The sequence below is a fragment of the Gluconobacter sp. P5E10 genome (assembly GCF_018812145.1).
Taxonomy (GTDB): Bacteria; Pseudomonadota; Alphaproteobacteria; order Acetobacterales; family Acetobacteraceae; genus Gluconobacter; species Gluconobacter cerinus.
Window position 1 is genome coordinate 461,370 of record NZ_JACRVZ010000004.1, and the last position, 57,545, is coordinate 518,914.

The 57,545-nt window shown below is 53.0% G+C and carries 54 protein-coding genes and 7 pseudogenes (2 of these 61 cut by a window edge); 35 read left to right on the top strand and 26 right to left on the bottom strand.

Annotated elements, in window-relative coordinates:
- Positions 1–1,940, bottom strand: partial view of a bifunctional 5-dehydro-2-deoxygluconokinase/5-dehydro-2-deoxyphosphogluconate aldolase gene (gene iolC, locus KP707_RS10705; protein ID WP_211502887.1) — the 5' portion only. Its footprint begins 1 nt before the window's first position; 1,940 of the gene's 1,941 nt are visible here — the first part of the coding sequence; its start codon is at positions 1,938–1,940; the stop codon is cut by the window's left edge — 2 of its three bases fall inside, at positions 1–2.
- Between the two features lie 32 nt (positions 1,941–1,972).
- Positions 1,973–2,245 carry a hypothetical protein gene (locus tag KP707_RS10710; RefSeq protein WP_211502886.1) on the bottom strand — a complete coding sequence of 91 codons (273 nt, stop codon included), beginning with the start codon at positions 2,243–2,245 and terminating at the stop codon, positions 1,973–1,975.
- Here KP707_RS10710 and KP707_RS10715 point away from each other — a divergent pair.
- Positions 2,244–3,065, top strand: a complete 822-nt coding sequence (locus tag KP707_RS10715) for a MurR/RpiR family transcriptional regulator (protein ID WP_211502885.1) — start codon at positions 2,244–2,246, stop codon at positions 3,063–3,065. The genes KP707_RS10710 and KP707_RS10715 overlap by 2 nt on opposite strands.
- A gap of 294 nt (positions 3,066–3,359) precedes the next feature.
- Here the strand turns inward: KP707_RS10715 and KP707_RS16815 are convergent.
- Positions 3,360–3,756: pseudogene (locus tag KP707_RS16815) on the bottom strand (transposase); the annotation flags it as partial.
- A 467-nt stretch (positions 3,757–4,223) separates the two neighbouring features.
- Between KP707_RS16815 and KP707_RS10725 the strand changes: the two are divergent.
- The 8 genes from KP707_RS10725 to KP707_RS10760 all read left to right on the top strand — a co-directional run bounded on the left by KP707_RS10725 (position 4,224) and on the right by KP707_RS10760 (position 13,257).
- Positions 4,224–4,391 (top strand): DUF2256 domain-containing protein, encoded by a 168-nt coding sequence (locus tag KP707_RS10725; RefSeq protein WP_211496092.1) that lies wholly within the window; start codon positions 4,224–4,226, stop codon positions 4,389–4,391.
- 116 nt (positions 4,392–4,507) lie between these two features.
- A complete protein-coding gene (locus KP707_RS10730) occupies positions 4,508–5,533 on the top strand; it encodes a LacI family DNA-binding transcriptional regulator (RefSeq protein ID WP_211502884.1) in 1,026 nt (341 codons plus the stop codon).
- Between the two features lie 217 nt (positions 5,534–5,750).
- Positions 5,751–6,755, top strand: a complete 1,005-nt coding sequence (locus KP707_RS10735; protein WP_211502883.1) for a Gfo/Idh/MocA family protein — start codon at positions 5,751–5,753, stop codon at positions 6,753–6,755.
- Positions 6,752–8,167: an MFS transporter gene (locus KP707_RS10740; RefSeq protein ID WP_211502882.1), complete on the top strand. Its 1,416-nt coding sequence runs from the start codon at positions 6,752–6,754 to the stop codon at positions 8,165–8,167. Before KP707_RS10735 ends, KP707_RS10740 begins: the two co-directional genes overlap by 4 nt.
- Positions 8,168–8,262: 95 nt before the next feature.
- Positions 8,263–9,054: a 2-keto-4-pentenoate hydratase gene (locus KP707_RS10745; RefSeq protein ID WP_211502881.1), complete on the top strand. Its 792-nt coding sequence runs from the start codon at positions 8,263–8,265 to the stop codon at positions 9,052–9,054.
- A 26-nt stretch (positions 9,055–9,080) separates the two neighbouring features.
- The gene (locus tag KP707_RS10750) at positions 9,081–10,007 is read left to right on the top strand and encodes a 2-hydroxyacid dehydrogenase (protein ID WP_211502880.1); all 927 of its coding nucleotides are present in this window, start codon (positions 9,081–9,083) and stop codon (positions 10,005–10,007) included.
- Positions 10,008–10,032: 25 nt separating this feature from the next.
- Positions 10,033–11,454, top strand: coding sequence for a carbohydrate porin (locus KP707_RS10755; protein WP_252348852.1), 1,422 nt, complete (start codon positions 10,033–10,035; stop codon positions 11,452–11,454).
- A gap of 660 nt (positions 11,455–12,114) precedes the next feature.
- On the top strand, positions 12,115–13,257 hold the full coding sequence (locus KP707_RS10760) for a glycosyltransferase family 2 protein (protein WP_249202898.1): 1,143 nt from the start codon (positions 12,115–12,117) through the stop codon (positions 13,255–13,257).
- 73 nt (positions 13,258–13,330) lie between these two features.
- On the opposite strand, the pseudogene KP707_RS16820 reads toward KP707_RS10760, so the two are convergent.
- The 4 genes and pseudogenes from KP707_RS16820 to KP707_RS10780 form a co-directional block, all read right to left on the bottom strand.
- Positions 13,331–13,759 (bottom strand): annotated as a pseudogene (locus KP707_RS16820) (SAM-dependent methyltransferase); the annotation flags it as partial.
- A complete protein-coding gene (locus KP707_RS10770) occupies positions 13,756–14,487 on the bottom strand; it encodes a PIG-L deacetylase family protein (protein ID WP_215751613.1) in 732 nt (243 codons plus the stop codon). The pseudogene KP707_RS16820 and the gene KP707_RS10770, both read right to left, overlap by 4 nt.
- Positions 14,484–15,617 (bottom strand): acyl-CoA/acyl-ACP dehydrogenase, encoded by a 1,134-nt coding sequence (locus KP707_RS10775; RefSeq protein WP_215751614.1) that lies wholly within the window; start codon positions 15,615–15,617, stop codon positions 14,484–14,486. The genes KP707_RS10770 and KP707_RS10775 overlap by 4 nt, the downstream gene beginning before the upstream one ends.
- Before the next feature lie 117 nt (positions 15,618–15,734).
- The gene (locus KP707_RS10780; RefSeq protein ID WP_215751615.1) at positions 15,735–16,946 is read right to left on the bottom strand and encodes an MFS transporter; all 1,212 of its coding nucleotides are present in this window, start codon (positions 16,944–16,946) and stop codon (positions 15,735–15,737) included.
- Between the two features lie 276 nt (positions 16,947–17,222).
- Here KP707_RS10780 and KP707_RS17145 point away from each other — a divergent pair, with 276 nt between their 5' ends.
- The 5 genes and pseudogenes from KP707_RS17145 (at position 17,223) to KP707_RS10810 (ending at position 19,780) form a co-directional block, all read left to right on the top strand.
- Positions 17,223–18,134 carry a 2Fe-2S iron-sulfur cluster-binding protein gene (locus tag KP707_RS17145; RefSeq protein WP_249202897.1) on the top strand — a complete coding sequence of 304 codons (912 nt, stop codon included), beginning with the start codon at positions 17,223–17,225 and terminating at the stop codon, positions 18,132–18,134.
- Positions 18,034–18,523, top strand: a pseudogene (locus KP707_RS10795) (IS5/IS1182 family transposase); the annotation flags it as partial. The gene KP707_RS17145 and the pseudogene KP707_RS10795, both read left to right, overlap by 101 nt.
- Before the next feature lie 163 nt (positions 18,524–18,686).
- Complete coding sequence (locus tag KP707_RS10800; RefSeq protein ID WP_215751934.1) at positions 18,687–18,926, top strand: hypothetical protein; 240 nt, start codon at positions 18,687–18,689, stop codon at positions 18,924–18,926.
- A gap of 240 nt (positions 18,927–19,166) precedes the next feature.
- Positions 19,167–19,310, top strand: a complete 144-nt coding sequence (locus KP707_RS10805; RefSeq protein ID WP_211502874.1) for a hypothetical protein — start codon at positions 19,167–19,169, stop codon at positions 19,308–19,310.
- Positions 19,311–19,489: 179 nt separating this feature from the next.
- On the top strand, positions 19,490–19,780 hold the full coding sequence (locus KP707_RS10810; protein WP_211502873.1) for a hypothetical protein: 291 nt from the start codon (positions 19,490–19,492) through the stop codon (positions 19,778–19,780).
- A 758-nt stretch (positions 19,781–20,538) separates the two neighbouring features.
- Here the strand turns inward: KP707_RS10810 and KP707_RS10815 are convergent.
- Entirely contained in the window at positions 20,539–20,991 is a 453-nt protein-coding gene (locus KP707_RS10815; RefSeq protein WP_211502872.1) for a helix-turn-helix domain-containing protein, read from the bottom strand.
- 66 nt (positions 20,992–21,057) lie between these two features.
- Here KP707_RS10815 and KP707_RS10820 point away from each other — a divergent pair, with 66 nt between their 5' ends.
- Positions 21,058–21,969, top strand: a complete 912-nt coding sequence (locus KP707_RS10820; protein ID WP_211502871.1) for an aromatic alcohol reductase — start codon at positions 21,058–21,060, stop codon at positions 21,967–21,969.
- Positions 21,970–22,248: 279 nt separating this feature from the next.
- On the opposite strand, the gene KP707_RS10825 is transcribed toward KP707_RS10820, so the two are convergent.
- Both KP707_RS10825 and KP707_RS17075 read right to left on the bottom strand, forming a co-directional pair.
- Positions 22,249–22,962, bottom strand: coding sequence for a DNA helicase (locus KP707_RS10825; protein ID WP_211502870.1), 714 nt, complete (start codon positions 22,960–22,962; stop codon positions 22,249–22,251).
- 321 nt (positions 22,963–23,283) lie between these two features.
- Positions 23,284–23,544: a helix-turn-helix domain-containing protein gene (locus tag KP707_RS17075; protein WP_373687797.1), complete on the bottom strand. Its 261-nt coding sequence runs from the start codon at positions 23,542–23,544 to the stop codon at positions 23,284–23,286.
- On the opposite strand from KP707_RS17075, the pseudogene KP707_RS10835 reads away from it, so the two are divergent.
- Positions 23,512–23,952 (top strand): annotated as a pseudogene (locus KP707_RS10835) (integrase core domain-containing protein); the annotation flags it as partial. The gene KP707_RS17075 and the pseudogene KP707_RS10835 overlap by 33 nt on opposite strands.
- Before the next feature lie 19 nt (positions 23,953–23,971).
- On the opposite strand, the gene KP707_RS10840 reads toward KP707_RS10835, so the two are convergent.
- Complete coding sequence (locus tag KP707_RS10840) at positions 23,972–24,253, bottom strand: transposase (RefSeq protein ID WP_211502869.1); 282 nt, start codon at positions 24,251–24,253, stop codon at positions 23,972–23,974.
- Between the two features lie 334 nt (positions 24,254–24,587).
- On the opposite strand from KP707_RS10840, the gene KP707_RS10845 reads away from it, so the two are divergent.
- The 4 genes from KP707_RS10845 to KP707_RS10860 all read left to right on the top strand — a co-directional run bounded on the left by KP707_RS10845 (position 24,588) and on the right by KP707_RS10860 (position 30,485).
- Positions 24,588–27,020, top strand: a complete 2,433-nt coding sequence (locus KP707_RS10845; protein ID WP_211502868.1) for a glycosyltransferase — start codon at positions 24,588–24,590, stop codon at positions 27,018–27,020.
- A gap of 31 nt (positions 27,021–27,051) precedes the next feature.
- Entirely contained in the window at positions 27,052–27,543 is a 492-nt protein-coding gene (locus KP707_RS10850; RefSeq protein ID WP_211502867.1) for a hypothetical protein, read from the top strand.
- Positions 27,544–27,557: 14 nt separating this feature from the next.
- Positions 27,558–29,561, top strand: a complete 2,004-nt coding sequence (locus KP707_RS10855) for a hypothetical protein (RefSeq protein WP_211502866.1) — start codon at positions 27,558–27,560, stop codon at positions 29,559–29,561.
- 210 nt (positions 29,562–29,771) lie between these two features.
- The gene (locus tag KP707_RS10860; protein ID WP_346343898.1) at positions 29,772–30,485 is read left to right on the top strand and encodes a glycosyltransferase family 2 protein; all 714 of its coding nucleotides are present in this window, start codon (positions 29,772–29,774) and stop codon (positions 30,483–30,485) included.
- A 142-nt stretch (positions 30,486–30,627) separates the two neighbouring features.
- Here KP707_RS10860 and KP707_RS10865 read toward each other — a convergent pair whose 3' ends face one another.
- From KP707_RS10865 to KP707_RS10880, 4 genes and pseudogenes are all read right to left on the bottom strand, one after another.
- A complete protein-coding gene (locus KP707_RS10865) occupies positions 30,628–31,662 on the bottom strand; it encodes a hypothetical protein (protein WP_211502865.1) in 1,035 nt (344 codons plus the stop codon).
- Complete coding sequence (locus tag KP707_RS10870) at positions 31,662–33,857, bottom strand: hypothetical protein (protein ID WP_211502864.1); 2,196 nt, start codon at positions 33,855–33,857, stop codon at positions 31,662–31,664. The genes KP707_RS10865 and KP707_RS10870 overlap by 1 nt, the downstream gene beginning before the upstream one ends.
- Before the next feature lie 334 nt (positions 33,858–34,191).
- Positions 34,192–35,079 (bottom strand): annotated as a pseudogene (locus KP707_RS10875) (transposase).
- Positions 35,080–35,166: 87 nt separating this feature from the next.
- The gene (locus KP707_RS10880) at positions 35,167–35,523 is read right to left on the bottom strand and encodes a hypothetical protein (RefSeq protein WP_211502863.1); all 357 of its coding nucleotides are present in this window, start codon (positions 35,521–35,523) and stop codon (positions 35,167–35,169) included.
- A 135-nt stretch (positions 35,524–35,658) separates the two neighbouring features.
- Between KP707_RS10880 and KP707_RS10885 the strand changes: the two are divergent.
- The 3 genes and pseudogenes from KP707_RS10885 to KP707_RS10895 form a co-directional block, all read left to right on the top strand.
- A pseudogene (locus tag KP707_RS10885) lies at positions 35,659–35,889 on the top strand (Tn3 family transposase); the annotation flags it as partial.
- Positions 35,890–35,925: 36 nt separating this feature from the next.
- Positions 35,926–36,165 carry a hypothetical protein gene (locus KP707_RS10890; protein ID WP_211502862.1) on the top strand — a complete coding sequence of 80 codons (240 nt, stop codon included), beginning with the start codon at positions 35,926–35,928 and terminating at the stop codon, positions 36,163–36,165.
- Between the two features lie 554 nt (positions 36,166–36,719).
- Positions 36,720–37,124: a flavin reductase gene (locus KP707_RS10895; RefSeq protein WP_252348853.1), complete on the top strand. Its 405-nt coding sequence runs from the start codon at positions 36,720–36,722 to the stop codon at positions 37,122–37,124.
- A 158-nt stretch (positions 37,125–37,282) separates the two neighbouring features.
- Here KP707_RS10895 and KP707_RS10900 read toward each other — a convergent pair whose 3' ends face one another.
- Both KP707_RS10900 and KP707_RS10905 read right to left on the bottom strand, forming a co-directional pair.
- Entirely contained in the window at positions 37,283–37,669 is a 387-nt protein-coding gene (locus KP707_RS10900) for an amino acid-binding ACT domain-containing protein (RefSeq protein WP_252348854.1), read from the bottom strand.
- Positions 37,662–38,027, bottom strand: a complete 366-nt coding sequence (locus KP707_RS10905) for an antibiotic biosynthesis monooxygenase (protein ID WP_215751859.1) — start codon at positions 38,025–38,027, stop codon at positions 37,662–37,664. Before KP707_RS10905 ends, KP707_RS10900 begins: the two co-directional genes overlap by 8 nt.
- Before the next feature lie 43 nt (positions 38,028–38,070).
- Here KP707_RS10905 and KP707_RS10910 point away from each other — a divergent pair, with 43 nt between their 5' ends.
- Complete coding sequence (locus KP707_RS10910) at positions 38,071–38,781, top strand: helix-turn-helix transcriptional regulator (RefSeq protein ID WP_215751858.1); 711 nt, start codon at positions 38,071–38,073, stop codon at positions 38,779–38,781.
- Positions 38,782–38,834: 53 nt separating this feature from the next.
- Here KP707_RS10910 and KP707_RS10915 read toward each other — a convergent pair whose 3' ends face one another.
- On the bottom strand, positions 38,835–39,662 hold the full coding sequence (locus tag KP707_RS10915; RefSeq protein ID WP_215751857.1) for an oxidoreductase: 828 nt from the start codon (positions 39,660–39,662) through the stop codon (positions 38,835–38,837).
- A 95-nt stretch (positions 39,663–39,757) separates the two neighbouring features.
- On the opposite strand from KP707_RS10915, the gene KP707_RS10920 reads away from it, so the two are divergent.
- Positions 39,758–40,669: an AraC family transcriptional regulator gene (locus tag KP707_RS10920; protein WP_211502858.1), complete on the top strand. Its 912-nt coding sequence runs from the start codon at positions 39,758–39,760 to the stop codon at positions 40,667–40,669.
- Between the two features lie 165 nt (positions 40,670–40,834).
- Here KP707_RS10920 and KP707_RS10925 read toward each other — a convergent pair whose 3' ends face one another.
- Positions 40,835–42,220 (bottom strand): PLP-dependent aminotransferase family protein, encoded by a 1,386-nt coding sequence (locus KP707_RS10925; protein WP_338085319.1) that lies wholly within the window; start codon positions 42,218–42,220, stop codon positions 40,835–40,837.
- Between the two features lie 138 nt (positions 42,221–42,358).
- On the opposite strand from KP707_RS10925, the gene KP707_RS10930 reads away from it, so the two are divergent.
- From KP707_RS10930 to KP707_RS10940, 3 genes are read left to right on the top strand one after another with little or no spacing between them, the layout of a single operon-like run.
- Positions 42,359–43,219, top strand: coding sequence for a DMT family transporter (locus KP707_RS10930; protein WP_211502857.1), 861 nt, complete (start codon positions 42,359–42,361; stop codon positions 43,217–43,219).
- A gap of 42 nt (positions 43,220–43,261) precedes the next feature.
- Positions 43,262–44,470, top strand: a complete 1,209-nt coding sequence (locus tag KP707_RS10935) for an LL-diaminopimelate aminotransferase (RefSeq protein ID WP_211502856.1) — start codon at positions 43,262–43,264, stop codon at positions 44,468–44,470.
- 1 nt (position 44,471) lies between these two features.
- A complete protein-coding gene (locus tag KP707_RS10940) occupies positions 44,472–45,365 on the top strand; it encodes a dihydrodipicolinate synthase family protein (protein WP_211502855.1) in 894 nt (297 codons plus the stop codon).
- Between the two features lie 217 nt (positions 45,366–45,582).
- Here KP707_RS10940 and KP707_RS17150 read toward each other — a convergent pair whose 3' ends face one another.
- Together KP707_RS17150 and KP707_RS16835 are read right to left on the bottom strand one after the other, a co-directional pair.
- Positions 45,583–45,753, bottom strand: a complete 171-nt coding sequence (locus tag KP707_RS17150; RefSeq protein WP_373687798.1) for a LysR substrate-binding domain-containing protein — start codon at positions 45,751–45,753, stop codon at positions 45,583–45,585.
- Positions 45,744–46,346 carry a LysR family transcriptional regulator gene (locus KP707_RS16835; protein WP_249202893.1) on the bottom strand — a complete coding sequence of 201 codons (603 nt, stop codon included), beginning with the start codon at positions 46,344–46,346 and terminating at the stop codon, positions 45,744–45,746. Before KP707_RS16835 ends, KP707_RS17150 begins: the two co-directional genes overlap by 10 nt.
- A 114-nt stretch (positions 46,347–46,460) precedes the next feature.
- Here KP707_RS16835 and KP707_RS10950 point away from each other — a divergent pair, with 114 nt between their 5' ends.
- From KP707_RS10950 to yghU, 6 genes are all read left to right on the top strand, one after another.
- Positions 46,461–46,622: a hypothetical protein gene (locus KP707_RS10950; RefSeq protein WP_211502854.1), complete on the top strand. Its 162-nt coding sequence runs from the start codon at positions 46,461–46,463 to the stop codon at positions 46,620–46,622.
- Positions 46,615–46,896, top strand: coding sequence for a glutathione S-transferase N-terminal domain-containing protein (locus KP707_RS10955; RefSeq protein ID WP_211502853.1), 282 nt, complete (start codon positions 46,615–46,617; stop codon positions 46,894–46,896). The genes KP707_RS10950 and KP707_RS10955 overlap by 8 nt, the downstream gene beginning before the upstream one ends.
- Positions 46,897–47,266: 370 nt before the next feature.
- Positions 47,267–48,361: an alkene reductase gene (locus KP707_RS10960; protein ID WP_211503161.1), complete on the top strand. Its 1,095-nt coding sequence runs from the start codon at positions 47,267–47,269 to the stop codon at positions 48,359–48,361.
- Positions 48,362–48,466: 105 nt separating this feature from the next.
- Positions 48,467–49,144: a peroxiredoxin-like family protein gene (locus KP707_RS10965; RefSeq protein ID WP_211502852.1), complete on the top strand. Its 678-nt coding sequence runs from the start codon at positions 48,467–48,469 to the stop codon at positions 49,142–49,144.
- 110 nt (positions 49,145–49,254) lie between these two features.
- Positions 49,255–49,974 carry a glutathione S-transferase family protein gene (locus tag KP707_RS10970; RefSeq protein ID WP_211502851.1) on the top strand — a complete coding sequence of 240 codons (720 nt, stop codon included), beginning with the start codon at positions 49,255–49,257 and terminating at the stop codon, positions 49,972–49,974.
- Positions 49,971–50,849 (top strand): glutathione-dependent disulfide-bond oxidoreductase, encoded by an 879-nt coding sequence (gene yghU / locus KP707_RS10975; protein WP_215751856.1) that lies wholly within the window; start codon positions 49,971–49,973, stop codon positions 50,847–50,849. Before KP707_RS10970 ends, yghU begins: the two co-directional genes overlap by 4 nt.
- 231 nt (positions 50,850–51,080) lie before the next feature.
- Here yghU and KP707_RS10980 read toward each other — a convergent pair whose 3' ends face one another.
- Positions 51,081–51,434, bottom strand: a complete 354-nt coding sequence (locus KP707_RS10980; protein WP_252348855.1) for a metallophosphatase family protein — start codon at positions 51,432–51,434, stop codon at positions 51,081–51,083.
- Positions 51,435–51,881: 447 nt separating this feature from the next.
- Entirely contained in the window at positions 51,882–52,424 is a 543-nt protein-coding gene (locus KP707_RS10985) for an alpha/beta fold hydrolase (RefSeq protein ID WP_252348856.1), read from the bottom strand.
- A gap of 118 nt (positions 52,425–52,542) precedes the next feature.
- Between KP707_RS10985 and KP707_RS10990 the strand changes: the two are divergent.
- Positions 52,543–53,612: pseudogene (locus tag KP707_RS10990) on the top strand (transposase).
- 340 nt (positions 53,613–53,952) lie between these two features.
- Here the strand turns inward: KP707_RS10990 and KP707_RS10995 are convergent.
- The 3 genes from KP707_RS10995 to KP707_RS11005 form a co-directional block, all read right to left on the bottom strand.
- Complete coding sequence (locus KP707_RS10995; protein WP_215751853.1) at positions 53,953–55,179, bottom strand: erythromycin esterase family protein; 1,227 nt, start codon at positions 55,177–55,179, stop codon at positions 53,953–53,955.
- A gap of 71 nt (positions 55,180–55,250) precedes the next feature.
- On the bottom strand, positions 55,251–56,849 hold the full coding sequence (locus KP707_RS11000; protein ID WP_215751852.1) for a peptide-N4-asparagine amidase: 1,599 nt from the start codon (positions 56,847–56,849) through the stop codon (positions 55,251–55,253).
- 153 nt (positions 56,850–57,002) lie between these two features.
- On the bottom strand, positions 57,003–57,545 hold the 3' portion of the coding sequence (locus KP707_RS11005) for a LysR family transcriptional regulator (RefSeq protein ID WP_215751851.1). It continues 351 nt past the right edge of the window; the window shows 543 of its 894 coding nt (coding positions 352–894); its start codon lies beyond the right edge, outside the window; it ends in the stop codon at positions 57,003–57,005.

Here is a 57,545-nt window from a genome sequence, read left to right on the forward strand (position 1 = left end):
CAGGCCGCGTTCTGGTGGGGCAGAGGACGTCCCCTGCTCTGCCAGGCCGCCACAAAATGCTCGAAACGACGCGCCAGTTCGTCTCTGGCCTCGCTGTCCGACAGCTTCCCCGCAAGCCATGCACGTGCCGGATCGCCGAAAATGGTACGCCCGATCGCAAAGCCTTTGACCCAGGGCGTTGCCGTGGTTTTACGGAATGCCTCTTCCAGATCCGCTACAGGTGCATCCAGTCCAAGGAGCAGAATACCCCGACAGAACGGGTCACGCTTTTCAATGACATCGCCAATATTTTTCCACGCGGCTTCCGACGGCTGGGACTCAAGCTTCCACCAATCCGGCTGAATGCCGATGTCATAGAGCCGCTCAAGTGCGCGAGAAACGGTATCGACCTTGAGTTCACCATGTTTCCCGGCAATGATTTCCAGCAACAGCTCCCGTCCTTGCAACCGACATGCCTCGTACACCCGACGAAGTTCACGTTCCTGCCGCAGTTTCAGATCGTCGCTATCGTCCGGATGATAGAAGCACAGGCATTTGATAACCTGATCTTTCGGCCATTCGATAAGCGAGGTGCCCAAGCTCCCCTGCCCTTCAAAATCCAGTGGACGTGACCCAGTTTTCTCAACAGGACGAGCCGTCCACAGACCTTCCTCGGCGGCGCGGAACAGAGCGTCCTGTCCGTATCGGCCGTCCATGAAAACCCCAAAACCCTCTCGCCCTTTCGCGACGCGCGCCGCGGCTTCAATAGCGAGAATTTTAAAGTGGGAGATCTTGCTAAAGGGCGCCCCTGTTGCCAGGGCCATATCTTCCAGTTGCAACCTGTGATCACAGGCAAGTGCCATAATTGGAAAAGCCTGCTCCCGTCGTGTCGTAACCCAGTGCAGATGATTTAGAGCATCATCATATCTCAGCACCTTGGACGTCGATCCGTGAGACAGAAAATATTGCAGTTCTTTCCAGGTCGGGATCTCAGACGAACATAGAAGGCGGGAAACAGCGAATGCACCACACGCATTCGCATACCGGCAGCACTCAGAAAGTGCCTCATCTTTAAGCCAGCCACGCAGGAAGCCAGACATAAATGCGTCCCCGGCTCCAAGTGTATTGTAAACTTCTATGGGGAAGCCTGGACCACTAATTCCTTTTTCAAGGCTGTCAGGTATGACGCCGTCAAAAACGACACAGCCCATCGGTCCGCGCTTGCAGACAATCATACCGTCGGAAACAGCTCGAATATTCCGGATGGCTTCCAGCGTATCTTCACTGCCACCTGCAATATGCAGCTCTTCTTCCGTACCAACGATCAGATCACAATCCGGGAGAATATCCTGGAGATGCGCTGTCACATTCTTAGAACGAACGTAACGCGCCTCGCCGTCTCCGATCCCAGCCAGTCCCCAAAGGTTGGGCCGATAATCCACATCAAAAGCAATGCGGCCGCCCGCCTCCCGGATTAATTTCATCGCCTTACGCTGTGCGGCGGCAGCTTCCGGTCGTGCGAAATGGGTTCCGGTTACGACAATTGCTTTTGCACGCTGAATAAACGCTGGATCGATGTCATCTTCATTCAACGCGGCATCGGCGCAATCGGTCCGATAAAACAGTAGTGGGAAACTATCCCGGTTTTTGACGCCCAGGATCGCCAGAGCCGTGAAGCGGTCCGGGTCCGTACGAACTCCGTCAATCGCAACGCCCTCGCGGACCATCTGCTCCCGGATGAAACGTCCGAAATGCTCATTCCCGACACGGGTAATGATTCCGGACTTCAGCCCAAGACGAGCCGTTCCAATCGCAATATTAGCCGGACAGCCGCCGACCGCCTTACTGAAACTGGCCATATCTTCAAGCCGGCTGCCAATCTGCTGCCCGTAGAGATCCACGGAAGCACGGCCAATGGTGATAACATCAAGATCTGGAGACATCGCAGGATACACCTTCATCGTGTCTGAACATTCCCTGAGAAATGGAATGTTTATTCTCTTTCCACACCTTCAACGCACCTGCAATCCGATTCTTCGTTATTTATATCACTTTTAAATGATATATTCCCTTTTTTTACGTTACATAACTCGTGATCTTCAACTGAAAACACACCGACGGTTCGATTAGGAGAGCTTAATGGAATATATTTTCCATTTGAAGTGAGGGCATTTTTCAAGCTTTCTTCCAAGCCCCGCCAAAAAATGCGATCATCACCAAGACATTGCGCATGATGATGACAGGAAAGGCGCAGCTGAACGACCATGACTGATCGGTATCAAATTTTCTCAGCAGAGCTTGGAGAGCGATACGCATCCCTCCCCCCACGCCTGAAGCAACTCGCCGATCTGGTCTCCAGCAATCCTGACGACGTCGCACACTGGACGGTCAGTATTCTTGCGCTTCATGCCAATGTTCAACCATCGACGGTCATTCGCTTCGCACGAACGTTCGGCTTCCAGGGATATTCGGATTTTCAGGCCATTTTCAGAGAAAGGCTCCGTGGACTGGCTTCATCGTACCCCGAGCGTCTGCAGACATTAAAAAAACCGGACGATGCTGCGCATTCTACAATCAACCTGCTCACAGGCTTTCATCGAGCTGCCATCACATCCCTGCACAGCCTTCAGGAAAAGACAAACCCTCTGCTGCTGGACCAAGCTGTCGATATCCTGGCAAACGGACGCTGCATTCACATTCTTGGATTACGCCGCTCCATGCCCGTAGCGCGTTACTTCGCCTATCTACTGGCAAAAATGGCTATCCCCCATCAGATCATCGGAATGGAAAGCGGCATGGAAGAAGAAGCCCTTCTCACCGCAAACCCGACTGATGCAGCCCTCATCATCAGTTACGCCTCCTACGCCCCCAAAACCGTCGAACTGTTCCAGAAACTGGAAGAACGCGGCGTTCCTATTGTCTCCCTGACCGATAACAAAAACAGCCCAGTGATCCCAAAATCCGGGATGTGGCTACAAGTCGCCGAAGCTGACTTTCACGGCTTTCGCTCCAATGCTGCTTCTGTCGTTATGGTTATGACGTTAGCAACCGCGATAGGAAATTATCGGTCCCAAAACCTTATATAAGGGTGGGGTCAATTACTTCGAAGAGAACAGTCGTTGTAAATTTCGTGAAGGAATGACCAACAGAACGCCACCATTACCGAAGTGCCAAGGCCTGCCGAAAGTTATGAGGGCGACTGCCACAAGGATATTCCAGAAGGAACAGGATTCCAGAACGAGAAACCCAAGAGCGCCTGTCAGACACGACAAGAGTTAATACAAACCACGCAATCAGTTTGACAACGTCGTCTTTATCCTGCCGATACGCCGCCTTGTTAGACGGCAGATATCCAACAATCTTTGCGTCGGTTACCTGCCTTACCTAAATAGCCAGAACATGATGGTTACCGCGAAAAAAATGGCGAAAAAAGAAGACGGTTGGGCATCGGTCTTAGCGTGTTGCGGCAAGCCGCCAGCTTTTGAAACGTCCAAACATGATCTCGATCCGGTTTTGGCGTTTGTATTTTCTCTTGTCATATCGGACGGGTTTGCTGCGGGATTTCCTGGCCGGAATGCAGAGCTTTATTCCTTTCTCTTTCAGTGCATCCCGAAATCAGTCGGCATCATACCCGCGATCGGCCAGCATTCACTGCGCGATGGGAAGGCTATCAAGAAGCGCTGACGCCCCCTTATAATCGCTCACAGGCCGTGCCGTCATGGAGAAAGTAAGCGCACATCCGTTTTTATACGTAACCGCGTGAAGCTCCGTATTCATGGTGTGGTCATGGCGGTGGCCACCACTCAAGTGGTCATTCGGAGGCTCACGAGCCATCTCATGGTTCTGGCGGACATTTTTATCACGGAGGCCATTCGGGCAGCCTTGGGCACTCTAAACCAGAGCAAAGTGATGCCTCGGAGCTGCTTCCAGAAAGTTGGTATGCGACACACAGCGTAGACACCCCTGACGAAGAAAAGTGTGAGCGCGAGCATATCGAGAACTGTAGAAATGGGACTGAGGATTTGAGAAAATAGCGGGTCCAGGGCGGGGTATTTTCTTAATGTGCAACGGAAATTAATCATGAATAAATACACTGTCGCGATTGGTTTTGCAGTTTTCCTTGCGATGTTCGGTATCTTGGCTGCGAGTGGTCCTCACGGATTTGCGGGGAAAGTCTTAATCTTCGGGATACCGATTTTTACAGCAGTCATCGTCAGGATGAAGAAGACCAGGCATCGGTTGTGATGTCGCGCGGTAAAGGAAAAATCGAACGCGGACCTGCCAAGCAGAACCTTCCCGTGAAAGTCTGTCCAGTCTGTGATCGTCCATTCAGTTGGCGCAAAAAGTGGGAGAAGACCTGGGACCAAGTGCGATACTGTTCTGAGGCATGTAGGGGATCGAGAAAATCTTGATTTTCAGCCGCCAATTTATGGTGGGTGTCTGAAAGAGACAAATTCTGATCAAACAGGCCCAGTTCATAAAAATATGGATCTTATTGAGACCTGTTTGTGTATTGTAATTTCGCGATATGAAAAAAAGTCCAGCACCACAGCCTGTCAATCTTCTGGACGTCGCCCGAGCTGCTGGTGTTTCCAGGGCGACGGCATCACTTGTGGTGCGAGGTAGCCCACTTATTGCCCCCCCAACGCGTGAACGCGTTCTGGAAGCAATGAAACAACTCGGTTATATCTACAATCGTGGTGCAGCCAATCTGCGTCAGAGCCGAACGCATACGATTGGTCTTGTTCTTTCCAACATTGCCAACCCCTTCTTCAGTGAACTGACAGCGGGGGTCGATGACGTTAACGATGCCAATGATGTTGTCTGCTTCATTGCGAACAGTGTTGAGTCGCCCGAACGCCAGGCGCGTCAGATCCAGCGACTGAGAGAGCATAACGTTGATGGCGTGATTATCTGCCCTGCAATCGGCAGTAACGACACGTTATTGGAAGATCTTCAACGTCTAAGCCTGCCGTATGTTCAGGTTCTGCGCCATGTCCCTTACGGATCAGGCGACTATGTTGCGGCTGACTACGCTTTAGGTATCGAAAAAGCCGTAAAACATCTCGTCGAAACCGGTCGGCAGAAAATCATGTTCGTGGGAGGAATGTCCGTCCATTCCGCTGCCGTGGCCCGACTGGATGGCTTCCATAGAGCTATGGCGCTTCATCAATTGCCTGATGATATGGTGGTCGCTGGCAAATGGGGTAACACTTATGATGAAGTTGAACTCGACCGGCTTCTTCTAGGATCCAATCTGCCGGATTCTGCAATCTGTTATAATGATATTATGGCTCTGGCACTCATGAGCCATCTTCAACGCCGCGGCTATACGCTTGGTGATAATTTTGCCGTTATAGGGATGGATGATTTACCGCAGGCTGCGGCAGCCTATCCTCCTTTGACGACGATTGCGACGAACCCGCGCATGATTGGGCAGGCTGCGGCTACCCTGCTGCAAAAGCGGCTGGAAGCACCAGACCGACCTACAGAACGGATCATTCTTCCCGCAAATTTGGTTATACGGGCCAGCTCTGAAACCCGCACCTCATAATACCCCTCGGATAGGCTAGCGCTTTCCCTTCCCTGACATGATTATCACGTATTTCGTGATATACTGCCAATAAATCACATATCTTTTATATTTCTATCACTAAACTTGCGTGACTTTCTCGCGAAAATAACGTTGAGATATGCAACTGCGATCTTTTAGATCGATCTAATTTTTGCCTTTAACTCGCCTCTGTGGTCGCAGGGTCAAAGGAGGAAGAATGAAAACGCCTATCGGTTGGGCTCTGATCGGGGCCAGTAACGTCGCCCGAGAGTGGATGATCGATGCAATCCGTTCACAGCCGGATGCGACACTCCGGACTGTGTTCAGTCGGGACGCAAAACGTAGGCAAGAATTTGCCACAGCTCACGATATTCCCAACAGTACGTCGGAGCTTGAGGACATTCTTCAGGACCCTTCCGTACACGTTGTGTATGTCAGTAGCCGCAATGAGCTTCATAAAGATCAGGTTCTGGCCGCAGCCCGAGCAGGCAAACATGTTCTCTGCGAGAAGCCACTGGCTCTCTCCCTAACAGACGCAGAGGAAATGGTCCGGGTCTGCCATGAATCCGGTGTCATTCTGGGCACAAACCATCATCTGAGATGCTCGGCCGTCCATATTGCGCTCCGACATCACCTGAAGACCAACGCTATCGGCGAACTGAATACCGTCCGCGTCTTCCACGCTAATTTCCTGGCGAAAGCGGTTGAAGGCTGGCGCCTGAATGACGCAGCGGGTGGCCTCATTCTGGATAGTACAATCCATGACATCGATACCCTGCGCTTCCTGTTAGGAGCAGACCCGATTGATGTGTTTGCCATGACGCAAAGCGGTCGACGGAGTGTCGGGGGAATTGAAGATGGCCTGATGGCTGTCATGCGCTTTCCCGGAGATGTCCTCGTACAGATCCACGGATCATATGCCGTGCCATATGCGCCCGGAGGCGTCGAACTCTATGGTGAAAACGCGGCGTTGATCGCTCGGGATTGCATGAGCCAGAAGCCGATCGGCAGTCTGTCCTTGCGAGATGGTGACGGAGAGCACCCCTTCGCCATCGAACATCATAATCTTTACCGCTACAGTGTCCGACGCTTCTGTGACAGCATTGCCGGGCATGGTTCTCCGGCAGCAACCGGCGAAGACGGTGTGGCTTCACTCAAGATCGCTCTGGCCCTGAAAGAATCAGTCCAGTCTGGTCATCAGGTCAAGGTGTCGCAGTCATGATTGCAACAACAATGACAAGCTTTCCCTCCCTCGATCAGGAACACGCAACGGTTTCGAACGACGTGCTCTCTGAGCGCCCCGAAATGACCACAGAAGAACTTCGCCGCGCGGCCTGGACATGCTCGGTTGGAAGCGCGATGGAGTACTACGACTTCGCACTCTACAGCCTCGCGTCGGCTCTCGTGTTTGGTCCGCTTTTCTTTCCCAGCACCATACCGGGCATGGGCCTGATTGCGAGCTTTGCGACCTATTTCATAGGCTTTGCAGTGCGACCTATCGGCGGAATTTTCTTTGGCCGCCTCGGTGACCGGCATGGCCGCAAAAAGGTCTTGCTGATGACGGTCACCCTTATGGGTCTGGCCAGCTCCGCCATAGGACTTATTCCGTCTTACTCTACCATCGGTATTGCCGCCCCTCTCCTGCTTGTTTTCATGCGCATGCTGCAAGGCTTCGGTGCGGGCGCAGAACAGGCCGGTGCGGCAGTCATGATGACGGAGTCCGCCCCGCGTGAACGCCGGGGATACTTTGCCGCACTCCCGTTCCTGGGCATCCAGATGGGAACAGTAGCTGCAGGTCTAATCTATTTCGGGATGATGACAGGCGTTGCGAACATTGCCGACACCTGGCTCTGGCGCGTACCCTTCCTCGGCAGTGCCGTCCTCCTTGTCATTGCACTGTACATGCGGCTGCGCCTCAAGGAATCACCCGCTTTTGCCAAGCTGCGTGAGGAAGAAGAGCATGAAGAAGTCATGCCACTTCGCCAGACACTGACCGGCTCATGGCGTCCGATCACTGCGGGTCTGGGGCTTCGGATGGCGGAAAACGGCGGCTCTTCCATCTATCAGGTGCTGTCTATCAGCTATCTGGTTCATACGGTTGGCATGAGCAGCAAATGGGGCACGCTGGCCTTGATCGGAGCGGCACTGGTGGGTGCAATCACCATTCCCGGCGCAGGATGGCTTAGTGACAAATATGGCCGGGTAAAGGTTTACCGTGGATTTGCTATTCTTCAGGCCGTAAGCGCCATTCCCGTCTGGTACGTCTTTAGCCAGGGAAATCCAGTTCTCTCCATGATCGCGCTTTCTTTCGCTCTAGGTATTGCGACGTGGGGAATGTTCGGAACGCAGGGCGCCTTTCTTCCCGAGATGTTCGGGGTTCGTCATCGCTACACAGCGGTATCCTTTACCCGTGAATTCTCTTCCGTCATTGCCGGAGGCGTCTCCCCCATGGTGGGTCAGTTTCTCATCACCATGTTTGCACGGTTCAATATTGGCGGTGTCAGCAGTGGTAAGTTTGCCTGGATTCCGCTGGCAACTTACGTGGTCTTCCTTGCCTGTCTGGCCATCATAGCCACGTTCTTCATTCCTGAACCCAGAGGCCGTGATCTCATGTCACAGGATGATGTCTTCTAAGGGCCTCCCCTAAACACACGTCACTTTCTTCCAGCTCATTCCAAATGCGTCCGCGCTTCGGACGCATGACGGCCTCTCTATGCCCGAGGTTTATCATGAACGATACAGTATCTCTTTCTCCAGACGCCGCACTGACTCAGTGTGCAGCGATCTTTCTTGGTGCCAGAAAAAGTAAAACCTGCCTGGATAGGCTTCCCGATACAATCAAGATCCATGACGCCAAAGAAGCGTATTCTGTTCAGGATCAGGTCGCACAAGCTCTGACGGCTTTCCTCGGCCCCATCAAGGGTTGGAAAGTCGGAGCTCCGACGCCAGAAAGCGAGCCATTCTGCGCACCCTTGCATCAGGCCACCCTGTTTTCCGGAGATACCAAGCTCCCGGAAGGTCTTTGCCGCCTTTACGGTGTTGAAGCGGAGATTGTCTATATTTTCCGGAAAGACCTTCCCTTTCGGGGAACACCCTGGACGCAGGCCGAAGTTTGCGACGCCATCGGCAGCGCTCATGCCGCTATCGAAATATTTGACACCCGCTTTTGCAAGGCAGGCTCCCAGGACGGACTGGTGCATCTGGCCGATCAGGGCAACCACGGCGCCCTGATTTACGGCCCCGGAATTTCAACGTGGCAGCAGCTCACACCTGTAACCGAACAGGTCAAGCTTGTCCTCGATGACCAGATTGCCATTGAACATGCCGGAGGGAACTCAGCTGGAGATCCAATCCATCTTCTTGTCTGGCTGGCCAATCATGCTGCGAAGCGCGGTCTTCCCCTAGAAGCAGGAACTGTCGTCACCACCGGATCCATGACAGGCACGAAATTCGTACCCGCAGGCACGACCGCAACAGTCGAAATCGGGTCTCTGGCCCCCGTCTCCGTCATTCTTCCATAAAACAGGCTGTGTAAGGTTCTCTAATCATGAAACCGGAAATTCTTCTTATCGAGCCCATGATGCCTGAAGTCGAGCAGGCACTGGACGCCGCGTATGTTGTTCATCGTTATAATAAAACGCTGGTATTGACGGACATCGCACCGCGTATTCGGGCTATCGTCACCGGCGGCGGAACCGGTGTCCCCTCCCACATCATGTCGGCCCTTCCAAACCTTGAGATCATTTCAATCAATGGAATTGGGACTGATGCCGTCGATCTCGTTCAGGCCAGCCACCGTGGTATTAGCGTTACGACAACGCAGAACGTCCTGACAGATGACGTGGCAGATCTCGCCATGGCTTTCATCCTCGCGGCAACGCGTGACCTGCTTCCAGGAGACAGTTTTGTCCGCAACGGTCAGTGGGGCACCGGCTTCCTCCCCTTGGCCCACAAGGTCACCGGCAAGAAACTCGGAATTTTTGGGATGGGAAAAGTCGGACAGGCCATCAGCCGACGGGCGCATGGCTTTAACATGCCCGTTTCCTATTTCAGCCGTACCAATCTTGAACTTCCTGATATCCCGTTCATTCCCAGCCTGAACGCACTGGCGAAACAGAGCGATATCCTTGTCGTCGCGGCATCGGGAGGGCCTCAGTCCCGGCATCTTGTGAACCGAGACGTCATGGAAGCCTTGGGGCCGGACGGGCTGCTGGTCAATATTTCCCGCGGAAGCGTGGTGGATGAACAGACCATGGTAAGCCTGTTGCAAGATGGCAAACTCGGTAAGGCCGCGCTTGATGTTTTCGAGAACGAGCCCAGTGTTCCGGCTGCCCTCTACGGTATGAACAATGTCGTTCTTCAGCCACATCGTGCCAGCGCAACCGTGGAAACACGCCGACAGATGGGCCAGTTGGTCACGGCCAACCTTGCAGCACATTTCTGCGGCGCTCCGCTCCTGACCCCCGTGATTTGAAACTGCTTCAGTCTGGAGCACTTCGATGCCGCGCTCTTCATTACCCACTACAAAAATCTTTCTGGCATGCGTTTTCTCATGCGTGGTGTTTCTTTCCTCCAAAGCAGAGGCACAATACCGGGGGCCGGTCTCCGCCACGGCTCCTCTCTTCGCCCTGGATACGCCGGCCGGCTACGACAATACCCCTTTTACGCCTCCGGTAGAGAACATGCTCCTTCCCTGGGACAGGCTGATCAAAAAGCTGAACAAGAAAGGGATCGGCATTGTCGTGGACTATACCAGTGAAAGCGCCATTGCCTTAAATGCAGGGCATAGCGGAGACGCTGGTTATGCCCATCAGATCGGTGTGGAACTTGATCTGGATTGGGAAAAAATTATTGGCTGGAAAGGATTTATTACCCATGCGGTTTTCGTTAACCGCGCGGGCCATAACCTCGCAGCAGATCTGGGCGATCACTCCCTGAACGGGTTTCAGGAAATTTTCGGGGGTGGCGGCAATGTCGGCGTTCACCTGGTCTATGTGTATGGAACTCAGGATCTGTATAAAAAACGCATTCAGATTGCGGTTGGCAAAATGCCCGTGAATATTGATTTTGCCAATTCCCCCTTGTTCTGCACGTTCATGAACAAATCGAACTGTGGGATACCAAAATCTCTGACCCGCGGTGCAGCGGGATATGCGACATATCCAGGGTCAACATGGGGATCCAGAATTCGTTACTGGCCGCTCCATGGGCTCTATATCCAAGCGGGTCTTTATGGCGTCAATCCATACCTGAATACGAACAAGTATGATCGGACTGGTTTTGAAATGGGTACAGACCTTTATACAGGCGTCTATACTCCTGTTGAAATCGGCCTCATTCCTCATTTTGGAAAAAACAATCTTGTTGGCCATTATAAATTTGGCTTCGCTTATGATTCTTCTCAATACCGGGATGTCTATTACGACAATAATGGCAATGCTGCTGCTGCCACTGGCCTTCCTTATCGCTGGACGAATGGGAAAACACAGATATGGCTTCAGGCAGACCAGATGCTGATCCGTAACGGAAGCGGCCCGTTACACGGTCTTTACGCGCTTGCCGGTTTTGCCAAAAGCGATGGGAAAAACAGCCCTTACACCTATCAGATCTATGCAGGGCTCGTAGATCGGGGACCATTTTCTACCCGTCCGCAGGATACATTCGGCGTTGAATGGTCTGAAACGATGGCAAGCCCGGAACTGGTTGCTTCGCAGTGGATACGCTATCGCCAAGGACTGTCTCTCCCCGGAAACACGACCTACCCTCAAAGCCATATTACGACTCTGGAGGTCACTTACAACATTCATGCATTCCGAGGTCTCTCCATCCAACCTGATTATCAGCGTATCTGGCGGACAAATCTTCAGAAGAACAAGCCAACTGTCGATGCTGTAGGACTAAAGATACATGCTGTTCTTTAGTCTTTCATAGTATAACGCAATAATTTATTATACAAACATCATTAATTTTTACGATTTTATGTATTTCCGGTAGATATTTTACGATGTATTTAATTATTTAAAAAATCCAATATTTCGTCCGGGTGGAACATGAACGTCTGCATCTGAATTATTGTAATACCAAGAGATGGATTATATTAATCTTCAGAATATCTTAAATTACTCACTCATATTAACAAATTATGGATTTAAATTTATTTTTTTATTCCTGGGTGATTCAGTAAGAATAAATAGCAAGATTGATTGGACTTAAAAAAGGCTATCAAGTAGTATTTTTGGTTAAATTCTCTCAGTCTTTTTTAAGTGATCTGAACTTCCTGCCTAGCTATCCATTTAATGGTCTTATCAATGGAGGCTATCATGTCTTTCCTTAGCAGTACGCTCCCAAAAAATCCGACAAAAGCTCCTGGCTCGCCTGATGAACGTGAGCCTTTTGACCCATATCCTGACAAAAGCCCGATCACGGACGAGCCCCCGGAAGAGGAAAATCCCGGTAAAAGGTATGCGCCTGAAAAAGGCTCTCCAGATCCTAAGCTTGATCAGCCTCCAGTCCTTCCTGATGCACCTGAAAATCCAACAAATTAAGCTCTGGATGTTCAGGCCGGGACGACGAGTAAACCCATGGGACAGGACAAGTCATTTTCTTCGATTGGACACAAAAACAACAGGGAAAATACCGGTCTCAATAAAAACAGACATGACTTTATAAGAAAGCAGATACTTGTTTCTATTCCAGTGCGCAATGAAGAAGAGCATATTGTCCCGTGTCTTTTAGCTCTCGCCAGACAAGAGACACAGCCTGACAAAGTTGTACTTTGGATCAATAATACTACTGATCAAACACATGAGCGAGTAGCATCTTTAACGAACACATTACCGTTCGAACTGGAGATCGTCAGAGTTGTCTACGATCCAGGACTGGCAAGTGCAGGCTTGGCAAGAAGAGATGCAATGGCCCATGCGGCTCAGTATGCATCTTCTGATGCCCTGTTAGTGACCACGGATGCTGACAGCGAAGCCGCTGAGGATTGGTTAAGTCGTACTCTAAACGCTTTTACGCATTATCCTGTTGAAGCCGTGTTTGGTAGGGCTCTTCTCCTCCCCGAGGAAGCCAGGAAAATCCCATTCAATTTGCATGACGATGAAAGAGCAGAACAGGCTTACGGGGCTCTTCTCGATCAAATCGCATTGCTGCTCTATCCGGAACCCCATGATCCCTGGCCTCGGCATACCGAGCATTCCGGCGCCAGTATCGCGGTCACTTATCAGGCCTGGAGTAAGGTTGGTGGAATGCCTGCCGTACCAACGTCGGAAGACCGCGCATTTTATCAAGTGCTTCGAAAAAACGGAATTCGTGTTCGTCACGCGCCGGACGTTAAAGTCTATGTGTCCGCTCGTTTGGTCGGTCGGGCACAAGGAGGGATGGCCGAAACGCTGGCACGCAGATTACACGTACAGGACGAATATATCGATGATATTTTCGAGCCTGTTTCCCGAAGGCTACTTCGTGTTCGACGTCTGCGTCAGCACGTAAATCCGTTCTTTCCTTTTGAAGACGCCTGCATGGCATTACCTCAAATGCGCGTGCGCCGTGATGACTTGGAAAAGCATCATAAACGAGCCCAACGGGTGCTAGATTATCTTAGAAAGAAGGCACATCTTTCTCATCATGAGTACCTAAGCGACTCAATCGATCAATTCGATAGCCCTCACCTCGCTCATCCAGATCAGGCACCCAGCCGTGCGCAAGACATTCCTGGATAAAACAATTTGCTGCCTCGTCTCCTGTACAGGGCGTATCTGTCTCTCCAGTCCAGTTAACGATTAGGATATGCCCAGTTGTTTTCAGACTTGTGGTCGTTTGAAAAGCCAGTTCCTGAATGTCTGTCTCACTCAAAAAATAAAGAATTTCCGAAATAAGAACGAGATCACAGCCTGCTGCATCAACCACTGGATAAGCACTAGGTAGAAAGGCTTTAATAAAGCTGACTAGTGCATATTCCTGGCAGCGCTGTCTTGCCTTGGTAAGCGCAGTTTCCGAAGCATCTACTGCCAGGATACGTTGACACCGCTGCGTTAGAGCCAATGTGCCTACCCCTATGGCACATCCGAGCTCTACAGCGAATGCAATCGGCGAACATGGCAGACATTGTAGAACCCTTTGAAGCTTCTTTTGTTCATACGGGCTGCTTTCAAAATTCCATGGGTCAGGATCCTGCTGAAACAGGTTTTCAAAAACGTCTGCTGTCCATGTCTCTTTCCTCATGACGCGATAAAGATTTCATAGGGTTGCAGCATTTTTTCCAGTAAGTGCTCCGGTAAAATAAAACCGTTTGGATCGTCTTTTACGATCAAGCCTCTCTGACTTTGATGGGCGTGGATCGCCTGTCGTTTCTGTTCCAAAAAAGACTGAATATTCAGGCGCCAACCTGCAAGGGCATTTTCTGGAATCTTCGTTTCAGGAGGAAGTGTTAAACCCCAGACCGGGTACGCCAGAACTCTAAGCTCTGGCTTCAGAGCTTTTAGCGTTTCGCCCATCAGCCAGACAGCTTCATGGTCGCAGTGAGGGTCGTAGCGCCAAGGAGCCAGTAGATTTTCGCAGTCATGAAGAGAGAGAAGATCAAGCAAATCGCGGACAGTAGAGTCAAAATGGCTTCCTTCCACCGGAACTCTCGTATCCTTAAGGCCCATAAATATCAGTCTATCAGAAGAAAGACCCAGAATTTCTGCAGCACGGATGCATTCTTCCTGTCTCTGTCGCGCCAGCCGATCGGGTGGCCATAAACGAGAGCCCGGGTGAGATGCAGAGCCGTCCGAAACGATCACAACAATGGGCGGTCGCCCATGTGCCACTGCCGAGGCTATAAATCCCCCACATCCAAGACTTTCGTCATCAGGATGGGGCGCCAGCACCAGTGATGTGCCAGGAGCAACGGCCTCGAATGAGGCAACTGGAAAACTAGCAAATTTTTCCAGAGTTTCACGAATATTCATAGGCCTGCCGCCGGCCAGTCATGACGGACGAACCATGCGGCGGCCTCCGTCAGAGCTTCGTCAGGCGCAGGTTGTCTGAGATAAGTCGCAAGGTCCCTCATGACCTGCTCTACCGCTTTTCCTCTGATGAAGGCCGATAGGCCAAGACTTCTTTGAACAAGCGTGATCAGGTCAAGAGCTGCCCGTTCAACAGCCAACCGAGCCAGATTAACGATCGACGTCACGTCTTCTGGTTTCATGTGCGCAGAATATGCAGCTTGAGCGGCCTCTGTCACCCACATCGCTGCTGTCTGTTGAAGAATAAGTGCTTCTCCTATCCGGGCGAGTTGATGTGGACTACCAGCACGCTCGCGTTCCAGTAACTCCTGCCTGAGTAGATCAATCAAATGATCCATCCCGCCTAAGGCAACTGCTGACCCTCGCCAGGCTCCCGCAGAAAATTCAGGCTGCCGCAGATAGTCACCTGATGAGCCAATAATGTCATCCGATGAGATCTGAAGGCCCGTAAAATCGTAGGCTCCCGTTCCGCTGGCCTGCATGCCAGTCAGTGCCCCCGGACCGGATCTCTGGCGTTCAAGGTCTGTTGTGGAAGCTAGAACCATGAGTGCTTCGCCGTGCTCAGGTACGGCGGTTATCAATGCAACGCTAACCTGCCTGATGCCACTGGCAAAACCTTTAATCCCTGAGAGCCTGTAGCTCGGCCCTTCCCTCTGTATGCTGACAGCAGAGCTCCCGTCCGTAACCCAGATGCCAGCCAAATTCCCGTTTTCCAGTTGGAGCTTCAGGGCATGACGTTGAAATCTCGTGCCGTACAATTCTACGAGACGGACTACATTCACGTGCCCTTCCAAACATCGCCCTAGAGAAAGACTCAGATAGCCTATTCTCCTCAGTAAAGTCAGAAGAACTTGGCCTCCTTCAGATGTTTGGCAAAGCCCGAGCCCATTGTCTTCCACGGAAAAAAGAGCGTCAAACGCACCCATTGTGCGTAGTGCATTTAGAAGCTCAACAGGGAACTGATTTTCTGGAACAGAAAATGGTTTGGCTTTCCATTCCTCAAATAAGCGCTCCACCCTGGCCCTAAAAAGAGCAAGCCCCTCAACGCAAGTGCTCTGATCTGCAACCGACATGCCTGAGCATTCCTTCACGCTTTCGTACAGGAACGTCGAATATCGGTTAGTAGATCCCCTTCCAAATACGGTCTCTGGTCACGCTTTTGGGTAAATACGATGAACGTCAGCGAAGAATTAGGGGCTCGCGTGAGTTTCCGGCATTCTCCACGCAAACAGACCAGTGACAAGGGCACCCGTAAGTCCAAGGATCACAAAGGTGGTATTAAATCCATAAGAAGATGTTAGCACTCCGCTAGCGAGATTGGAGAGAAGTGCGCCGATCGTTCCAAGGGCCAGTCCCAATCCTATCAGCAGATTGCGATGCCCGTTTCCAGCAGCGATATCTGCCAAAATGGCGTAGAACAGCACAAGAAGGATACCTGAAGACAGGCCGTCCAAGATCTGTATGAGAACAAGAGTTGGCCATCCGGCGCTGAGCACGACAAAACAGTCCCGGACGGGCTGAATGGCTAAAGCCACGACAAACAGAGGCTTGCGAGGCCATTGTGGTGCTTTCTTACCCACCAGATATGCCACTGGTGCCATAATAACCTGAGCAACCACGATACAGATGGCGGTGACTGTGGCTGGATTACCAAGGTGAAGAAAAGCATACCGCTCGATCATGAGTGGTACCACCGCGCCATTTGCCAGATTGAACAATAGATAAGTCACCAAAAAAACAGCCAGACGCGGTTCGGATAGCAGTGTGAAAATCGCACGCGTGGTTTCGCTGGCTGAGACGGCTTCTTTAGAACGCTCTGGCGGCTCATCAGCTTTTGCCGAGAAACCGCTTACTAAAAGCAGGCTGGCAACTGCGAGCCCTCCCACGCCCCAGAGGGGGGCCACGGGTCCCATGATTTTCCCGAGAATGCTCATCAGGAAACCGGAAGACGCATTTCCCAGATGGTTGAAAGACTCATTGCGCCCCATGCGCGCGATATAGCCTTTTGCCCCAGCAGTATGATGGCTAATTGCCGCCAGGATAGGGGTGAAAAGCGCACCTGCTCCACCAGCAATGAAATGAGCCAGAAGGATAGGATAAAACAGAGGCACCCCGGCCATCACAGTGACTGACACACACGTCACCACACAACAAAGCGCCAACATCAGACGTCGATGCGCGATGATATCGAGTGCCCATCCCCCAATAAATCTAGCCAGAACAGCTCCCAGACCACCAGCTGCGATCGCAGCACCAATCCGGTTAGAGGGCCAATGCTGCAATGTTAGAAAAGCTGTCAGGAAATTACCCAGATTGTCCTGTACGTCAGCAAGTAGGAAACTCAGCCCATCCAGTGGAAGGTCATCCTTCCGATGTCGGGTCTGTGCTTTGTTCTCCGTCACTCTATTTCCAGTCAACGTGTTTTCAAAAAAGCGACAAAAGCTGGATGTTCATCGCTTCCACACTGAACGACGGGGTCACGGATACGTTACGAAAAAACAGAGAAAGAATTTCTTCAGCGGCCCAAGAGCCGCGTCTATCCTCCGATGTTGCCTAAGGATGTCGGTCTACAATAATTTTACGCCATGCAGTCTCGAACTTCTTATGAAACTTGCTGGGACTTACCCTCCTACGATCTGAACAACTGAAACAGCTGACGCTGAACGGAGCGATTTCCAATGACTGAAGTGTCTGTCGTCAGCCCACGCCGTCTTAGAATAAACGGGGAAAGCTACATCACTGATCTCTCGCCCTGCATACATGACGTTACTGGATCTTCTTCGAGAACGTCTGGATCTGACGGGCATTACGATCACGAACAATGCGGCATTCTCGTCGATGGCAAGCGGATCAAAAGCTGCCTCATCCTGGCCGTATCGATCCCGGGCGCCGAGGTCACAACGATCGAAGGTCTGACACCGGACGGGCATCTGCACTCGATGCAACAGGCGTTTATCGACCGGGATGCTTTCCAGTACAGATACTGCACGCCGGGTCAAATCATGTCAGCAGTGGCGCTTTTGGAAGAAGGCCATGTCCGCACCCGCGAGGAAATCCAGGAGTTCATGAGCCGCAATCTGTGCCGGTGCGGCGCCTATAGCGGCATCATTGATGCCATCGAGCAGGTCGTCGCTCAGCAACAGCAGGACCGGGGGGAGAAGCCGCATAAGACAGTTCTCCTATTCCCGCCCCGACACGCTCGACACCGCCTGCCGGAGGACACGTCATGGCGGGATAATATTCTGCTTGCAGGCAAAATCATCACATCCATCGATCTTCCAGCGCTCACTTTCGGCACTCATCACACGTACCTCAAGATCCGTGATTGCCTGTCATTCGCCTTTGCAATCGTCTCCGTCGCAGCGGGTCTGCAGATCGAAAACAACACGATCCGCAGAGCCTGCATCGCCATGGGCGGCGTTAGTACGAAACCCTGGTGCGTTCCGGAAGCCGAGGCCTTCCTTGAGGAAAAAACGCCTTCCCCCTCCCTATTCCGCGACCCTGCGGAATGCCGGTTATCTTCTGATGTCCGGCCAGATCCTGGATGCAACACTGGTGGCTGCTCCAAAGCCGCGCAATACCAACACTGAGAAAGTGGTTCTCTGGGCAGAGACGTATTCCGGAAGACTGGCAGGACAAGCCGGCAAAGCTGTCGCACAAGGATCGTCATGCGCGCTGGACGCTGAAGGTCACGAAAGCAAAATGGCAGGATGACGGAACGATACCCTCCACAGATCTCGCTATCCCGTTCTTTGGATACAAATCCCACGTCTTCATCGACCGGAAGTTTCGGTTCATCCAGAAATCAAATGCTGGAAAGTCAGTGATACGCTCGCGTGTCGAGCATGTTTTTGCCGACCAGCAGTCTCAGACGGGGCTGTTCATCCGAACAATCGGCATCACCCGGACCACAATGAGGATCGGACTGGCCAATATCGTCTATAATATGCGCCGCTTCCTCTTCCTGGAGCGGATGTAGCAATTTTGCGGATGAAAACTCCAGATCTGCGATAAACGCAGAGCGAAAATCAGCTCCAGAAACCAGAAACCAGGACACAACTGTATCAACAAACGATCCTTCGATCCCTCCAGGTCGCGCCCTTGCTCAGCGTCACCCAATTCGAACCCCAGTTGCCATAGATTTGGAAGATCGCAAACCCGAACAGGAACAAAAATTAGAGCCCGATGATCGCCGTCAGTACGCCGATTGCTGTTTCGACAAGTCGATTGCGAACATCGGCAGACCCGGGTTTTTCGGGCCAAGCTGCCTGCCACTGGGCCTACGCGGCGGATATTTCGCTCTCGGTACAGTCGGACTGTGTGATGGCGCTGGCGGCACCTTCTCAGACGCTGTCCGCCTTGGCGACGACATCAGTGACTAGCTCGTCCTCGGTGTAGCCGCGCTTGCTGACTTTTTCGCGGAAGGCGTCCGTGTCGCTTATTATCCTTCGAGCGATACTAACTATCTGATTACTATTCTACTCGAAGGGCGTGAGAACTTCTTCCTCCGCAGCATGCGCATAAAATCTCTGCAATTTAGCATTAAATTTATAAAAATCTACGAAAAATACTTCAGGTATTTTTTGATCTACAGCACTTATCTTGGCATCAAGCCGGGGAAAATGCGGTTAACTCCTCTTGATTTTGGCACACTTGTCCCGCGAAACGGCTTCGTGCACTGGATCTTCACGGCAACAGCCGGCCCCGATCAGACCACGCCGTTCGATGCCTGCGGAGTGATGATTGCTCGTGATGGTACCACATAGCCAAGTGACAACATCGACTAGGTGTTTTTCTCCAACGAGCCGCGAAAGTCGCTCGAGACAACGGCGCCAATCTGCGCATCGTTGCCACCGAGGAAGGCAGTCTCGATGTCGTGGCACGTGTCACGAAGGCGACTGCCTGAAAGGTCAGAGGTGAATTTGCTGCGAATCCGGTAAAGACTATGGCCGCTAACTCTATACTAGTGGGCGTGGTCATCAAGGGCGTGGCAATGGTGATGGCGCTGTCAGAGAGCGAGGCGACGCCGCTGGCGAAGGCTAGCGCCAAGATCGTCGAGAAGGAGCCAGTTCAAAGTATTACAACCTTGTGGCAGGGCGGCCAAGTGATCGTGATGGATCCGGTGATTGCTGGCAAGGCCCTATACCCCGGAGCACATTTTCGCGTACGCGACGAGTTGATCCTCCGATATAATCGCCCCTACGCGCTAATCGTCTCGTCAGCGACGCGCATCTAACAATAGCGGAGATGAACGAGCGTCTTGAGTCGGGAGTTCATAATGATGACGCAGGTGATCGCTTCTGCGTCATTCCGCCGCGCGCGAGCGGGCCGATGCTAATCGGAAGCGGAGCTTTAATAGTTTAATATGCGAACGTCAACTGTTGTCAGAAGCTGCCGTTTAGCGAGCCGGTTCGAACCGGCGGCTTCGTCCCAAACTCGATCTATCGTTGCTCGTATACGCATGTCGGCTTTCGGGCAACCATTACAACTACTTGGATATCTGCCATGAGGCGTAAGCAGTAGGTCCGATTACGCCTTCATTCTCGAGATACAAGGCGCAATAAAGAATTTCCAAAACCGGACATGCTCACGCATGCTGTCCCTACCCGTGTTATTCCTGTCTGCCAGCTAATTTCCAATCACGTGCCTGACGATGCTGCACATATCGGGAATTATCCCGCAGCAGAATGAAAGGCCTTTCTGGGATAGCGGATTTTATTCTCCAAACCTTCGGAAACCATCGGTTTCTCATGGACTCCCTAAGCTGGATAGCAGGGACGAACACACCCCCCGGAACGGGTCGTGGCTATCTGTTCCCTACAAAAGACGCCCTGGAAGAAGTAAGGCGCCATTTCAGAACGAGGCCAATGGCAGCTTCATGCTCGACATCAGCAGTTTTCAAATGATGCCCCTGTGACAGGAGCCACAAGGAAAACGGGTGACTAAACGACAAAAGACGCGTTTGCCGGAGAAGCTGGCCCCAATACAGTGATCTTAATTCAGACCGTCACGAGGCTCAACGAAAGTGCTATTCCTCTCATTGTCGAACCGATCGCGTGCCATTCTGAATGCCGAAGCGTTGTCAATAATCCACCGCCACAGCGGCATCATTCCTACGAGAAGCCCCTTTCCCAACGGAGTGAGAGTATAATCAACCCTTGGCGGGATCTCACCATAATCACGGCGAATAATAAGACCGTCGCGTTCTAACTGACGAAGAGAGCGCGTCAACATACGCTGCGTAACCCCATCAAGCCGCCGCGCCAGCTCTGCGTGCCGCAGAGTACCAGCAACACCGAGAATATGGACAATACCGAGTGACCATCTGTTGCCGGCATGCGCAAGCACTTCTCGCTTCAACCCGCCATCATCGTCACTGAGAGCAGCACAGGCTGCCTGCGACTGAGCCATCACGGCATCGAAGTCCAGATTATCGAACGGTATCACTCGTGTACCTTCTTCGCTTTCCCGCATCGCGTCTTATTTTAACTTTATAACCATAAGGAATTCCTGATGTTAGCGATAAAGACCCCTGTCATTGAAACCCTTGTCATTGGCGCCGGAGAGCTTGGTCAGGCCGTCATCACCGGCCTTCTTGAACAGAAACCAGAATGCTCCCGATCAATCAGCGTTCTTCTCAGACCATCAAGCGGAAACACCAGCGCCGATATTGCGCGACAATTAAAGCAACAAGGCCTGCAGATCGTTTATGCGGATATTGCGACGGAAACGGTAGATGGCCTCTCCACCCTCTTGGCCAAATTTGATACGGTTATATGTTGTACCGGCTTTGTTGGTGGCCCCGGTACACAGCGTAAAATTACCAGCGCCGTCCTGAAGGCTGGGGTAGGCCGTTATGTGCCGTGGCAATTCGGTGTCGATTATGATGTTGTTGGGCGTGGCAGCGGGCAGCCAGTATTTGATGAGCAATCAGATGTAAGGGACATGCTGCGCAGTCAATCCGCGACCCAATGGATAATTGTTTCGACAGGAATCTTCACCAGCTTTCTGTTTGAACGAGCCTTCGGTTTGGTGGACCTTCAAAGCGCCAAGGTTCGCGCACTTGGCAGTTGGGATAATCGTCTGACCGTAACAACTTCCGAAGATATAGGGCGACTTACAGCGAGCATCCTCGCCCATAAACCGCTCATCCAGAACGAGGTAGTTTACGTTGCAGGGGATACGTTCTCCTACGCTCAACTCGCCGAAAAGATGGAGCAGTATCTCGGCCGACCTGTCACTCGGGAGTTATGGGAAATGGACTGGCTACGCGCAGAAGTCGCTGCACATCCTCACGATGGAATACGGAAATACCGTCTTGCTTTCGCACGCGATACGGGCGTGGCTTGGGACAAGGATCGGACTTTTAACGCTTTACAAGGCATTGAAGTGACTGATGCCATGACATGGCTAAAACACCAGTAACGTCATGTAGCGTAAATCATTCACTGTTTGCAGTATCTGAATATATTTAGCGTCCTAGATCATTAGCAGAGCGCGCTCAGATCATGCCGCTCTGCAAGTCTTTGAGGAGAGTGGGCAGTCGCTTCTTCGCAGATACACGCCCCACTCTTAACAACGCTCGCTAACCGTCATTGCTGACCGTCGCAGGTTGATATCACAAGAGGTCGTATCAAGCAGCAAGAATGTCCGACAAAGGTAACCTACCGGGGCGCGGAGAACGCCACCCGGTAGGCGAACACATCAGGCAATAGCTAGAAACTGCGCCTTACCGTCATGTAGGAAGCAGGCTTTTGAGAAAAGTCCTACATCTACTGTGTTAGGCAACCGTATGTCCTGCATATCCGGCAGGGGTTTCACCTCTGGATCGTATCCACGGTCGATCTGGGAGACGAAGGCTAGAATATTACCGGTCTTTCGTGCGAAATTTTGAAGGGAAGTTATTTGCTCCGAAAGCTCGGGCTTATTTCTCCGTTGATCGAGAATTTGTAGGTAGTCGATAACGGCGACTGTGCCTGGGGAAGCATCGGCAAGGTAGCTCATGATATATTCAGCGCAAATCTCGTCAGAGGTCACGATTTCCAGAGCAGTGCCGAGGCCTGATGATCCGCCTTCCAGCGACCGGATGCGGGCATGGGTTTCCTGCTCGGTATATTCGAGGGTGAAGAAGACACCTCGCCGACCGTCACGGATGGCATCGAGCAAGAGCTGAAGCCCGAGCAAAGTTTTGCCATGACCGGGCCGGGCTCCCATCAAGAGCATATCGCCATCAGAAAGTCGGGACAGCATTTCACTCGCCATCGCAGCCGTTGCAACTCGAGCAGAAAGCAGACCCCACCTTGCAAATCCTTCATCGCGTGCCACACGGTCTAACGCCGTATGAAGGGGAACATGTTCATTGCGAGCCAGCAGTTTGGCTCGACGCTTCAGTTGATAGATTGGGGCAGACAGCTTCATCAAGGAACCTCCATTGCGAGCAGTAAACGCAACCCCTCCTTATGCGGTGCTCGAACAGATGGTTCGATGATCTCAATACCCCGTATGAACGATACTTCCCCGATGGGAGGGAGGAGGCGCGGGCCAAGCCTGTTCACTTGCCATAGCCGAATGTGGGTGCCGAGAAAATCCCCCAACCTGTGGCGGAACAGGTTGGGGGATTTACGCCACAGTCTCAGCCACGGCATAGGTCTGCTTTACCAACCGGGACGCTCCTAAGCGGAAAGGCAGCAATCCCGCCATATTGATCATTTGAATGAGCGTATCGGGACCTGTGTTTTCTCAGCGAGCGGCAGAAAGCAGCTCACTCACTAACGACGGTCGCTTATCCAACATCGCCAGCAAAACCTTGGCTGGTCCTGTTGGCGGACAACGGCCATGCTCCCAGTTTAGAAGGCTCCCCTTGGCGACCCCGATACTTCTGGAAAACTGTGCCCGAGAGAGTCCCATCCGGGTTCTGATGGCGGCCGCATCAACCGACGGAACACGTACCTGGTGGGTCGCGCTGTCCTTGGTCGGACAAGCAAATTTACTGTCACACAACTGGTTGGGAAAGCCGACCGGAAAACGGCCTAGGAATTCCTCAAACATCTTCTGAGCACTATTCCTTACCGCATCCATATCATTCTGACCGACAACGGGATCCAGTTCGCCAAACAGTCCCGTAATCGCAATACGGTCAGGTCGCGTCCCATGCGCTTCAACATGACCTGCGAAGCTCGCGGGATCGAACACCGTCTGACAAAACCCAATCATCCACGGACCACTGGTCAGGTCGAGCGGATGAACCGGACAATCAAGGAAGCCAACGTCAGACGCTTCCATTACGACAACCATGAGCAGTTGAAGACACACCTCAACGACTTCATGACAGCCTATAACTGCGGGCGAAGGCTCAAGACCCTGAGTGGCCTCCAACCTTACGAATATGCCTGCAAAATCTGGACTTAAGAGCGAGAAAAATTTATTCTCAATCGAACCCATCAAAACACAGGACTAAAAAATTTATCAGTCCCCAATCTACCAAGGTTTCCAGCAGGGCATCCCACACGTCCTGTTCAGCCCAACGCCGAAACCGGACATAAACCGAGTTCCATTTGCCATAGCGCTCATGCATGTCCTGCCACGCATAACCGACGCGCAGAACATACAACCTGCCATTGAGAAGCAGGCAGTTATCTTTGGTAAGACGGACCCAACGTTCGAGCTCCAATGGGAGAAGAGGCCCAACTATCGCCCACTCCTGACCCATCAGATTGCCTCTTGCGAGAACTGCTCTCTCTGCCCGCGATCCTAAAGACACAAAGTGAATCAAATCTCAGGAAAATCGAGTAGACTTGTAGACCTTTTGTCAATGCGGCGTAAGCACAGATGAAGGAACAAAAGCACGGCCACCAATTCACAGAAAAATTTTCTACTTTCCCCACTTATTCCAAAACATCGAGTGAAAATTACCGTCAAGAATCTGAAAATCATAAATTATTCGCCTCCTTCACTTTGTAAAAAAAAATATGCTATTGTATCCCTTTGATTTGGTCGTTCGGTATAATCGTCGAAGAAAATTCTTGGAGCCAAAAGTACTGATCATGATTACCCAATCCCGTCTTCCAACACAATTTCTCGAAAAAAATAGAAACCATGATTTTCCTGGACGGGTTGCCCTTTTCACAATCTGCTCCAACAATTACATGCCTGCTGCTCGTGTTCTCATGGACTCGGTTTCAAAACTACATCCAGAATTCGATCTTTTCATTGGGCTAGCGGACAAAATTGTCGACTGGGATGGTCTTTACAACGGTCCGGCTTCCATTATTGAAGCTCATACACTTGATATACCAGACTTTAATACTTTTGCCTTTCAGTATGATATCATGGAATTCAATACGGCCATCAAGCCGTTCCTGATGGAGCATCTTTTGGCTGATCAGGGTTTTGACCGTGTTTTCTATTTCGACCCCGATATTCTTTTGCTTAACCGCCTTGATCTTCTACTCACTCATTTTGATGATGGTGCGTCATTTCTCCTAACGCCACATCTGCATCGGCCAGCTGAAGGCGACTCAGATCCTAACGACATCACAATCATGCGGGCTGGCGTTTACAATCTCGGCTTTCTTGGCGCATCGCGTTCGACGGAAACTCTCGACGTAATCCGGTGGTGGATGCGGCGCCTTCACCGCACCTGCATCAACGCGCAGGAGCAGGGCATTTTCGTAGACCAGAAATTCATGGATTTAGTCCCCTGCTTTGCCCCTAATACCCATATTATCCATAATCCTGGAATGAATCTTGCTTACTGGAATCTGGCTCAGGTTACATTTAGGCAGCACGACAACGCTTGGACGGCCAATGAGGACCCGTTGGTATTTTTCCACTTCAGCGGATTTGATCCCCGTCATCCCGAGTGCCTGAGCAAGCACTCTCGTCACTTCCGCACCAATATCGCCCCTGCCCTGCGCAATCTTCTGAATCGTTATTCCGAACTTCTCTTTTCAGCGGGCTACGGCACAATTCCCGCAGCGCTTTATGCCTATGGATTCTTTACAAGCGGAACCCGGATTCCGGAACATGTTCGGCGCATGTTCCGAGAATATACGCCGGACTGGCCATCCAATCCGTTCGAAACTTATGAAGCATATCTTCATCAGCCTGCGCCAAAAGGAAGTTTGGACAAGAAAAATCTCGTTTTTACGAATTTCCAACATTATCTCTGGAATTTCTTCGATAACCAGCGTCTTAACCTTGATCCAGAGCGAGCCGATCACCTTACGAGCCTGACACACTGGTACATTCAAAATGCTGGCTCCGAGCAAGGACTGGACCACCGCCTCATTGAACCCGTGGCCTGCCGTTTCGGACGGGTGAGACTTGCGCAGCCCTTAAAGGCATTTCGCAAGTCCACTGACCGCGCCGACATTTCTGTCGTAGGCTATCTGCAGACGACCAGCGGCGTCGGCACGGTTGCACGTCATACCCTTCAGAACCTTGCCAAGTCCACTTTGGCTGTCGAGGGCGTAGACGTCGCATTCGGAGTGGTCTCGGACCGTTCAGACAAAAGCTGTGCACACCTACTGAACAGCCGCGTGCGCGGCCGTATTCAGCTTTATGCCAACATTAATGCAGATCAGCTTCCCGCTGTTCTCAAACATCTCCAATCCATCACCGATCCCGGTTATAAAATTAGTATGCCGGCTTGGGAACTTGAAGAATTTCCGACGGAATGGCTGTCAGCTTTTGACGGCGTCGATGAAATCTGGGCCCAGACCCGCTGGATCCAGCGCATGCTTGCCGGGCGCTTGGACAAACCAGTCATATACATGCCAGTTGCACTGACCCTCGATCTGCCAGTGGCTCAGCCACGGGAGCATTTCGGTCTATTGGAAGACAAGTTCCTTTTCTATTTCTCTTTCGATTTCCTGTCCTTCATCGAACGTAAAAACCCAGAAGGTATCGTTGCCGCATTCCGCCATATGCGGAAGCAACATGAAAGCACCCTCCACTCAGCTCTTGTCATTAAGACCATGAACGGGGATTTAGCCAAGGATCGCGAAGACGCTTTCTTGGAACTGATTGGCAACGATCCCGATATCATCGTTATCAAGGGCGTTCTTTCCCGCCCGGACACCCTCTCCCTTATGACATGCTGTGACTGCGTCGTATCCCTGCATCGTTGTGAGGGGCTAGGGCTGGTTGTTGCGGAGGCCATGGCACTCGGACTTCCTGTAATCGCAACAGACTATGCGGCAACAACTGACCTTCTTTCCCCTGCAACAGGATACCCTGTGGGTTATCGCCTTGTTCCTGTCAAAAAGGGTGAATATCCCTTCGGAGAGGGTCAGAGATGGGCCGAACCAGATATCAGACATGCAGCATGGCTGATGCGGCACGTCATGAACAATCCAGAAGAAGCACAGCAGAAGGCTGCGGCAGCACAGCAGTTCATCCAAAAGAACTACAACGCTGAAACTGTTCTCAAACAGCAGATACGGCGTTTTGCCGAACTGATCGAAATGGCCTGAGTTTGCGCTCTCAAGAAGAAAAGAAGTTTCTATGTCTACGAGAAATCACGTCCCGCAGAAGGCTGTCGGCCGCACCATACAGAAGGACGTGCAAAAAAAAAGTGCCCCCCAGCCGCTGACATCCCTGAAAGCGGATGCGGTCGAGATTGCCCAAGAAGCGCGATCTCGTGCTGAGCATGAAGCCGCTTTTCTGAGAAATGAGGTCGAACGTCTCCATACTTCCATCGCGCGCCTTCAGGAGCGATGTGAGGACTATGCCATGCGGCTTGCCTTGTCGCATGGGCGACGCGAAGAACTGATTCATCGGCAAAGCCCACAGTTCGATACGTCCCTCGAACTTGATATTCCGAGAACCCATTCGGAAATTTTGCCCAACAGCGTTACGGACCAGCTTCGCCTGCTCGTGACGGAACGTGACGAAGCGCGTATGTGGCTGGACGCCGTACGCCGCTCCACGTCATGGCGTATGACACGTCCCTTCCGCGTGGTTATCCGTCTCCTGAAATCCCGTCTTCGCGACTAAATCCAGAAAAATCGATGTCTGTATCCGCTTCGCGTGCCCACTTTCGGACCTCTTTCACGCTTCTCGGCTGGAAACTGCTTCTGCCCGGTCTAGCAGCATTCATCTGCCTGATAGGATGGTGCCGGGACGGACACCACCCCACGGCAGCCCTTCCGGGAAGCGGATGGTGGGGCGACTATGACCAATCACATTACATACATGCCGCTCTCTCTTTCGCAAAAGGCGAGTTCTCGTCCGCAGAACAATGGTATCTTCCTCTGTATCCCGCGCTTGCTGTGCCAGGCGTATGGCTGCATCTCCCTGATCCGTTTCTTCCAGTCAACCTGATCTGCCTGATGGCCTCAGTCTGGATTTTCGGTTTGCTGACACGACTCGTTCTTCCCGAATTTCCAAGCGCCTCTTTCATTGGGATGGCCGTCTTCCTGCTCTGCGAAATGGGACCGCCCAGCATCAGGCAAGTCTGGAGCACACCCTGGACCAGTACGCTTGCGGTCCCCTTCATGCTTCTTGCAATCCTGTTCTGCTTGAACTGGATTCGGAATCCGAAGCCATCATTCGCATTCGTGACAGGTCTTTCCACGGCTATCGTGGGAGGAGGACGTCCGGTTGACGGAGCACTTCTTCTGGGCGCCTGTGGCTGCGTTGTACTGCTCCATATCCTATACCACCGGGACCGGCGCAGGTCCGTTATTGTATGTACTCTAGCTATCCTGAGCCTTGGAGCAGGAATCATCGTGGGCGCACTGCCGACGCTGATCCTCTATTTCTCAGTCTGGGGTCCGCATCTAGCGCCCTATATCATCAGTTCACAGGCGGTAGGTTTCGATCTCGCCCTTCTGCCGCTGCACTGGGTCGAAATCATGATTGCCCCGGAACCCGCTCTGCCGTCGGGACATGGCATCATCCAGAGCCTCCCTTTCGTACTGACCGGACTGACAGGGCTTCTTTTTGCCGGCGCGATCTATCGACGGCCCGTCGATCTTCTGGTGCTTTTGGCCGTCAGTAGTTCAAGCGTCCTTTATCTCGCATATCGCGACCTTCACGCACCAGGAATTTGGGCGTTTCACAACATCCACTACTTCAAGTGGAGCCTCGGCTTCCTCGGTCTTTACAGCATCATCCTGCTACGGCTTGTGGTGTCTAATCCGCGCATTCTGTTCGCCGTTTTGCCAGTTATGATGCTTCTCGTATTCTGGCGCGCTGTGCCCGTATCCTACGGATCATTCGGTTACGTCACTAATGGCCATACCGCCGTTCTAGATGTGCCCGCTCTCCATGTGACGGATTCTATCACCCTCCCTGCAACGGGAGAATCCGACCAAATATATTTCGGTACACATTCCCTCTGGATCGGCACGCATCAGGTGCTACCGATTGCTGATTTCAAGGCATTTCCCATCCCAGGCGGCATGATGATCCAGCCACTGCGGGCCTGGGTCGCTGGCACACTGTCCATCACACCTGTGGACGGTATCGCTTTCACTGGTCCGGCACAGACTGGCCGGATCATTCTGAAGCTAGGTATCCCCTGTTGGGGCAACCTAGGCCCCTGGCAGTGCTCGGCTCAGACCATGCTGCCCCCCGTTTCGGTCCCTGCTGGCGAGACAATCACTATGGTCTCCCCACTGGGCCAGCAGACCAGCACGGCAGGATGGTTTGGCATCGAACCGGAAGGACGGTGGATCAACGGCCGCAGTGGTACGCTGCGTTTTAATGTTCCTGTTCGATCCAAACTAACATTTATGCTGGATGCGAATGCGCTATGGAACGTCGGTATGCGCCCGATGACATTTTCCTTGACCGGGCGTGAAGGCACACTCTGCAAGTGGACATGGAATGACGGGGAGCGGCATCATGTGGACTGCGAGATTCCTGCAAAGGACATCGACAGCAACGGCAGTGTCACCCTTTTCCTGGCTGTCAGGACTCCGCACACCCCAGCGAGCGTTTTCCAAGGTTCCAAAGATACGAGGGAACTCGGGCTGTTTGTTCATGATTTCGAATGGAAACCCCTCTGATGGGGGAAACCCGTTCAGAGGCTCGCTTTGCCTTTTGCGGGAATACCGCGGATAGAGGCGACATGATCTTCTACTTTGTGTTACAGAAAATTTGAAACGATGAATTTCCCCGATACCCTGCGCGTCGTGGTCCTTGTTCCTTGCTATAATTAGGAAGCTGCCATACCTCTGGTTATCAGGGAGTTTGAAACGGCTCTTCCTGACACTTCCATCTACGTCTACGACAACAATTCGTCGGATGGAACAGCGGAAGTTGCACGCGCTACAGCCGCAATCGTGCGAACGAAAACCATGCAGGGCAAGGGGCACGTTATCCGCCGCATCTTCGCGGATATCGAGGCAGATTTCTATATACTGGTGGACGGTGACGCCACATACGAAGCTGCTGCAACGCCCCGCCTTGTAGTACGCGCCTATCAGGATGGACTTGATATGGTGAGCGGAGTCCGGATCACGGATCGGGCAGGAGCGTATCGTCGGGGACATGTTTTGTGTAACCGCGTTCTCACCGGTCTCGTCACAGCCGTGTTTGGACGACGTGTATCAGAGATGTTATCCGGATACCGGGTGTTTTCGCGTCGTTTCGTAAAGTCGTTCCCTGTTCTATCTGCAGGCTTCGAGACCGAGACAGAATTGACCTTCCAGGCCCTTGAACTAGCGATGCCGATTGCAGAAGTCCCGACGATCTATGTCGAATGTCCGCCCGGATCATTTTCCAGACTACGCATCTATCACGATGGTTTCCGAATTCTCAAAACCATCGTCAACCTCGTCAAACAAGAGCGCCCTCTCTTGTTCTTCAGCCTGCTTTCCCCTCGTCTTTTTTCTGGCAGGCACTGCACTGGGCATCCCGGTGGTACTAGAGTTTCTTTATACTGGTCTGGTTCCTCGCCTACCAACGGCCGTTCTCGCCACAGGCCTTAGTGATGCTGCCAGCCTTAGCCGCCGCATGCAGCCTGATCCTAGATACGGTCGTGCTTGGACGTCGTGACATGAAGCGGCTGGAGCATCTGAACGATCCTGCTCCTCCTCGGGCATAAAGTAGGAGATTGACTGTCTCTAGCCCTTACAGTTCATGACTGTGAATGATGCACCAGTTTTGAAAACTACTCGGTCCTGAGCGGTAAGGATCAGGGAAGGCCATCTGGAGATCCTTCCGCTCTCTATAAATCAGGCGTTCCGAGGGGCTAATCTGGGTGCCGTCTTCATAAGTGCCATAATACCAGTATCTAGGCGGAATCTCGGCGGGCTGGTTTTTCACGATGGCCTCGCGATACCATCTAAGAAGCTCAAAAAGCGCGATGCTTTCACAGCCATACCGTTCCAGCATGACTTCGCCTGCAGTATCCACCTTAGTAAAATGGAAAAAGCGCAGTTGCGCATCAGCCGCATAGATTTGGCCTGCATCATCTATCCGGATCGGCCGCTGGCTCAGATTCCAGCTCGCCACGTTATATCCAGGATTCCGCAGAATAGCAGGGTTTTCGAAAAAGGCCGGAATCAGATCGCACCATTTCTGGTCCGTAAAGAGGCCGTTTTCTGGATCGTCCCGGCAATAAACCAGAAGCCTGTCGCGCCACCAGCGTGCAATGCGCCGGCCTTCGGGCACGTTGGCAATTGCTATGAACCCAAGATTGTAAATCCCGTGTTTGAGGGAGCCGATTTCATTGTCGAGAATGCCCTGAGGATGAATTTCTAGTTCGAGCTGATGAGGCGTCAGAACGACCGGATGATCTTTCAGAAGATCTAGAACGTGGATCAGCGGATTGAAGAGAGCTATATCCGGATCAATATAGACAACGCTGTCCGCGTCTCTTTCGTCTAGGAGGCGGCACAGCATCTTGCCTTTCACGGCAGTGGCAAGCTCCACGATATTGTGCCTAAACATCCAGGATGGCAGATCTGGAATTCCCAGCTCTGTCACCGAGACGACTTCGTCAAACAGATCTCGGTCGGCCTCTGAATCAAACCCTTCTGGCGGAACGTCGCACAGGCAGAGACAGAAAATCCAGTCAGGGTGATGATATCTGACGCTTTTTGCCAGAACTCGGACGCGTCCAAGATAGGAATATGTGGCGCTCGTAAAGCAGTAGACGGTCATTACGGATACTCCGGCACGAGATATGTAAAGGTACAGGGTCGGATCGCCAGGGTTCCTGTCGTTCTTCTAGATTTTTCCAGCAGGGACTTCATTCTGCCCTCCTCGAACAGAAGCGTCAGTTCGGCCTCATCCGCAGCCACATGACCGATCTTCTCCTCCGAAGTTTTCAGAAGATCCTCAACATTTCCGCTACCTTTGCGGGCAATCAGGAACGCCCCCCCGGCCAGAGCCTCATAAGCAGTGAAACAGAAGGTTTCCGGGTAAAGGGACCAGTTCACGACGACCTCGATCCCATTATCGCGAATGCATTTCAGCATTGCATCCCGGTCATCCTCAGTCACTGTGGCATGCAGGGACGTGATATTCACCGCATCCTGTGCAGTGGAACCAAGATAGAAAAACTCATAACGGCTGTCGTTTAGAAAATGTGCCGCAAGTTTGCGGTAGATGTCCCATCCTTTATAAAAGACAGGTGTCCCGATGAAGCCGATTTTCAAAGGCTGGGACACAGTCCTGTCGATACGCACTCGATCGGTAATAAAAGCGTGTTCCTGAACCGAGGCCTTTGAAACCGGCAGATCCGTTTTTTTCTGCCAAAATGCCAGAGTATAGCGCGACGGCGCGATGACCTCGGGACGCAGAGCTTCAAACATGGCTTTTATTCGGGGCAGATGCGTCTGTCGTTCTTCGCCATAGGCACAGATGCCACATGCGGGCGATGTCCGGACAGGAGCGTTGCAAAAAGCAATGTCATTCCGCATCAAGGCATAGGAAGGACAGATCGTAAAGAAATTGTGGAGCCAGAAAACGCTCTTTTCCGCCTGCATTTCCTGCGCAATTACAGGTACACATTCCGGCATTACCCCAAGCAGATGATGAAGGACTAGGTTTCGGTGGGGATAATGGGTTTTCTGGACGGCCAGAACCTTTAGAAGCGTATCAATCGCCACACGTCCAATACGATGACCATTCAGAGATACGACGAATTCATAGCTTTGCAGGGGGGCAAGTGTGGAAATCGCGCGGTTGGGGAACAGGTGAAGATAGGCCCATCCACGCGACGAGAATACGGAGGCTTCATCCCGTACACAGTTCTGTACCCCGCCTGGAATCTTACGGTAATCGTCATGACTAATGGAAACAATAAGTCCTGATTGGCGACCATGATCCTCGCGGTCCTTAGCCAAAAAGGATGCTAGATCCCACTCGTCGACAGCTTTGTCCGAGACTGGAAGCTCCAAAAACGGTTTCCGGTCTTGAACGGCCTGACAGTGGCGAAGCACAGCACGTTCCATCGCATGCGGCTGAAGACTGCGGCGGATTTCTGTAGTCGAATGGAGGTGGTAATGCACAACGGGATTGATCCCGGCGAGCGCGACATCGGGATTTGCCCACAGATAGTATTTAACATCGAAACGTCCGCTGGGATCGCGCCCTTCTCTCCAGCCTGTGGTCATAAAATGGCGGAACAGATCTTCATCCGTCCCTCTGATATCTGGGTTCCGCTTCCGATAGAAGCCGGCATCGAAGTCGTCTGCAACAACTTTCATACTGCGCAGCAGCATATCGTGATGCACATCTGGGCTGTCTTGAATAATTTGAATATTATTGACGACCTCAGAAGGCTTTGCAGGACGTCCTTCAGCACGTCCAGACAGCACATAATGCTCGAGCGGATTGAGCTGCGCCGAACTAACATCTGGATTACTGTCCAGATAGAAACGTGTATCAAAGGAGTCGGAAGGATTGTAACCGCAATGCCAACCGACATTCATGAAATGCGCAAAAGTGTCCCCGTCGGACAGCGCGCTTTCCGGATAACGGCTGCGATAATACTCTTCGTCGAAGAATGTTTTCAATTGTTCTTCCTGCTCTGCAGAAAGAGTACTTGCTACCGATAGGTCGGCTAAAGATACTGTCCCGGGTAAGACAACAGAAATAGCTAAGTCAGCCAAGGGTCTGCGACCTTCAGCCTGCCCCGTTTTCAGAAAATGTTCGAGGGGATTCAAATCCGCCTTAACAACGTCAGGATTGGCGCGCAGATAGAACTGCGTGTCGAAAGCTGGCGAGGGATTCCGCCCCTCTCTCCAGCCGACAGTCATGTAATGTTCAAGGGGATCAATCCTGGCGTTCCGAACATCCGGATAGGCTTCCAGATACCAGCAAGCATCAAACATGTCTGTAAGGAGAGGCAACTGGCATCCGATCGTATGAGTTGGAGGAGCGAGGGGTAGCTGACAGGCCCTACCGAATATGTATATACAACACCCAGTCAAATCAATAATTCATATAAACAGAGGATTTTTTTCAAAGTACTAATATCAACACCCGTTACGGGGAAATAAAATCTCCCGACCTTAAGAATGATCTCATCGGACATTTTCTTGACTATTATGGTGAGTGGGATTTTAATGACCTGGAGGGATCGAAGCACTGTTTGTTGATAAAGTTGTGTCCTGATTTCTGGTTTCTGGAGCTGATTTTCGCTCTGCGTTTATCGCAGATCTGGAGTTCTCATCCGCAAAATTGCTACGCGCTCGCGTCGATCCGCTCCAGGAAGAGGAAGCGTCGCATATTATAGACGATATTGGCCAGTCCGATCCTCATTGTGGTCCGGGTGATGCCGATTGTTCGGATGAACAGCCCCGTCTGAGACTGCTGGTCGGTAAAAACATGCTCGACACGCGAGCGTATCACTGACTTTCCAGCATTTGATTTCTGGATGAACCGAAACTTCCGGTCGATGAAGACGTGGGATTTGTATCCAAAGAACGGGATAGCGAGATCTGTGGAGGGTATCGTTCCGTCATCCTGCCATTTTTTATTTTGCTTTTGTGACCTTCAGCGTCCAGCGCGCATGACGATCCTTGTGCGATAGCTTTGCCGGCTTGTCCTGCCAGTCTTCCGGAATACGTCCTGCCCAGAGAACCACTTTCTCAGTGTTGGTATTGCGCGGCTTTGGAGCAGCCACCAGTGTTGCATTCAGGATCTGGCCGGACATCAGAAGATAACCGGCATTGCGCAGGGTCGCGTCAAATCGGTCAAACAGTCTTTCAATGGCCCCCGTTTGGGTCAGACGCTTGCGAAACAGCCAGACCGTTTTGGCATCCAGCACCCGGTCCGACAGCCCCGATCCCAGAAAGCGCAGAACGACAGACGGYCGTTGATCAGATACTCCGTCCGYTCGTCGGACAAATTGTTCAGCGTCTGGATGACCAGAATTTTGAACATCAGCACCAGATCAAACCGAGGACGTCCGCACTTGCTTCCGTCAGAAWACGCCAGAGCMTTCTCAAGATCAGGGCAGAACACTTCAAAATCCACAGTCCGGGAAAACGCTTCAAGCTGATCACCAAGCCCGCTCAAGCGGGCCAAGCGCTCTTCAACATCAAAAAACCGGACTGCCTCATGACCCATACCCCAATCAACGCAAGGGAAAGGAAATCACAAAGGCAGCATCAAAACCAGAGGGGTTTGCGAAACCTCCAGGTGTAGAGCTGACACCTAATGCTGCTTCTTCCCGTCGACGATGTGCCAGAGAACGCCACATGGGTCATGGATGAAGCCCACAACCAAACCCCACGGTTGAAGAGCGGGAGATACAGGCGGCTTGGTGCTGAACTGCTTGGCAATTTGCACGGGATCATGTTCCGCCCACCAAGCGCCGGCGTCTGGAACGGTTAGTTGCAATACGAGATTTTCTGCTAATTCCTGTACGTAGAAATTCTGTAGAATGAAGCTGTCGGGTCCTTTTGACATCACGGCAATACGTCTGTCTGCGTGCTTTGTTTCGAAGCCGATGGCCTCATAGAACAGTTTGGAACGATCATAGTCCATGGAGGGGACAAAAGGTCGTAGCATTGCAGCAAATTCCGTTCTCGTTATCGAGAGCGTTAGATTTGACTGGTTGTAGACACAGGTCAAGAATCTTGCTTCGACCGAGATTATGACGGACACGCCGGATATACCGATATGATCTTCAGAATATTATATCCGCTCGGCGGCGTCCAAGCCGCTGGACTCACCCGCACCCTTCAGACCAATGACCGACCGACCCGTCTCGCCCGTGCTCTGCAGAAAGTCGCTCGGCTCATCAAAACCCTATATCTCCTGCGCTTCATCGATGATGAAAACTACAGGCGGAGAATCCTCGTCCAGCTCAACTGTGGCGAAGGCCGACACCAACTCGCGCGTGTCATTTTCCACGGGAAGCGCGGCGAACGGCATTAGCGTTATCGCGAAGGGCCAGAAGAAACGAAAAACTTGACGCTTAGCCTGTGTACTACCGCCGACCGCGCCGATTTTATCGATCTTGAGCGCGATCCGGAGGTGATGCGATTCCTGAACGGCGGCGCGGCCGATCATGAGAACACCGATCCAGACAAAGTCACCTTCCTGATGCCGAAAGGAACGGCCCCCTACGTATGGACCGCACGTCGCAAGGGAACTGGCGAGTTTGTTGTCTGGTTCTACCTCTTCCCTGAAACTGAAAAGCTGGCATAGAATATCGTCTGAGACGGAAAGCCTGAGGCTAGGGCTTAGCCTCAGAGGGCGCGACCAGCCTTCTCGACTGAGGTTTCAACCATGCTGGTTATGAGAATATTGTGGCATGCACGATGACCGTCAACTACGGGTCGCGTCGGATCCTGAAGAAGATTGGCATGAGACATACCAAAACGGTCCCCATTGATGCTGGCGAGCTGCCAGGGGGCGAGTATAGAGAGGCCTGGTACAAACTAACGCGGAGAGAATGGGCCGATAAGCAAGACCTATCAAACAACGGAACAGACCACTATCAGGACAACTCACAATAATTCCCTGCATGAGCAGTTGAGTAACCTGAACTACCTGTCTGATCTACGATGTGGGATCCGACAGGCAGCTACTGCCCTCTTCACAGATGTTCAAGCAAGCTAGTTCTTTTCAACAAAGCGCATATAAGCGTTGTCCAAACCATACTCGACGGCATGCTCGATATTTCGGTGCAGAGCAAAACGTCAGCTCCTTAAGCTGATGTAGGACGGGAAGGCTATCTGTTTATTTTTCAGGATATTCCCATGTCACTTCCTGACACGCTCACCATTTCTCCCTCCGTCCTCTATTTCGGTACGCCTGTGGCACTCGTTGGCACAGCAGACAGCCACGCTAACGCGAATATTTCGCCCGTTTCCTCACTGTGGGCTTTGGGACAGACCATTGTGCTGGGGCTGGGTACAACCGGATGCGCGCTCGCCAATCTTCGTGAAAGAGAAGAGTGTACAATCAATCTTCCATCGGTTGATCTGTGGCCTAAAGTCGAAGCGATTGCTCGAACGACGGGAAGTTCGCCTTGGGAGGCTTTACACCCGTGCCTTCCGAGACGGTCAGGGCTCCACGCGTCGCCGGATGTCCTCTGCAACTGGAGTGCCGCCTTTCGGCGCTTCATGGTGATGAGTCCCGAGGATTTGTCCTCGTCGACCTGACGGTAAAGCGCGTTCATGCTCATCGCGATATCGTCGTCGGCGGGACGCATCATATCGACACAAGCCGCTGGCATCCCCTCTTCTTTATTTTTCGAGAATACTTCGGCGATGCGCGCCCCTTAGGTCGAAATTTTCGTGCAGGCCGCTGAAAGCCTTTCTCAGGAACACGCCCAGAGATCGGCCACTCGTTGCGCTTCTTCAGGCCTGTCCGTAACTAGAATAAGCTGGTGGTCATGATCGCTATAAAGCGTTTCGATATTGACACCTGCGTCAGCCATGCGCCCGGTCAGAATGCCAAGCTGCCCCGGCACCGCCTGTTTGAGACGCAGAAGAACAACCTCCCGGACACGCCCGACCGTTATTCCTGCGTTGCCCAGAGTCTTGCTGGCTGCTGCCCCGTCTTTAAACAGGAAGTGCGCCACGCCTCTGCCATTGGTCACCCACGCACCTCCCCCTTCAACGCTGATCCCCGCCTGACCGAGGGCAGTCCCCATCCGCCCCAAGGAGCCAGGACAGTCTTCAAGAAGAATTTCCACATCAAACATGATCATTCTCCACGGCAGCATGGACTACCCTGCTATCGGACGGTGCTTCTTCCCGGTCGCTCAGCCCATAATTCCGGACAACCTGCGCAACCCGCAAACGATAATCCGAAAATATGCCGCCCCGCCCTGCCGCCTGTGCCATGCGATGCGCTGACAGACTTCTCCAGGCTGCAACGGCGTTTTCGTCCCGGAAAAACGATAATGACAGCAGCTTGTCCGGGTCAGTCAGACTCTGGAAGCGCTCGACTGAGACAAACCCCTCGACGGTCTCAAGTTCGGACTTCAGATGCGCAGCTAACGACGCATACTGCTTTTTTCCTTGCCATGTAGGCCATGCTTCGAACAGAACAGCGATCATACTGGGTCTCCCGGTTGTTTCGGGATGATCTTAGGAGCTTGAGATGTCCGGATGTTTCGGTGCAGATCAAAGCATGAAAGACGGTCCGGACATCGCGCGAATTGCGGCTCTGATTGGCGATCCTGCACGCAGTAACATTCTGACAGCCCTCATGTCTGGCAAAGCCCTGACCGCGACTGAACTGGCCTCTGAAGCAGGCATTTCAGCGCCGACAGTCTCAGGTCACGTCCGGAAGCTGATGGATGGTGGTCTGATTATTGGATGCAACCAGGGACGACATCGTTATTTCCAGCTGGCCGGTTCCAATGTTGCGAACCTGCTGGAAGTCATCATGGGATTTGCAGCGTCTCAGGGGCATTTGAGAACGCGCCCCGGACCTAGAGATCCCGCCCTACGAGCCGCGCGCATCTGCTACAGGCATCTGGCAGGTAAAGCGGGCGTGCGGATGTACGAAAGCCTTCTGGCTCGGGCATTTTTGGTTCTCGATGAAGACGCGTTAAGCCTCACCCCGCAGGGAGAGAGTTTTCTTCTTTCACTGGGAGTGGAACTGGCAGCTTTATCGAAGAAGCGTCCCCCGCAGTGCCGGAACTGTCTGGACTGGAGTGAACGCCGCTATCACCTTGGAGGTCCATTAGGCAGAAGTCTTATGGACTTCATTTTTCAAAAGGGGTGGGCAACCCACCTTCCCCATAGCCGAACGATCCAGTTTACTCAGACGGGACAGAAGGCATTCGAAAGGATGTTTCCCCTTTAAAGCACGGTGAAAAACTAGTTTTTCCCTCAACTGAGACATTCGGCCCAGAAATATTACCCGTCTGTTGATCGGGTTAATTCCTCCCAGGCCATGATTTCTTTTTCGAGCTGAGCGAGACGTTCACGAACCAAACGCAGAGCATCGCTACCCAAGAGGAGTTGCGGTGGAGGCATGTCCGACGCAACGAGTTGAAGGACGGCGGCGGCGAGTTTCGTCGGATCACCCAACTGCTTACCGTCCTTCTCGTGGCGAGCAGCCCGGATCGGATCGAACAGAGCATTATAGTCTGTAATTGAGCGCTCGGTCCTGACCATTGAACGCCCGGCCCAGTCCGTGCGGAATGATCCAGGGCATAGCGCGGTGACATGAACCCCAAAAGGCGCCATTTCCGCGCGCATGACGTCCGAAATGCCCTGCAAAGCGAATTTGCTACCACAGTAAGACGCCAGGCCCGGCATTGTGATCAGACCACCCATTGATGTCACGTTCACAATAAATCCGTGACCGCGCTCGCGAAAACGCGGCAGGAAGGCTTTGGCAACCGCAACAGCTCCGAAGACATTCACATCGAACTGGTGGCGCATTTCCTCGAGAGGAGATTCCTCCAGAATACCTTCATGTCCATAGCCGGCATTGTTGATGAGTACGTCGACTGGACCATGGTCTTCTTCTGCCTGCGCAACGATGGCGGGAATCCGGTCGAACTCGGTGACGTCACACAGGACCACTCGAGCATCCGGCAGTCGCTCCAGTAAGGACACTCTTGCGGTTTGCGACCGGACCGTACCAATCACCCGATGACCGGCCTCAAGGGCAGCCTGGGCAATGGCTAACCCAAATCCCGAGTTGGCACCCGTAATAAAGAAGGTTTTCTGTGGCATGGCTCTGCTCGACTGAATTTCGTTCATGCCTTGACCAATAATAGGGTATTACCCTGCTCTATACTGTAATTTCTCTAATATCCTTGCCTGATCCTATGAATCATCAATCAGATACCCCGTCACTCCTCGCATTGGCCGCGGAACTCGCACCGCGATCTGGCTACAACGCCACGTCTTTGCCGAGTGTCCGTATCCTGCGTTCCGAGACCATCCTTGAAGATGTGCCGGTTCTTTATCGGCCTGGGGCGGTTTTCGTCCTGCAGGGATTCAAGCAGGGTTTCCTCAATGGCGAGATCTACCGATATGATGCCGAGCATTATCTTGCCGTTTCGGTCCCTGTGCCTTTCCGGATGGCTTCACAGGCCAGCCCTGCTCAGCCTCTGCTCGCCATTTACTTCGATTTTGACCTGCATCTTGCTGCTGAAATAGCGACCACACTGAATGGACAAGCCAGTCATGACGAAAGAATGCAGGCGCGAAGTCTGATTTCAAGTCGAATGGCACCCGCCATGACAAATGTACTTCAACGCCTGCTTCATGCTCTCCATCATCTCCAGGAACTCACTATTCTCGGCCCGGGGCTATTGCGTGAATTGCATTATCGCATCCTGGTCGGGCCTCAGGGCGGATCGCTGATGGCAGCCTTGCGTCGCAATGGCACGACAGACAGGATCGTGCAGAGTCTGACGCTGATCCGCGAACGCTACAAAGAAGGGCTATCGGTTTCGGAACTCGCTGTAACAGCCGGTATGAGCGTTCCGTCATATCACGCCGGCTTTAAGTCCCTTACCGGGAACACCCCGATCCAATATCTCAAAGCGCTGCGGCTGCACGAAGCAAGGCTGATGATCGCACGACGTCAGGGAACACTTGCAACGGTCGCCTCAGAAGTCGGCTATGCCAGCCCTGCCCAGTTCAGCCGGGACTTCAAACGCCATTTTCATCGCACCCCAAGCGAGGAGGCCAAATGGATGCGAGAACATCTGGGAGAGCCGATACAGGCTTGACGCGCAAATCCCGCGTAGGTGGGCTGGTTATTTGCCAGCGCTTAGCAGACAGACGGTAACTCCTCCTTCGAGACACTGACCTTATTGATGCGCCAACCGAAAAGCGGACACTTCTCATCCCGAGTTGAATTAAACCGCACCCTGCGGGGGATTGTTGGACACTTCTTATGTGAGCATCATTTCCAGAGAACGAAAAACTCTTTCATCCTCGCATTGCGTGACATTGAACCGCATGAAGGAAGATGCAGACTGGCTCACACTGAAGACGTTGCCCGGAGCATGAATGATTTTATCAGCCATGCTTCTGAGCGCGATGTCCGTTGAATCCTGTCCATCCGGAAGTCTGCACCACAAATAGAAGCCTGCTTTCGGGACTGTCCACGGCGATATCCCTAGCGTCTCCAGTTTGCGAATAACCGTCTTTCTGGATTTTTCTAGCCGCCGCTTGATCTCCAGCATGTGCTTTCGATAGCTGCCCCCTTCCAGCGCATCCGCGATCACTTCTGTGATTACAGGACTGGGACCACCAAAACTGGTCGCGACCTGCAGGTCAATCAAACCTTCAATCAGATCTTTCCGGGCCGCGATGTAACCACATCGTACCGACGCAGACAGGGTCTTTGAAAAGCTTCCGATCCGGATGACATGCTCCAACCCCTCCATGATTGCCAGGCGGGGTGATGGCGCGGTCTCAAAATCTGCAAAGATATCGTCTTCAACAATCAGAACACCTGATGCGGCGGCTGTACTCAGAAGACGAAAGGCTGTCTGCGGAGAGAGAGTGGCTCCGGTGGGATTGTGGAGAGCAGAGTTGGTGATGTAGAGGCGCGGCTTCTCCTGCAGAACGATCCGCTCGAAAGCTTCGATATCAGGACCGGTCGCGGTGTATGGAACTCCGACGATCCGGATTTCATGCGCCTTGAGCAAAGCCTGGAAATTGAAATAACACGGGTCATCCACCAGAACCGTATCACCCCGGCGTACCAGAAGACGGCAGATCAGATCGACCGCTTGCGTGCCTGAACCCGTCAGCAGAGCCTGATCGGGGCTGATATCAAGCCCCTCTTCGAAAAACTGGGAGGTCAGGAGGCGGCGCAGGCGCAGTGCGCCTCTGGTGCTGCCATAGTCTAACAGGATCGTATTTTTTCCGCGTGCCACGGCTCTGAATGCCTTGCGCAATGCTTCATCAGGCATCCAGTCCGTTGGAAGCCAGCCGCATCCTGGCTTCAGGACAGTTGGATCTGAGTCCAGAGACTGACGCGACACCCAGAACGGATCAACGGCCCGCGCTGCCGGGGTGTTGGCACCCACCAACGATAATGGAGGAAAGGCACGCCCCGTAACATAAAAACCAGAGCCCTGCCGCGGTGCGATGACCCCCTCGGCTACTAAACGGTCATAAGCCTGAACGATCGTAGACGGTGAGGCCTGCATGGTTTTGGCAAACTGCCGGATCGACGGCAGGCGATCGCCAGACACAAGAGCACGTGTCGCGATGCGCTGCCTGATCGCCTCCATGATGGCGGATGTGCGCGTCTGTTGATCTTCCACTACCGACCCCAGGAATTGTATGTGTCTTGTTACCAATACAGTTTTTCATAACTGTACTGAAGTGTAGCTCCCCCTGACAATTCCATCCTCATAAATTCAAGCGCATTCAATTCATCACGATATCAAGGATTTTCGTTTGTGAAACGGACGACAGAAGGATGGGGTAGCGGGTTGCTGGGCGTGATCATTTTCAGTGGCTCTCTGCCCGCGACACGTGTTGCGGTCGCTGATTTTTCGCCCATTTTCCTGACCAGCGCCCGCGCCGTCATAGCAGCCCTTCTGGGAAGCCTCTTTCTGTTGGCACTGCGTCAGCCCCCCCCGGTAAAGCAGGACACTGTTCCTCTTGTCTTCGTAGCTATCGGCTGTGTCGTCGGCTTCCCATTGCTAACGGCACTCGCACTCCAACACATTACGTCAGCCCACTCCCTTGTGTTCATCGGCCTGTTGCCGCTGGCCACGGCCATTTTTGGTGTGCTGCGGGGAGGTGAACACCCCAAACCTGCCTTCTGGCTGTTTTCCACGATCGGCGCGGCTGCTGTGGCGGGGTTTGCTCTCTACGGCAGTCAGGCGGGGAATGTCACAGGCGATCTGCTGATGGTTGCGGCCATTCTCGTCTGCGGTCTGGGTTACGCGGAAGGAGCAACCCTCTCCCGTCGTCTCGGGGGATGGCAGGTCATTTCATGGTCCCTGCTGCTGTCCCTGCCACTCATGGCGATTATCGCCCTCGCTTATCTGCCGACCAGTTGGGGAAACATTCATCTCTCCTCATGGATCGGGCTTGGTTACGTTTCGGTCTTCAGCATGCTGATCGGTTTCATTTTCTGGTATCGCGGCCTGGCCCTGGGCGGTATCGCTGGCGTCGGGCAACTGCAGTTGCTGCAACCCTTCGTTGGTCTGCTACTTGCGGCACTTTTCCTGCATGAACCGGTTGCCTGGACGATGATTGTTTCGACACTCATCGTTGTTCTGTGCGTGGCGGGTGCCAAGCGTTTTTCCTGATCCACAAAGAATAACAATTCTGACTATTCAACCGAGGCAACCATGTCCGACGACTTCTACCGGCTCAAACTGCTGCCGCCCTATGTGATTGCTGAAACCAATGCGATGCGGGCCGCAGCACGCGCGGCCGGTGAAGACGTCATCGACCTCGGCATGGGCAATCCCGACCTGCCACCGCCCGAGCACGTCATTGAAAAGCTCGTCGAGGTCGCACGTCGACCCGGCGCGCATGGCTATTCCCAGTCCAGAGGAATTCCAGGGCTTAGACGGGCACAGGCCAGCTATTACGGCCGACGCTTTGGCGTGGAGGTTGATCCCGAGACAGAGGTGGTCGTGATCATGGGGTCGAAGGAGGGTCTCGCCAGCCTCGCAACCGCCGTGATCGCACCCGGCGATGTCGTACTGGCCCCGGATCCATCCTACCCCATTCATACGTTCGGGTTTGTCATGGCCGGGGCAGCCATCCGTGCCGTGCCAACGACGCCTGACGAGCATTATTTCGAGGCGCTGGAACAGGCCATGAAAGCGCCCGGTCCCCGCCCGAAGCTGCTGGTCATGAACTATCCGTCCAATCCGACGGCAGAAAGCGTCGAACTACCGTTCTATGAGAGGGCTGTGGCTTTTGCGAAAGAACACGGCCTGTGGATCGTCAGCGATCTGGCCTATTCTGAACTGTATTATGACGGAAAGCCGACCCCCTCGATCCTTCAGGTCAAAGGCGGCAAGGATGTTGCGGTCGAGTTCACGTCCCTGAGCAAGACCTACAGCATGGCGGGCTGGCGCATCGGTTTTGCCGTGGGGAACAGGACGCTGGTTTCAGCTATGAGCCGGGTCAAATCCTATCTGGATTATGGCGCGTTCACACCCATTCAGGCGGCGGCCTGTGCTGCCCTCAATGGTCCTCAGGACATTGTGGAGCGCAACCGGCAACTCTACAATCGTCGCCGGGACGTGCTGGTCGAAAGCTTCGCCCGGGCCGGATGGGATATCCCCCCTCCTAATGCTTCCATGTTTGCCTGGGCACCTTTGCCTCCGGCTCTTGCGCATATGGGAAGTCTGGAGTTTTCAAAACAGCTTCTGACCCACGCCAAAGTGGCGGTTGCCGCTGGCGTTGGATATGGCGCAAATGGTGAAGGCTATGTGCGCATTGCTCTGGTGGAAAACGAACAGCGCATCCGCCAGGCAGCCCGCAACATCAAACGCTATCTGAAATCGATGGGCGTCAATGTTCCATCCGGTAACGAGGTCTGACATGTCGATCTTTCACGGCCTTTCGGCTTTCCCCATTACGCCAGCCAACGAACATGGCGTGGTGGATACGGAGGGTGTCATGCGCCTGACGGCGCATCTGTCTGCCAATGGGGTGGATTCCATCGGCCTTTTGGGCAGTACCGGAACCTATGCCTATCTGAGCCGTACCGAGCGCTGCCGCGCCATCCGGGCAGCCTTCAAAACAGTCGCGGGTAAAACGCCGCTAATCGTAGGGATCGGCACGCTGCGCACCGACGATGCCCAGAACCTTGCACGCGATGCTGCGGCCGAAGGTGCCGACGGACTGCTGATGGCTCCTGTGTCCTACACGCCCCTGACGCAGGAAGAAGCCTATCAGCATTACAAAGCAGTCGCCGAAGTTACGTCTCTACCGCTTTGCATCTACAACAATCCCAGTACAACCCATTTCAGTTTCAGTCGTGATTTGCTTGAACGGCTGGCGGACTTACCCAACATCGCCGCCGTAAAAATGCCCGCTCCGGCAGAAGGCGCGGTTTTACAGGAACTGGCCGCACTACGGTCCAGCCCGGTTGGAAAACTCGCTATAGGCTACAGTGGAGACTGGATTGCAGCCGAAGCCCTTCTGGCCCGATGTGATGGCTGGTTCAGTGTGCTGGGCGGTTTCCTGCCAAAGCTGGCCAAGGCGATAGTGACAGCTGCACATGAGGGCGATGCCCGTGCCGTGAACCAGTATCAGCGGGCGCTAGAGCCGATGTGGACACTGTTTCGGGAATTTGGAAGCCTGCGTGTTGCTTATGCTGCAATCAATCTTCTGGAACTGTCTTCCGCGCAGCCTCCGCGTCCAATTTTGCCTTTAACATCGCAAGACCGGAGGCATGTAGAGGATGCTCTGAAAGCATGCACCGCACTTTAGGATAAATAGAGATGTCTACTTTGCGACTGGTACAGTCTAAGAGCAGACATTTTGTTTTCCTTTGAAACCTCTTGTCCGGTCATCACGCGCGAGGCAGGGAAGCAGCTTTCGCCTTTATTCCTTTTTTGCCACGAAATATTACCCTTTTCCGATAGCGGACATTACCGATTGCTCTTGACGTAAGACACGAAATTCTCCAGCGGTGACGGCTGGATACCTAGATAATTCTTTCCGCGAACTGACGGGCTTTGGCGGTCATCATCCGTCCTGCAGGAAAGACGGCCCAAGAGGTAATTGTTGGCAGGGACCATGCGTCAAGAACACGAACGACGGCTCCACTCTCCATTTCGGGTGCAAACATCCAGTCGGACGCGATGGTCAGGCCCATATCCGCCAGAACGGCGGCACCGAGCCCTTCTGCGGCACTGACCTTAAGTCGCCCGCTGACAGAGACCGACACTGCGGCACCTTCTCGCAGGAGCGACCAGGCGCTTGGCAACTGGCTGTAAATGATCGCCTCATGGTTCGCCAGATCCGCCGAAGACTGGGGGCTGCAGCTCGTTTGAGATAGGAAGGCGTGGCGAGGACCGAGCGTCGTCCTGTTGCGATCTTCCGGGCGATTGCAGTGGAATCCGTGAGTGTTCCCATCCGCAGGGAAATATCGACGCCTTCTGCCACGAGATCGATCATCCGGTTATCAAGAATGATTTCGACGGTTAGTTGAGGATGGTCCTCAAGAAACTGCGGTAACTCCGGGATGATATGCAGCCTTGCAAACGTCGTTGCCGCCGAAACTCGCAATCGGTCTGACAGACCTGCACCAGCTCCCTTTGCGGCAAGCTCCGCTTCATCGGCCTCCTGAATTGCGTTTCGTGCCCGCTCGTAGAAGTTCTGTCCCAACCCAAGTTGTCGTGCGGCGGCCGAGAACGATCCCGTGTCCACCACGCATATGAACGTGGCCATTGCCTGATAACGGTCCACGATATTCCTCCAGGGAATGACCATTATCGCCTCAAGCGCTCTGCCCTGTCGAGTGCGGAAGAAGCATCTCTTAGGTATCAACCCGGACAGGCCGGGTTTCGAAGGAGCCCAGAGATGTCCGGTTCATTCATACGCGCTACGTCTGCGCTGGTGGTCGCAGACAGTCTTCTGGCTTTCCATCTGACAGGCAGCCTGCTGCACACGGCATTTGCCCTTCTGGGGCATATCATGTCCGCCCTGTCTTCTACAAGACAGGGAGAAACCGCCGATGCTTGACGTCTACGCATTCGCAACACCCAATAGCGTCAAGGTGACAATCGCCTTGGAAGAGCTTGATCTTCCCTACACGCTTCATGGCGTGAACGTCCGCAAAGGGGAGCAGAAGACCCTTGAATTTCTAGCCCTGAACCCTAATGGCAAGGTGCCGGTTCTTGTGGAGACGCAACAGGCATTTTGTCTAACAGAATCAGCCGCCATTCTCGTTTTCCTTGCAGAGAAAACAGGCCGGCTTCTTCCCGCTCAGGGCGAAGCCCGTGCCCGTGTTTTTTGAGCACCTGTTCTTTCATGCCTCTGCCCTCAGCCCAGCCTTCGGACAATCCGGCTTTTTCCAAAGGTTCGCCGCAACGCCCGAGCCGATTGCGCTAGAGCGTTTCTCCACCGAGGCAAACCGTACGCTCCTTGTCCTCGACACTGTCCTGGCGAAAAACCGGTTCGTGGCTGGAGACGATTTTACCATCACCGATATCGCCCATTCGGCTGGCTATGGCGTCGCGGCTTTCCCAACATCACGCTCGACGACACGCCTCACGTTGCCCGCTGGTATGCGGATATCGAGAGCCGACCTGCCGTGCAACGCGGTATTGCCCGTATCGAAGTTCTGGTCCCCCAAGACTGAGAGAGACCCTTTCAAGGAAAAGACCATGTCCAAACTGTTTACTCCCTTCAAGGCAGGGGCGCTGTCGCTCGACCATCGTATCGTCATGGCCCCGCTGACACGTCTGCGGTCAGAACTCGGCGACAAAGCGGGCGCGCTGATCCGCGAGTATTACACTCAGAGAACGTCACAAGGCAGTCTCATCATTTCCGAAGCGACCCCGGTGGCCCGGGAAGGCTATGGCTATGCTGGCGCGCCCGGCATTTATGAGGATGCGCAGATCGAAGGATGGCGCGCTGTCACGGACGCCGTTCATGCGAGAGGCGGAAAAATCATCATGCAGCTCTGGCATGTCGGGCGGCAGTCCCACCCAGACCTTCAGCCGGGAGGCAAGGCCCCTGTCGCGCCGTCAGCCATTCAGGCCGAGGGCGATGCCTATACGGCCGATGGAGCCCGACCGTTTTCGATGCCCCATGCCCTGGAGCTCCATGAAATTCCGGCTGTGATCGACCAATACCGTCAAGGTGCAGCCCGCGCTAAAGCCGCCGGTTTCGATGGCGTGGAAATTCATGGCGCGAATGGTTACCTCCCGGACCAGTTCCTGCAGGACGGAACCAATCACCGCACCGATGAGTATGGCGGTCCGATTGAAAACCGCGCGCGGTTCCTGCTGGAGATCACGCAGGCTGCCATTGATGTGTGGGGAGCAGACCGTGTCGGTGTCCGGATCAGCCCGAGCGGCACTTATGGCTCCATGTCAGACAGCACGCCGCAGGAGACGTTTGGATATGTCGCGGAAGCGCTTGGCGATCTGGGCATTGCCTATCTCCATGTCGTCGAGCCCCGCATCAAGGGAACGGAACTGGTCGCGAACTCAGAGCCTGTGGCGGCAAAGCATCTGCGCCAGCATTTCCTCGGCACAATCATTGCCGCAGGCGGTTTCAATGGTGAGAGCGCCGAAGCCCTTCTTCAGACAGGCAATGCCGATGCAGTGGCGTTTGGCCGGTCTTTCATCAGCAATCCCGACCTGCCGGTACGTCTGCGACACAACCTGCCGCTGACGCCGTATGACCGCACGACCTTCTATGGCGGCGGCGCACACGGATACACCGACTATCCAGGCGCCAGAATAACGGCCTGACGCCTATTCCGGCATGGAATGACCAATAGTCCTCCCTGCCGTCATCCCCAAGAAATCCAGCCGGCCTAACGTCAGGCATCGCATTCTTCTTCAAAGGAAATACCCATGTCTCTTCAGGCAAAACTCGACGCTTTCAAAGCCGATTTCGAAGCCGGAAAGCCGCCTTACCATGTTCCCGCCTCGGTCATCGAAATCATGCACCGTGCAACGGCCGAACTGGTTGCCTCGGGGGCAGCGGACAACACGCTCAAAGCGGGCGACAAAGCGCCGTCATTCACCCTGAACGACCCGGAGGGCAACCCGGTGTCCTCTGCCGATCTGCTGGCAGAAGGTCCGCTGGTCATCAGCTTCTATCGCGGCGTATGGTGCCCCTACTGCAACATGGAACTTCAGGCTCTTGAGGCCGCGCTTCCGTCTTTCCGCGAACTCGGCGCAAGCCTGATTGCCATCTCGCCGCAGACGCCCGTGAATAGCCGTAAGTCGGTTCGTCAGAACCATCTCGATTTCCGCATCCTGTCGGATGTCCATAACGACGTTGCAGCAGCATTCGGTCTGCGGTTTGCACTGCCGGACTATCTCGTGGACCTCTATACCAGCCTGAAAAACGATCTTCCGTCTTTCAATGGTGATGACAGCTGGACGCTGCCGATGCCCGGCCGTTTCGTCATCGGGCAGGACGGCCTAATCCTCTATGCCGAGGTCAATCCTGACTATACCCGACGCCCGGATCCAGAAGACATGCTACCGGCACTTCGAAAAGCAACACAGGCTTCGGCAAACTAATTCTTAGCCTTTTGGTGTCCGGATATGGCCCTATCAGCTCTTGGTTCAAGGGCTATCCCGGTCGCCATCAGGCAAAAGCTTTTCCTGCACTGCCCCCAAGGGAGTGGCTCATGATTCACTTCTACTATGGCCCCGGTCCAAATCCGGCAAAAATTGCGCTGTTTCTGGCTGAAACAGGCATGGCTTTCGAAGCCATGCCGGTCGATACCTATCGCGGTGCCCAGCATGATCCCGCATTTCGGGCCATCAATCCCAATGGCAAAGTGCCTGCTCTCATAGACACGGATGGTCCGCAGGGCAGTCCCGCAATCCTGTTCGATTCCACGGCCATCCTTCTCTATTTGGCTGAAAAAATGGGACAGTTCCTCGGAACGGCGCAGGATCGCCCCCAGCTTCTGTCCTGGCTGATGTTTGTTGCAACGGGTCTTGGTCCCTTCTCAGGACAGGCTGTGCATTTCCAGCATGCAGCACCGGAAGGCCTAGACTATGCGGTCCATCGATATCGTCGTGAGGCGGAGCGGCATTATCAGGTTCTGAACGATCACCTGGAAGGGCGCTCTTTCATTGTCGGCGATCATTATACGATCGTGGACATGTCCGCATGGGGCTGGTTGGACCGGGCAGAACGGGTCATGAAAGGTGAAGACAGGCCACTTAAACGCTGGTCCAATCTCGTCCGTTTCATGGACATGATGAACGCTCGTTCGGCAGTCGGGAATGCCCATGCCATCATGAACGGGCATGCCTTCAAGACCGTCATGGACGAAGACGCGCGACAGGCCATGTACCCGACCAGTTTCTCCCCGATGTCAAAAGGAATCGCGTCATGAGCGCACCTTCCGATTACGTTCCCCCCAAAGTCTGGACATGGACGGCACCGAGCGGTGGCAAATTTGCCAGTACGAACCGCCCGACAGCCGGATCCACGCATGAGCGGACACTTCCGGTTGGTCGGCACCCCCTCCAGCTCTATTCTCTTGGCACGCCCAATGGCGTCAAAGTCACGATCCTGCTTGAGGAACTGCTTGCTGCGGGTCATACGCAGGCCGAATATGACGCGTGGCTTATTCGCATTGGCGAAGGGGATCAGTTCGGCTCCGGCTTTACGGAGATCAACCCGAATTCCAAGATTCCAGCCCTGGTCGATCACAGCGGCGATCAGCCTCTGGCCGTTTTTGAGTCCGGGTCAATCCTGCTATATCTCGCTGAAAAATTCGGTGCCTTTATTCCCAAGGATATCGCCCGTCGGACAGCATGCCTGAACTGGCTTTTCTGGCAGGTGGGCAGTGCGCCCTATATCGGGGGCGGTTTTGGGCATTTCTATGCTTATGCGCCAGAGAAAATCGAATACGCGATCAATCGGTTTGCCATGGAAGCCAAGCGGCAACTGGATGTGCTTGATCGGCGTCTTGCAGAAAGCCCCTTCATCACTGGCGAAGAATACACAATTGCCGATATGGCCATTTTTCCGTGGTACGGTGGCCTAGTAGAGGGCTGGCTTTATAATGATGCGGCCACGTTCCTGAGCGTTCAGGACTATCCCCATCTCAGGGCATGGTCGGACCGACTTTTGGAGCGGCCTGCCGTTCAGCGCGGTCGTATGGTCAACCGGACATCCGGAGACCTCTCCGGCCAGCTTCATGAACGTCACAACGCTTCCGACTCTGAAACGAAGATGCAAGATCGTCTTGGCGACAAGACATAGATCGTCGACGCCCGGTTTCTTTCACGCATTTCAGAAACCGGACACGCTGCTTTTCCTCTCATAATAGCCTGTGCGGTCAAAGTATTAAGCAGGCAGGCAGCAATGGCCTTTCATCGCAGACGCTGAAACTACGCGTTGCAAAATCGAAAGGCAGACGCCGCATCGTCACTTCCCCAAGCGCACAAATGACACTCCGTCCCAACACCATTCAGCACGGCATTCTGCCTGGACCTACCCCAAACGCGACGTCGGAACGCCCGGCCTGCTCCGCTCGTCGTGCAGTAGCCTCGAAATCGTAGGGAATGGCCTGCAGGTCGAGGCTCCATCCCGAAGGCGAAGGGCTACCAGAGCATATCGCCCATGTGGAGAACCCGCCTCAATGACATGCGCGACCGGACGGTCGTCGTCATAGGCAGGCATCCCTACGCTGCCAGGATTAATGATAACAACGCCATCACTTATGACGACGCGTGGGATATGGGTATACGCGCGCAACACGAGCTGCGCATCACCGGTTCCGGCCAGACGACGTCGGATAGCGTCAGGACGATCGAGCCGCGCCTGACCCGTCGAGACATCGTCCAAAAAGTAATCTGGGTCTCCTCCGGCAGGCCTGCCATGGCAAGCGAACACGCGCCCATCCAGCAACCTCGCCGTGCCGGGAAGCGACCCGAGCCATTTCCAATGGTCTCCCTACAGGCGCGGCCGCGCATAAGCATCGGAAGCCCCTACCCCACCAGTCAGCGTTCGTGATTACCTGCCACCGTTACGGCAGAGAGCGACATTTGAAGATCCGCACTGCGGGCCGGGTCGAACGGTCCGGAAACCAAATACTCCAGATTTATCGGGATCTTCATGGGCTATATCATGCAGCACGGCGTCTAGAGCCAAGCTGTTTCCATGGACATCGGCGATCACGGCAATCTTCATGCAGTCAGCATATTCAACCAAGTCGCGACCGTTCATGCGGTCGAGTGCGCGCCCCGATGCAGCACTGTCCTTCCTCGTTTTTCAGCCGAATATCGCTTGTCTTCATGCTGTAGCGTACTTCATGAAATCCTGTAAAAACGGGGACACTCGTTCAGGCATGTCTTCAAGTAATGTGTGCTTGGCGAATGGCAGGTTAAGCAACCTGGCACCGCTGGCCTGTTCAGCTAGCTCAAATGCCTGTTGTCGCGACATGAGCATATCATCGTCACCATGTACCACGAGTAGAGGACACTGGATGTTTCTGACAGACGCACCGGAATAGGCATCTTCGTCGCAGCCAAGCCACATATGCGTCGCGGCCTTGAATAACTTTCCGAAATCCGGTGCGAGATTTTCCGCATTATAGATCGCGATCTGATTTCCGGACGTCTCACGCCATTTTGCAAGATTGATCGTCTGATAAATCTGCCCGGCTGTATCATTTTCCGGCAAGACCCAATGCGCGCCAACCGCTATGACGAATTCTGGTTGGATGGCATGAGATGCAGCCAGACGCAGGGTGACAATACCACCGTCACTATGTCCGATTATGCCAGGTTTCTGCAGCTCCAACGCGGTAAGGACTACGGTAAAATCATCCTGCAATTGTCGATATGTCAGAGGCGCCGTCCCGATACCAGATGGAGAGTTCGAAAAACCCTCTGGTTTTGGGCCCCTCTGTGTGATTCCATTTCTCATGCGAAGAGTGGGGGGGGGATGGATTATGAAGCAACCAGACTTCTTTTATGTTGAAGAGCGCTTGGCCCGCTTGGTGATCAGCTCTAAACGTTTTCCCGGACAGTGGATTTTGAAAGATTTCGTTCTGACCTCGATAAAGCTCTGGCCTGTGCAGACAGCAGTCAAGGCGGACGTCCTCGGTTTGATCCGGTTCTGATCTTCAAGATTCTGGTCATCCAGACGTTGAACAACCTGTCCGACGAACGGACGGAATATCTGATCAACGATCGGCTCTCCTTCATGCGTTTTCTTGGTCTGGGGCTGTCGGACCGCGCACCCGATGCCAAAACGGTCTGGCTATTTCGCGAACGTCTGATCTAGGCTGATGCAATTGAAAGACTATTTGACCGGTTTGACCGCCCCTGAGGAATGCCGGTTATTTGCTAATATCAGGCCATATCCTGGATGCGACATTGGTGGCAGCTCCAAAGCAGTGCAACACCAACGCTGAGAAAGCTGATATTCGGGAACATCCTACAAGACTGGCAGGACAAGCCTTCAAAGCTTTCTTACAAAGATCGTCATGCACACTGGACTTTGAAGTTTACCAAGGCAAAGCGGCAGAATGACGGAACGATCCTCGCAACGGATCTCGCCACTCCCTGCGTTGGCTACAAATCCCACATTTCCATCGCCTGGAAGTTTCGGCTGATCCGGAAATGGAAAGCGGCAGATGCCGCAGCCAGTGATGTGGTGCCCGACTGCGCGATGGGCTGCTGGACAAAACCAACACCGCCTCAACAGTCTGAGCAGACACAGCCTACCGCTCAAAAGCCAACGAAGACTTTATGGATGAACTGAGCTTTGTCTCGAATGTCCACAGGAGAAAGCCGCATCTCAAACCCATGCCCTGGAATATCCAGCGCTCCAATGCCGGAAAGTCAGTTATCCGCTCGCGTGTCGAGCATGTCTTCTCTGATCAGAAAGAAGCCACAGACCGTGCTGTTCGTCCGGACTGTGGGCATAACTCGAGCCACCATGAGGATAGGGCTAGCCAATATCATCTATAATGTGCGCCGCTTCCTTTTCCTCGAGAAGATCGGCGCCGCCGCGTAGCAATCTAAAGCCAATGTCCAACGCTCTGCGAAAGACGCAGCGATAAAAATCAGACTCAAAAACCATCAGTCAACGCGCGAAAACACAAAATCACAAGAACGCGGCGTCAAACAACAGTTTTTCGATCCTTCCACCTTATCCTCTAGTCCTTCTGAATTTTACGCACTGGTCAATGACAGAATAGTACTTTGGTCGACGCAATTTTATTGAGTTGAATCCTATTCTCGTAGCAACAGACGACTAGCCGATCAACAAAATAGCCATGCCGTCCAGCGTCAGACCAGATTTTTGGCCACCTAAGTAGCGGGCTCGAAAAGCCTGACCAGCGGAGATCACCATCTCATAGCGAATTTAGAGCCGATGTCGCGTCAATCCACACCCATGCATCAAACTGCCTGAAAAGATCAGCCTCCAGATAACATTCGTCACATTCCCGATCAGGAAGATAGAAAGTTCCGAATGTGCGGCCGGGGCGTGGCTCGGAAGGTCTGGAACGCCTCTGTGTGGTGTCCATCAGGAAACGAGGAAAAGACACATTGTGACAGAGATTTTCCCAGCTTTCAGGAATAGGTATTCCAATGCTCATAGCTTCAGGAGCATGGCCACGCCCTCTTGATGCGAAAATCGATCCTTGGCCGGTGCCAAAACCGATCAGGCAGGCTTCATCTCCGAATTGATTTTTCAGCAGCTCGCCAAGACTGGTCTGGTGCCGCCGATAGCCAATTTCGCTGAAAGCCGCATGACCAACATGGTTATTATGCGCCCAGATAATCATTCTGGTATCAGAACCGAATTTTTCCAGTATTTCGTGAACAACTAAGAACATATGCGTGTCACGCACATTCCACTTTGTCACGAAATCTTTTGCTTCGGAGCGTTCGAAGCGCTCGCTATTGACGACTGACACTCCACACAAAAGGGCATTGAACCAAAGTTCGCGCTCTGGCCCAACAGCTTTCGGCTCTATGTGCCGAAACGACGACAGCAGTTCTGAAATCGATTGAGCAGCTTCAATCCGGAATGGATCGGAAGCCAGCGATGCATATGCGGCAGGATCATCTTTGAAATTCAGCATCCCAGACCGAAGATGACGGGCCTGTTCAACCAAAGGAAAGTTGCTTCCCTCCAGATACCCAACCAATTCGTTCATGGACGAAGCCGTTTTAAGACAATCCAGACCAAAGATCGCAACACGCTCTTTGAGCGGTAAATGTCTGTTCCACTCACTGATCCATGAAATCAAGGCGCGGAATTCCTCGTTTTTCCAGACCCAGTTATTGGCATGGGGAAACGCTTTATCCCAGTCCACCTCTCCAAGTGCGAGCCGGACAAAGCGATCAAGCACCATCACGTCACAAGGGTCTGCCTCGATTGCCAGAATTTTATGACCGTATTCGCTGATGAAACGCTTCGTAATCGCCGCACGCGCCGTATAGAAATCGCCGGTCCCATGGCTCGCATCCCCCAGAAGCAGCAGCTTCGCATCCGAAAAACGATCAAAATGCGTCGCAAATGACGGATTTTCGATGGGTGGAAGTTCGTCGAGAAGTGAGCAATCAAACAGCATCAGGAAAATTCCGCATTGTTACAGACTCTGGAGCACACATTCAGAGTTATTTTACCGGGCCATATTGCGAGCTAATGCTGAACTGATGGGCCTGATGCAGCACAGCCATCAGTAACCGATATAAGGGTTAGATTTTGACTGAAGAGCGTCCTGTCATAGCAGCCTGCAACACTGTCGTTTATTCTGGATTCTGCCCTTGATGAGCTGAGACTGGGCAGCGCTCTGGTCCCGTCTTTAACAAGTGGAATTTCCGCTTTTGCATCTACGGATGTTTGCATTTCCCTGCTCCTGAAAGACGGGAAATCCGTTTTGATGTTTCGTACCAGCTCCTGGTGAACATCGTAGTTATACTTCTGGTCGTTCTCCGCACCCGATCTCCCTTGGAGAATGACAAGGGGAAAACGCTCGATGGTATCGTAGTTCGCGCGCGAGCCCCCTCCCGATTGAGAAAAATGTGTTTCTATGTTTGTACTCTGGTCAATTTTACTTCCTGTATAAGACGTCAAGAATGTATTATTGAATGATATCTCCTGAGTAATTTTTGTTTCTACGCGCCCTTTAGACGTCTCTACAAAACCCTCAAGAGAAATATTCCGGTGTGCTTCGGTGAGAGACCTCCCAGAAAAATCCGGTTTTGAGGGCAACTTTCTGTTTATCGAGATGATAACAGGTTCGACGTCGCCTCGAATGAGGCGTCCGGAGACGATCTCCTTTACCGGATCGCGCCAGGCCAGCACTGTCGCCGTGACCACCTCACTCCGCAGGACCCCAATGACACTGAGAGCGACATGATGCGGATTCCCATCATTCAGAGTTCCTGCAAAAGGCGTCAGATTGATGCGATAAGACGAGAGATTGAGGGTCTCGATCCCCGGGATCTGCTTCCATAAAACGGAATTGAGGCCACCCGTATAAATCCAGGGAAAGACAGGAGCTACGCCAGCGAGCTTCCCATCAATACGGACCTCGGTTTCCCGGTAAGGGTAACCGCAGGTGTTGTCATCAGGCGTCACAGCGGCAGCGTTTTCCCGCATTGGCATGCACATGTACCAGAATTCGTCCACCTGTTGCGGCATAGCCAGAACATCAAGCGCAAGGCGGGTCATGTTTCGCGGAAAGCTGTGAGTGCTGTCAATAATGGGTGCCTTGGCATTCAGAGCAACAGGTTGCTGATGCAGTGCGAAAACCAGATTGGGTCCATCAGGAGCTTTCTGGCCGCTTTCTAAGGGATAAAAAACCAGTCGGGCGGAAGCGACTATTCGTGCCTTGTTGGCTCCGGCGATGCCATTGACGAGCTCAGCCTCACCAGAAACAGGCTTGTGCAATAAGGACGCATAATCGGTTATGTCCCGCTCCACATGCCATAGCGGTGCAAAGGACGCACCAGGCTCAGCTGTGGTTCCCGTAAAGAGATTAACACCACCGAGACTGACACGGGCCGTACGATCATATTGTTGACCGGTGCTGATATGAAAATCAGCTTCGAAAACGATCTTTCCCCATGGCGTGGGACAATTTGGGGGCGGCATGTAATCAATCGGCTTTGGAAGGCTGCCTTCAAAGGCAATATTGGAAAACAGTTCTACCTCACAGGGCGTCGTATTCGGTCTGGGCACCAGAAAATCAGACGTTGCTACCGCATGTGTGCCAATTTCAGGACGGGACGCCATTACGACAGGTGATCCAGGCTGACACGCCATGGCTGGGGACGCAGTCGAAATACTTGCAAACCCCGCACAAGCGAAAGCCATACGAAATAATTTAACAATTCCGTTATTCATTATATGAAATTCCTGAATATTTCTTGATAAATATTTAGATTTCTATTTCTTCATGAACGTTGTATGCGCAATTCGGTGAGGCTCTGCGAAATCATTGAGGTATCTCATGAGCCACATATGAGCTGGATCATTAGTCAAATGAGAAGGCCATTGCACATAAATTGGGGTTTCCATTGTTGCAAATGGCAATTTCAAAACCTTTACAGGAAATCTGGAGGCGTAATATTGCAGAACCCAGCTACTGCCTGTAGCGATCAGATCAGTACCGATAATAAGTTCCGCCAGCGTTCCATATCGCCCTGTAGTGGCTGAGACGCGCATTTTGGAAAAAATTTCCTGCGGCACGACATTGAAGTTAGATGTTTCAGAGACTGCTGCATGACGCGCATCAAGATACTGCTCCATGCTGATCGTGGATTTTATGGAAGGATGCTCATCCCAAACCATGCACGACAGGCGATCTTTCATGAGTTCCGTTGATGGAAACTTGTGATCTACCAGAGCTTCAGGTGAAATTATCAGATCTACCCCTGTTTCAAACAGGTCCGCATGTGTTGTCCTGTTTAATGTAGAGACCACAACACT

What these genes read in the sequence shown, in the direction of transcription:
- KP707_RS10940 (WP_211502855.1), top strand. Translation starts at nt 44,472, where the DNA reads ATGTCGATCTTTCACGGCCTTTCGGCTTTCCCCATTACGCCAGCCAAC.
- KP707_RS10735 (WP_211502883.1), top strand. Translation starts at nt 5,751, where the DNA reads ATGAAAACGCCTATCGGTTGGGCTCTGATCGGGGCCAGTAACGTCGCC.
- KP707_RS10880 (WP_211502863.1), bottom strand. Translation starts at nt 35,523, where the DNA reads ATGCTACGACCTTTTGTCCCCTCCATGGACTATGATCGTTCCAAACTG.
- KP707_RS10960 (WP_211503161.1), top strand. Translation starts at nt 47,267, where the DNA reads ATGTCCAAACTGTTTACTCCCTTCAAGGCAGGGGCGCTGTCGCTCGAC.
- KP707_RS10755 (WP_252348852.1), top strand. Translation starts at nt 10,033, where the DNA reads ATGCCGCGCTCTTCATTACCCACTACAAAAATCTTTCTGGCATGCGTT.
- KP707_RS11000 (WP_215751852.1), bottom strand. Translation starts at nt 56,849, where the DNA reads ATGGCGTCCCGTCCTGAAATTGGCACACATGCGGTAGCAACGTCTGAT.
- KP707_RS17150 (WP_373687798.1), bottom strand. Translation starts at nt 45,753, where the DNA reads ATGGGCCTGACCATCGCGTCCGACTGGATGTTTGCACCCGAAATGGAG.
- KP707_RS10805 (WP_211502874.1), top strand. Translation starts at nt 19,167, where the DNA reads ATGCGGTTAACTCCTCTTGATTTTGGCACACTTGTCCCGCGAAACGGC.
- KP707_RS10970 (WP_211502851.1), top strand. Translation starts at nt 49,255, where the DNA reads ATGATTCACTTCTACTATGGCCCCGGTCCAAATCCGGCAAAAATTGCG.
- KP707_RS10850 (WP_211502867.1), top strand. Translation starts at nt 27,052, where the DNA reads ATGTCTACGAGAAATCACGTCCCGCAGAAGGCTGTCGGCCGCACCATA.
- KP707_RS10895 (WP_252348853.1), top strand. Translation starts at nt 36,720, where the DNA reads ATGTCACTTCCTGACACGCTCACCATTTCTCCCTCCGTCCTCTATTTC.
- KP707_RS10920 (WP_211502858.1), top strand. Translation starts at nt 39,758, where the DNA reads ATGAATCATCAATCAGATACCCCGTCACTCCTCGCATTGGCCGCGGAA.
- KP707_RS10950 (WP_211502854.1), top strand. Translation starts at nt 46,461, where the DNA reads ATGTCCGGTTCATTCATACGCGCTACGTCTGCGCTGGTGGTCGCAGAC.
- KP707_RS10710 (WP_211502886.1), bottom strand. Translation starts at nt 2,245, where the DNA reads ATGGTCGTTCAGCTGCGCCTTTCCTGTCATCATCATGCGCAATGTCTT.
- KP707_RS10995 (WP_215751853.1), bottom strand. Translation starts at nt 55,179, where the DNA reads ATGCTGTTTGATTGCTCACTTCTCGACGAACTTCCACCCATCGAAAAT.
- KP707_RS10725 (WP_211496092.1), top strand. Translation starts at nt 4,224, where the DNA reads ATGTCGCGCGGTAAAGGAAAAATCGAACGCGGACCTGCCAAGCAGAAC.
- KP707_RS10865 (WP_211502865.1), bottom strand. Translation starts at nt 31,662, where the DNA reads ATGACCGTCTACTGCTTTACGAGCGCCACATATTCCTATCTTGGACGC.
- KP707_RS10915 (WP_215751857.1), bottom strand. Translation starts at nt 39,662, where the DNA reads ATGCCACAGAAAACCTTCTTTATTACGGGTGCCAACTCGGGATTTGGG.
- KP707_RS10750 (WP_211502880.1), top strand. Translation starts at nt 9,081, where the DNA reads ATGAAACCGGAAATTCTTCTTATCGAGCCCATGATGCCTGAAGTCGAG.
- KP707_RS10745 (WP_211502881.1), top strand. Translation starts at nt 8,263, where the DNA reads ATGAACGATACAGTATCTCTTTCTCCAGACGCCGCACTGACTCAGTGT.
- KP707_RS10825 (WP_211502870.1), bottom strand. Translation starts at nt 22,962, where the DNA reads ATGAAGCTGTCTGCCCCAATCTATCAACTGAAGCGTCGAGCCAAACTG.
- KP707_RS10845 (WP_211502868.1), top strand. Translation starts at nt 24,588, where the DNA reads ATGATTACCCAATCCCGTCTTCCAACACAATTTCTCGAAAAAAATAGA.
- KP707_RS10900 (WP_252348854.1), bottom strand. Translation starts at nt 37,669, where the DNA reads ATGTTTGATGTGGAAATTCTTCTTGAAGACTGTCCTGGCTCCTTGGGG.
- yghU (WP_215751856.1), top strand. Translation starts at nt 49,971, where the DNA reads ATGAGCGCACCTTCCGATTACGTTCCCCCCAAAGTCTGGACATGGACG.
- KP707_RS10965 (WP_211502852.1), top strand. Translation starts at nt 48,467, where the DNA reads ATGTCTCTTCAGGCAAAACTCGACGCTTTCAAAGCCGATTTCGAAGCC.
- KP707_RS10855 (WP_211502866.1), top strand. Translation starts at nt 27,558, where the DNA reads ATGTCTGTATCCGCTTCGCGTGCCCACTTTCGGACCTCTTTCACGCTT.
- KP707_RS10760 (WP_249202898.1), top strand. Translation starts at nt 12,115, where the DNA reads ATGGGACAGGACAAGTCATTTTCTTCGATTGGACACAAAAACAACAGG.
- KP707_RS17145 (WP_249202897.1), top strand. Translation starts at nt 17,223, where the DNA reads ATGACTGAAGTGTCTGTCGTCAGCCCACGCCGTCTTAGAATAAACGGG.
- KP707_RS10715 (WP_211502885.1), top strand. Translation starts at nt 2,244, where the DNA reads ATGACTGATCGGTATCAAATTTTCTCAGCAGAGCTTGGAGAGCGATAC.
- KP707_RS10840 (WP_211502869.1), bottom strand. Translation starts at nt 24,253, where the DNA reads ATGGGTCAGGAGTGGGCGATAGTTGGGCCTCTTCTCCCATTGGAGCTC.
- KP707_RS10955 (WP_211502853.1), top strand. Translation starts at nt 46,615, where the DNA reads ATGCTTGACGTCTACGCATTCGCAACACCCAATAGCGTCAAGGTGACA.
- KP707_RS10740 (WP_211502882.1), top strand. Translation starts at nt 6,752, where the DNA reads ATGATTGCAACAACAATGACAAGCTTTCCCTCCCTCGATCAGGAACAC.
- KP707_RS10935 (WP_211502856.1), top strand. Translation starts at nt 43,262, where the DNA reads ATGTCCGACGACTTCTACCGGCTCAAACTGCTGCCGCCCTATGTGATT.
- KP707_RS10910 (WP_215751858.1), top strand. Translation starts at nt 38,071, where the DNA reads ATGTCCGGATGTTTCGGTGCAGATCAAAGCATGAAAGACGGTCCGGAC.
- KP707_RS10905 (WP_215751859.1), bottom strand. Translation starts at nt 38,027, where the DNA reads ATGATCGCTGTTCTGTTCGAAGCATGGCCTACATGGCAAGGAAAAAAG.
- KP707_RS10775 (WP_215751614.1), bottom strand. Translation starts at nt 15,617, where the DNA reads ATGTCGGTTGCAGATCAGAGCACTTGCGTTGAGGGGCTTGCTCTTTTT.
- KP707_RS10730 (WP_211502884.1), top strand. Translation starts at nt 4,508, where the DNA reads ATGAAAAAAAGTCCAGCACCACAGCCTGTCAATCTTCTGGACGTCGCC.
- KP707_RS10820 (WP_211502871.1), top strand. Translation starts at nt 21,058, where the DNA reads ATGTTAGCGATAAAGACCCCTGTCATTGAAACCCTTGTCATTGGCGCC.
- KP707_RS10810 (WP_211502873.1), top strand. Translation starts at nt 19,490, where the DNA reads ATGGCCGCTAACTCTATACTAGTGGGCGTGGTCATCAAGGGCGTGGCA.
- KP707_RS10770 (WP_215751613.1), bottom strand. Translation starts at nt 14,487, where the DNA reads ATGAATATTCGTGAAACTCTGGAAAAATTTGCTAGTTTTCCAGTTGCC.